Origin of the sequence: Rhodococcus sp. As11 (assembly GCF_048957735.1) — a bacterium.
Lineage (GTDB): Bacteria > Actinomycetota > Actinomycetes > Mycobacteriales > Mycobacteriaceae > Rhodococcus > Rhodococcus gordoniae.
Window position 1 is genome coordinate 228695 of record NZ_JARDJE010000003.1, and the last position, 57671, is coordinate 286365.

Sequence of the window (57671 nt, forward strand, 5' to 3'; positions counted from 1 at the left end):
TCGTCCGCTGGACGGGACACGACGACGACCGCGCCCTCGAATTCGTCGGCCGCAGCGACCACCAGGTCAAGATCCGCGGTTTCCGCATCGAACTCGGCGAGATCGACGCGACCCTGCAGAACCACCCGGGCATCGGCACCGCCGTGACCGTGGTGCGCGGCGACACCCTCGCCACCTACGTGCACAGCCGCAACGGCCGCCTCGACCCGCACGAGATCCGCGAGTGGGCCGCCGAGCGGCTGCCCCGGCACATGGTGCCCGCGACCGTCACCGTGCTCGACGCGCTGCCGCTCACCAGCACCGGCAAGATCGACCGCGCGGCCCTGCCCGAGCCGGTGCTCGCCGCGACCCGCACCGACGGGTATCGCAGCGCCACCGAAGAACTCGTCGCCGGTGTCGTCGCCGACCTGCTCGATCTGCCGAACGTCGCCGGATCCGACGACTTCTTCGCTGTCGGCGGCAACTCGCTGCTCGCGACCCAGCTCGCGGCGCGTCTGCGTGGCGTCGCCGGTCGCCGGGTGGGTGTGCGCGACATCTTCGAGCACCCCACCGTCACCGAACTCGCGAACCTGCTCGCCGAGGAACCTGCGGGCGAGCACCTGCCGCTCGTGCACGTCGACGACGACAGCGACGCACCGCTCGCCCCCGCGCAGCAGCGCATGTGGCTGCTCAACCGGTTCGACGTGGCCGACCGCGCCGACGGCGGCGATCACATCGCCTTCGCGCTCGACCTCGACGCCGACACCGATCTCGACGCGGTGCGCGCGGCCGCCGCCACGGTGGTCGCACGCCACGACTCGCTGCGCACGGTCTTCCCCGACAGCCCGTCCGGCCCGCGCCGGCACGTGCTGCCGACGGTGACACTCGACCTCGAGCCCGTCGACCCCGGCACCGCCCTCGATGCGGAACTGGCCGAATTCGCCCGTGTGCTTTTCGATCTCACCGTCGACGCGCCGATCCGCACCCGCCTGTACCGGACGGACTCCGGTTACGTGCTCGCCGTGGTGATCGACCACATCGCCGCCGACGGCCTGTCGCTGCTGCCGCTCGGACGCGACGCCGTCACCGCCTATCGCGCCCACCGCGACGGGGAATCGCCGGACCTGCCGGCTCCGGCGGTCACCTACCGCGACTACGCGCGCTGGCACCGGGCCGTGCTCGGCGACGAGAACGACCCCGACAGTCTCGCGGCCCGGCAGCTCGCCTTCTGGAAACAGACCCTCGACGACGCGCCGCCGCTGCTCGCGCTGCCCACCGACCGTCCCCGCACCGCGGCGTCGACGGGCACCGCGGGTCGCGCGAGCTTCACGATCCCCGCCGAACTGCACGCCGCGATCGACAAGCTCGCCCGCGCCCACGACGTCACACCGTTCATGGTGCTGCACGCCGCGCTCGCGACGCTGCTCTCGGCGCTCGCCGCCACCGACGACGTCACCGTCGGCACCCCGGTCTCCGGACGCAGCGACGCCGCGGTCGACGACGTGGTGGGCATGTTCGTCGGCACCGTGCCGCTGCGGCTGCGGGTGCATCCGCGCCGCACCTTCGCCGACCTGCTCGCCGATACCCGCCGCGCCGACCTCGACGCCTTCGCCCACGCCGACGTGCCGTTCGACCGCATCGTCGACGCGGTGGGCGCCGGCACCGACGCCCACCACCCGTTGTTCCAGGTCATCCTGGCGTACGAGTCGTTCTCACTCGACGAGTTCACGCTGCCCGGCAGTTCCACGACGATCCGCGAGATCCCGGTGGGCACCGCCCGCGTCGACCTGGAGATGACCGTCCGGGAACGTCGTTCGGAGACCGGTGTACCGGCCGGCTTGGACACGATCCTGACGTACTCGGACGAACTTTTGGATTCGCACACGATTGTGCAGTGGCAGTCGTGGTTTGTGCGTATCCTCGACTCTGTTACCGCCGATCCGGCAGTGCCGGTCGGCGGTATCGAGTTGTGCGGCGCCGACTTCACCCCCGTCGGCGCCGCACAGCAACTTCCGGCCGAGTCGCTGCCCGAGCTGGTCGCGCAACGCGTGGCCGACGATCCCGAGGCCGTCGCCGTGGTGGGGGACGGGTACTCCCTCAGCTACGGCGCCCTGTGGTCGCGCTCGGGCGCGCTCGCCACACTCCTTCGTGAACACGGCGTCACCGCCGAGGACGTCGTCGCGGTCGCACTGCCGCGGACCCCCGAACTGGTCGTCGCGATCCTCGCCGTCTCCCGCGTCGGCGGCATCTACCTGCCCGTCGACGTCACGCATCCCGCCACGCGCCTGCAGGCCCTGCTCGACGACGCGCAACCCACCCTGGTGGTCACCGACAGCGACCTCACCGACATCCGTTTTCCCGCAGTGCGACTCGACGATCCGCAGGTGGCCGCCCGCCTCGACGACGGTGCCCTCTTCGATTTCCCGCTCGTCGCGGATCTCGGCGCCTACATCGTCTACACCTCAGGATCCACCGGCACCCCCAAGGGCGTGCAGGTGACGCACCGCAACGTGCTGTCGCTGCTCGCCGCGACCGTCGGCGAATTCGGGTTGCGCGCCGACGACGTGTGGACGCTGTTCCATTCGCCGGCCTTCGATTTCTCCGTGTGGGAGATGTGGGCGCCGCTGGGCACCGGTGCCCGCGTCGTCGTGGTCGACCACCTCACGGTGCGCGACCCGGCCGCCTTCGTCGACGTGCTCACCCGCCACCGCGTGACGGTGCTCAACCAGACCCCCACGGCGTTCTACCAGCTCGCCGCCACCGACCACGCGCCGCTCGACGACCTGCGGTTGCTGATCTTCGGCGGCGAAGCCCTCGACCCCGCGCGCGTACGCCCGTGGGTCGAGCGCCACCCGCACGTGCGGGCGGTCAACATGTTCGGCATCACCGAGACCACTGTGCACGTCACCTTCGGCGATGCCACCGCGACCGGCATCGGCGCGCCGCTGCCCGGTCTCGCCGTGGACGTGCTCGACTCGTCGCTGCGACCCGCACTTCCCGGCGCGATCGGCGAATTGTACGTGCGCGGAGACCAACTCGCGTGCGGCTACCGCGCACACCCCGGCCGGACCGCGACGCGGTTCGTCGCCGCCCCGGGTGGCGCCCGCCGCTACCGCACCGGCGACCTCGGACGCCGCGACAGCAGCGGTGCCCTGCACTATCTCGGGCGCGCCGACCAGCAGATCGAACTGCGTGGCTACCGCATCGAACCCGGCGAGATCGAAGCCGCCCTGCTGCGCAGCGAGGGTGTGCGCCAGGCGGTGGTGCTGCTGCGCGACGACCGGCTCGTCGCCTATCTCGTCGGCGGCGACGCTCCCGCCGTCCTGCGCGACCTGCGCCGCAGCCTGCCCGACTATCTCGTGCCGTCGGCCGCCGTGGTCCTCGACGCGCTGCCGCTCACCGCGAACGGCAAACTCGACCGCGCCGCGCTGCCCACCCCCGACATCACCGCCGGTGGGGGAGCGGCACCGCACGGGCCGGTCGAGGAGCTGGTCGCGGACCTGTGCGCCGAACTGCTCGGCATCGCCCCCGGCACCCTCGGCGCCGACGACGACTTCTTCCACCTCGGTGGCAACTCGCTGCTCGCCACGCGTCTCGCGGGCCGCCTGTCGGATGTGCTGGACACCGATGTCACCGTGAGAGACATCTTCGAGAACCGGACCATTGCGGCCTTGACCTCATATATAACCACTGGACGCGATACGCCCACTCGCCGTGTGCCTCTCGTCGCCGACCCGGACGCCCCGGCTCCGCTGTCGGCGGCGCAGCAACGCCTGTGGTTCATCAACCGCCTCGACCCGCAATCCCCGAGCTACAACCTGCCGTTCGCGGTGCGGCTCGAAGGGAACCTCGACATCGGTGCTCTCACCGCCGCCGTGGGCGACGTGCTCGAACGGCACCGCACGCTGCGCACCGTCTACCCCGCCGCCGACGAGTACACCGTGCTGCCCGCGGCACGCCCCGATCTCGAGCCGGTGGCCGTGCCCGAAGACGCCCTCGACGAGTTCGTCCGCGAATACGCCACCACCGGTTTCGATCTCACCGTCGAACCCCCGGCCCGCCTGCGGCTGTACCGGACGGCACCCGACCGGCACGTGCTGCTCGTCGTCCTGCACCACATCGCGGCCGACGGCTGGTCGCTCACACCGCTGCTGCGCGACATCGCCGTCGCCTACGAAGCCCGCCTCACCGGCGCGGCCCCCGAGCTGCCGGTGCTACCCGTGCAGTACACCGACTACGCGCGCCGGCAGCGCAGCATCGCCGACGAACAGATCCCGTACTGGCTGGACGAACTCGCCGGCCTGCCCGACGAGGTGACCCTGCCCGGCGACCGGCCGCGACCCGCACAACCCACCGGACACGGTGCCGCCCACACCGTCTCGCTCGACGCCGATCTCGTCCGCGGTCTGCACGCACTGGCCCGTGAGGGTCGCGCGACGGTGTTCATGGTGCTGCACGCCGCACTCGCGGCGCTGCTCGCGCGGCACGGTGCCGGTCGCGACATCCCCATCGGCACCGCCGTCTCCGGTCGCGGCGACCCGCAGCTCGACGACGTCGTCGGTATGTTTGCCGGCACCCTCGTGCTGCGCACCGACGTCGATCCCGGCGTCACCTTCGCCGACCTGCTCGCGCAGGTGCACCGCCGCGACCTCGCGGCCTACACGAACCCCGACGCGCCGTTCGAGACGCTCGTCGAGAAGCTGCAGCCCGCCCGCAGCGAAGCGCGGCACCCGCTGTTCCAGGTGGCGCTGTCGCAGGCGCGGCCCGTCGCCTCGACCTTCGCGCTGCCCGGCCTGACCGTCACGGCCGAGCCGGTCGACACCGAACACGTCAACGTCGACGTGCAGGTCACCGTCACCGAGCAGCAGAACGGTATCGACCTCGAATTCTTCTACAGCACAGACCTGTACGACGCCGACACCGTCGCCGCCTACGCCGATCGTCTGCGCGCGATCCTCAGCGCGGCCGTCGCGGATCCGGATGTGCGGGTCGGGGAGATCGACCTGCACGGCGACACTGCTCTGCCCGCCGTCGGTGCCACACCGGGTGCGCCGCGGTCGCTGCGGCAGTGGCTGGCGCAGGGTGCGGCCGCCGGTGGCGAGGAACTCGCGATCGTCGACGGCGACCGCGAACTGTCGTATCCCGAACTGCTTTACTACTCCGACGCTCTCGCTGCACGCCTGCAACTCTCCGGTGTGCGTCCGGGCGATCCGGTGGCGTGCGCCTACCCGCGCTCACTCGAATCGGTGCTCGCCGTGTGGGCCATCATCGGCGCCGGTGCCGCACCGATGCTCGTCGACCCCACCGCCCCCACCGCGCGCCTGGCCGAGATGCTCGCCGATGTGCGCGTGGGGGTCGGTGAAGCACCGGCACTTCCGGCGAACGTGCGGTGGCTCGAGGTGACCTCCGACGACGAGCATCCGCTCGCCGACGTCGTCGACCCCGCACCCGACGCCCCCGCCTACTTCGTCTTCACCTCCGGCACCACCGGAAATCCCAAGGCCGTCACCGTCACCCAGCGCGCCGCGAGCGTGTTCGCCGAGGACATCGGCGAATACATCGCGGCCGTCCCGGGCGATCGCGTACTGCACGTCGCGGCACCGTCGTTCGACGCCGCGATGCTCGAGATGCTCACCGCCGGCATCGCCGGCGCGACGCTCGTGGTGGCCGACCCCGACAGCTACGGCGGCGCCGCCCTCGGTGATCTGCTCGACAGCGCCGCCATCACCCACGCGATGATGACGCCCTCCACCCTCGCCACCGTGCCGGTGTGCGACCTGCCCGCCCTGCGCACCCTCGTGCTCGGCGGCGACCGCCTGACCCGCGAGATCGTCGACCGCTGGGGCGGCGGGCGCACTCTGATCAACAGCTACGGCCCGGCCGAGGCCACGATGTTCGTCACCAACTCGCAGCCCCTGCGCCCCGGCGACGACATCGTCATCGGCACCCCCGTCCGCGGCGTCACCGTCGAGGTGCTCGACGAGCGGCTGCGTCCCGTGCCCGCCGGTGTGGTCGGCGAACTGTACGTCTCGGGACCGCGACTCGCGTCGGGTTACCGCGACGCCGCCGCGCGCACGGCAGCGCGGTTCGTCGCCGGACCCGACGGCCGCCGCTACCGCACCGGCGACCTCGTGCGCTGGACCCGCGCCGGTGCGCTCGAGTTCGTGGGCCGCAGCGACAACCAGATCAAGCTGCGCGGCGTGCGCATCGAAACCGGCGAGATCGACACCGCCCTCACCGCACTCGACGGCGTCGAACGGGCGGTGACCCGCGTGCGCGGAGGTCGCCTCGTCTCGTACGTCACCGGCGAGAACCTCGACGGCTCCGACCTGCAGGCGCAGCTGCGCAGCGTCCTGCCCGCACACCTCGTGCCCACCGCGATCGTGCCGCTCGCCGCGATCCCGCTCACCTCCCACGGCAAGGTCGACGCCGCCGCGCTGCCCGAACCCGTCGCCGGTGACGGCAGCGAACCGCGCACGGAGACCGAGGCACTCGTCGCCCGGATCATCGGCGACGTCCTCGGCGACGGTGCGACGGTGGGACGCACCGACGACTTCTTCGCCGTCGGCGGCAACTCGCTGCTCGCCACCGTCCTCGTCGGACGCCTGCGCGACGAGACCGGCACCGAGGTGCCGCTGCGCACCGTCTTCGCGAACCCCACCGTCGACGCACTCGCGGCCGCCCTCGACGCCGGTGGTTTCGACACCGGTGCCGGGCCCGTCGCGGTCTCGCCACGCCCGGCACGGATCCCACTCGGCCGCGCGCAGCGCCGCCTGTGGGGTCTGAGCTCCCTTGCCCCCGATGCATACCGGTTGCGCAGCGAGGTGAACCTGAGCGGACCGCTCGACCTCGGTGCCCTGCAGGCCGCGCTCGGCGACATCGCGCTGCGCCACGAGATCCTGCGCACCGACTACATCGTCGACGGCGACGGGGTGTACCAGCAGATCCACGAGGCGCCGCGCAGCGACCGGTGGCGCGTGCGACTCGAACGCACCGGCCCCGACCAGCACGTGCTGCACCTCGACGTCGACCATTCGATCGCCGACGGCACGTCGCTGCGACCGTTGCTGCGCGACCTCACCATCGCCTACCTCGCCCGCGTGAACGGCACGGCCCCGCAGTGGGAGCCGCTGCCGCTGCAGTACGCCGACTACGCCCTGTGGGAAGCCGAACGCGGCATCCCCGAACGCGACCTCGAGCACTGGCGCCGCGCCCTCGACGGACTGACCGTCACCGAACTGCCCGCCGACGCCCCCGGAACCGACACCGGGGCGCGCAGCGTCGACTTCACCGTGCCCGCCGAGGTGCGCGACGCGCTCGCCGAACTCGCCCGAGCGCACGGCGCCACCGAGTTCATGGTGCTGCACGCCGCGCTGTCCGTGCTGCTCGCGCGACTCGGCGGCAGCGACGACATCGCCGTCGCCGCCGTGGTGGGCGGACGCCGCTGGGCGCAGCTCGAAGAGCTCGTCGGACCGTTCCTCGACACGCTCGTGCTGCGTGCCCGCGTGGCCCCCGACATGTCGTTCACCGGGTTGCTCGGCCAGGTCCGCGATTTCGACGTCGCCGCCTTCGACCACGTGACCGTGCCCTACGAGCAGCTGCTGTCGGAGCGGCAGAGCGGAGCACCGCAGGTCGCGCTGGCGTTGCAGGACTTCGGTACCGGCCCGATCACCCTCGGGGAGCTCACCGTCGAGGCCCGCGAAATCCTCGACGACACACCGAAGTTCGACCTGCAGTTCACCCTCGCCCCGCGCCCCGGCGGCTACACCGGCACGCTCGTGTTCGACGCCGCCCGCTTCACCGGCTGCACCGCCGAACTGCTCGCCACCCGATTCGTCGCGCTCCTCGAGGCCGTGGCCGGCGCACCCGGCAGCACCATCGGTGAAGTGGCGGTCGACATCCCGGCGCCCGCCCTCGACGGCGGCGAACCCGCCCCGGCACGCACGCTCGCCGAGATGCTGCGTGCCACCGCCGCCGCACATCCCGATCGCGAGGCCCTGCGCGGCGACGGCGAATCGCTCACCTACCGCGAACTCGACGAGCAGTCCGACACCCTCGCCGCCCAGTTGCGGGCCGAGGGCGCGCGGGACGGCCGGATCGTGCGCATCGACGCCCCGCGCAGCGTCGACTACATCCGCACCCTGTGGGCCATCACCAAGACCGGTGCGGCCTTCACGCATTCGCGGCAGGCGGGGGAGACGTGCCTGCCCGGCACCGCCTACGTCGTGTCCACCTCCGGCTCCACCGGCACCCCGAAGCGGGTCGCGGTGACGCACCGCGGACTCGCCCCGCTCGCCGCCGAAGCGGCCGAGCGCTACCGGGTGGAGCCCGGCGACCGCGTGCTGCACGGCTATTCACCCGAGTTCGACGCGGCACTGCTCGAACTGCTGCTCGCCCACACCACCGGCGCGACCCTCGTCATCGCACCCCCGGACGTGTATGCGGGCCAGGACCTGCACCGCTACCTCGCCGAGCAGCGCATCACCCACTACCTGTCGACCCCCACCGTGCTCGGCACCCTCGACCCCGAGGGTCTGCCCGACCTGAAGGTCGTCGCCTCCGGAGGCGAATCGCTGTCGCCGTCGCTCGCGGCACGCTGGGCCGACGGCCGCGTGATGCTCGACGCGTACGGGCCGACCGAGGCCACGATCGTCGCGACCCTCGTCGACATCGAACCCGGCACCCGCCCGAGCATCGGTAAGCCCGTGCCCGGCACCGTCGCCCACGTGCTCGACGCGCGACTGCGTCCCGTCCCGGCCGGCGCCGTCGGCGAGCTGTACCTCGCCGGTGACGGCCTCGCCGCCGGTTACCTCGACGACCCGGCCCGCACCGCCGAACGCTTCGTCGCCGCCCCCGGCGGTGCACGCATGTACCGCACGGGCGACCGCGTCCACCGTCGCGTCGACGACACCCTCGGCTATCTCGGCCGCACCGACCGCCAGCTCAAGGTGCGCGGCGTGCGCATCGAACCCGGCGAACTCGAGGCGACGCTGCTCGCCCAGCCCGGCATCCGGCAGGCCGCGGTGGTCGCGGTGGCGGGCACGCTCGTCGCCTTTGCGGCCGGCCCGGACCTGTCGGCCGACGACATCACCGCGCGCGTCGCACTCGTCGTGCCGCCGCACCGCATGCCCACCCGCGTGCACGTGCTCGACCAGCTGCCCCTCACGCCCAACGGCAAACTCGACGTCGCTGCCCTCGAACTGCACGACGCCGCCGCACTCGACGACGATGCCGCCCTCGACCGGCCCCTCACCGACGCCGAGGACCTCGTGGTCACCGTCGCCGAGGACGTGCTCGGTGCCCGTCCGGCCGCGCACCGCGGGTTCTTCACCGCCGGCGGCGACTCGCTCTCGGCCGTCGTCTTCGCCGCGCGGCTGAGCGAGGCGTTCGGCACCGACGTGCCGGTGCGCGAGGTGCTGGCCGCCCCCACCCTCGCTGCGCTCGCCGCCCGCATCGAATCCGGCGACGACCACCGCATCGCGCTGCGCCGCTACGACGACGACACCCCGCCGCCCATCGCCCCCGCGCAGCGCCGCCTCGGCATCGTCGCGCGCGCCGAGACCGGCACCGCCGGCTATCTCGTGCCGGTCGTGCTGTCGCTGACCGGCGACCTCGACGTCGACGCCCTCACCGCCGCGGTGAGCGACGTCGTCGACCGGCACCGCGTGCTGCGCACCGCCTTCATCGGCGACGTGCAGGTGCCCGTCGACCCGCCGGTGCTCGAACACTCCGCGCCGGACGATGTCGCCGCGGCCGTGACCGCCACGATCACGACCCCCTTCGACATCACCGCGCAGGCGCCGCTGCGGATCCGGTTGTTCGACGCCGAACCCGGCCGACGGGTGCTCGCCGCCGCCGTGCACCACATCGCGTTCGACGGCGCGTCCGTCGCACCGCTGCTCACCGATCTCGCCGTCGCCTACGCCGCGCGTCGCGGGGGAGCGGCACCGGTCTTCGAGCCGCTGCCCGTCACCTACGGCGACTACGCCCGCTGGCAGCACGAACTGCTCGGCGACGCCACCGATCCGAGCTCGCTCGCGGCCCGCCAACTCGGCTACTGGACAACCACACTCGCCGGCCTGCCCGACAGCCCGCTGCCACTGCCCGCCGACCGGCCGCGCCCCGCGCAGCCGAGCCACCGTGGCGCGCAGATCGTCTCGACCCTCGACGCCGAGACCCATCGTCGCCTGCGGGAGGTGGCGCGCAGCCACGACGTGACGGTGTTCATGCTCGTCCACGCCGTCTTCGCCGCGATGCTCGCGCGTCGCAGCGGACGTACCGACATCGCCGTCGGCACAGCGATCGCGGGTCGCACGGATGCGCGCCTCGACCGGCTCGTCGGCATGTTCGTCGGCACCGTGGTGCTGCGCACCGCCGTCGACCCGTCCCGGCCGTTCACCGAACTGCTGCGCGAGGTGCGGGCCACCGATCTCGGGGCACTCGCGCACGCCGACGTGCCGTTCGACGAGGTCGTCGCCCGGCTCGCGCCGCGCCGCGATCCGTCGTACAGCCCGCTCTTCCAGGTGCTGCTCACGCACCGCGTCGAGGTCGGGGAGACGCTGCCGCAGTTGCCGGACGTGCAGGTCGCCGACACCGATGCCGGGGAACCGGCCGCGCAGTTCGATGTGGTCCTCGAACTCGTCGAACGCGAGGCCGGACTGGACCTGCGCTTCGTCTACGCGACGGATCTGTTCGACGCCACCACCGGCGACGCGATGCTCACCGACCTCGTCGCGATGCTCGCCGCCGCGCTCGCCGAACCCGAGCGTGCCGTCGGCGATCTCGCCGTGCCGGTGCCCGCGCCGCTGTCGGCGCCCGCCGTCGAGCCGCGCACCCTGCCCGAGATCCTCGCGACCAGCGTCGACCGGCATCGCGGACGCATCGCGGTGCGTTCCGGCACCGTCGCGTGGACCTACGGCGGACTCGACGCCCGCGCCGACGAGATCGCCTCCGTGCTCGCCTCGCACGGCGTGCGACGCGGAGACCTCGTGGCGATCGCGGTGCCGCGCAGCGAGTACTGGCCGCTCGCCGTCTGGGCGATCACGAAACTCGGTGCGGCCTGGGTGTCGGTCGACCTCACCCAGCCCCACGCGCGCAGCGCCGCGATCCTCGCCGGCTCCGGTGCCCGCATCGGCCTGACCGTCGGCGACCGCGAACTCGGCCACGTGACGTGGATCGACCTCACCGCCGACCGCAGCATCGACTTCGACGCCGTCGAACCACCGCGCCCCGCAGTGACATCCGGCGATCTCGCCTACACGATCTACACATCCGGCACCACGGGCACCCCCAAGGGCGTCGACGTCACCCATCGCGGACTCGCGGCGCTGCTCGACGTCCAGAGCACTCTGCTCGATCTCGGACCGGAATCGCGTGTACTGCAGGTCGCCTCGCACACCTTCGACGCCGCGATCTTCGAACTGCTCTCCGCCCACGCGCACGGCGGCGCCCTCGTCATCGCCCCCGATCACACCTTCGCCGGGGAACCCTTGCAGGAGTTGATCGTCGACGAGCGCGTCACACACCTCAACCTCACGCCCACCGTGCTCGGCACACTCGACCCCGAGGCGTTCGAGCCCACGACGATCGTCGCCGCAGGTGAATCGCTGCCCGGTGCGCTGGTGGGCCGCTGGTCGCGGCACCGGATCGTCAACGGTTACGGGCCCACCGAGTTCACCGTCGCCGTCTCGTATTCCGCTCCGCTGAGCGGCGACGAGAAGCCGGGCATCGGCACGCCCGTCGCCGGTGCCGGCGCCTACGTGCTCGACTCGCGCCTGCACCCCGTGCCGCGCGGCACCGTCGGCGAACTCTACGTGACCGGCGACAGCACCGCCCGCGGGTACCGCTACGAATCCGGTCTCACCGCAACGCGATTCGTCGCCGACCCGTTCGGCGGCGGCGGGTCGCGGCTGTACCGCACGGGCGACCTGGTTCGGATCCTGCCGAACGGGGTACTGGATCACGTGGCCCGCATCGACGATCAGGTGAAGATCCACGGGATCCGCATCGAACCCGCCGAGGTCGACGCCGCGCTGCTGACCCGCCCCGGCATCGCCGCGGCCGTCACCGTGCCGCATCCCGGACGGGCCGGAGACACCGTGCTCGTCTCCTACATTCAGCCCGAGACCGGCACCGCACCCGACCTCGCCGCACTGCGCCGCGCGCTCGTCGCCGAGCTGCCCCGGCACCTGCGGCCGGCGAGCATCACCGTCGTCGACGCGTTGCCGCTGTTGCCGTCCGGCAAGGTCGACCGTGCGTCGCTGCCCGAACCCGACGGCACGACCGACGAACCGCTCATGGCGCCGCAGGGACGCATCGCGCAGACCGTCGCCGCAGTGTTCGCCGCCCACCTCGACCTGCCCGTCGACGAGATCTCCGCCGACCGCGGATTCTTCGACCTCGGAGGCAGTTCCATCGGCGCCGTCGGTGTGGCCGGTGAGCTGCGCGACGCCCTCGGCACCGACGTCCCCGTCGAATGGCTGTTCACCAGTCCGGATCTCGCCGCTCTCGCCGACCGCATCGAACACGGCCGCAGTAATGACGACCGCGACCCGCTCGGCAGCATCGTCGAGATCGCCGGTCGCGGCGACGAACGGCCCCCGCTGTTCTGCGTGCACCCCATCAGCGGACTCGCCTGGATGTACGCAGCATTGGCGCCACATCTGGGCGGCCGCACCGTCTACGGTCTGCAGGCAACGGGCTTCGACGACATTCCGGACAGCATCGGCGAACTCGCCGCGCGGTATGTGGCCGAGATCCGTAAGGTGAGCGCCGATGGTCCCTACCACCTACTGGGCTGGTCGGTGGGCGGCACCATCGCACACGAGATGGCTGTGCAACTACGCGAGCGCGGTGAGCAGGTCGGTGCGGTAGTGCTGCTCGACACCCTCACACCCGAGACCTTGCCTGCCGAGCCCCACCCCGCGGCAGAGAACGTGCCCGACATCGCCGGGCTGCCCGAAGAACTCGTCGCCGAGGTCCGCCGCCGCACCGACGCCGCCGCGCAGGCCGTCGAAACCGCGGTGCACAGGCACACCCTCAGCGAATACGACGGCGACATCGACCTGGTGGTCGCCGCACCCGATCTCGACCGGCACCCAGATCTCGTTGCCACCTGGCAGCGATATGTGCGCGGTCTCGTCGTCGAACATCCGGTGCCGTTCACGCACTCGGAACTGGCCGATCCGGACGCGGTGCGTGCGATCGGCCCGGTGCTCGACAGCGTGCTCGAGCGCCACGACGACCCCCACACCGCGCCCACCGGGTGCGCACGCAGTGTTACCGCAACGAGGGAGACGCCCTGATGGAAGTACATGATTACCTGCGAATTCTGCAGGCGAGGTGGAAGATCGTCGCCGTCACGACGGTGGTGGCGGTTCTTGCCGCACTCGGCGCCTCCCTGCTGACCACGCCGCAATACGAAGCCAAGACACGGCTGTTCGTGTCGACCTCGTCGGGCGCGTCGGTGCAGGAGATCTACCAGGGCAACCTGTTCTCGCAGCAGCGCGTCACCTCCTACACCCAACTGCTCGAAGGCACCACCCTCGCGCAGCGCACCCTCGACACGCTCGGTCTGGGCGACCTGTCGGCCGTCGACCTCGCCGGCAAGGTCACCGCCTCGTCGACCCCCGACACGGTGCTCATCGACACCGCCGTCACCGACGAGTCGCCGGAGCGTGCCCGCGACCTCGCCAACGCACTGTCGGACGAATTCGTCGTCATGGCACGTGAACTGGAGACCCCCGAGGACGGCGGCCCGCCCACCGCCCGCGTGGTGGTCGAGCAGTACGCGGCCACTCCGTCGTCGCCGGTGACGCCGAAGACCACGCGGAACGTCGCTCTGGGCCTGGCCGTCGGTCTGCTGCTCGGTATCGCCCTCGCGGTGCTGCGCGACCGCCTCGACAACACCATCAAGGACCGCAGTGCCGTCGAGGAACTCGCCGGCACCGGTGTGGTGGGTGTGATCCCGCTCGACAAGGCCCGGCACGAGGACCCGGCGATCGTGTTCGCCGACGCCAACAGCGGCGACGCCGAGGCCTACCGCGAGATGCGGACCAACCTGCAGTTCCTCGAGGTAGACAACCCGCCGCGCGCGATCGTCATCACCAGCTCGCTGCCCGGTGAGGGCAAGACCACCACGGCCGTCAACACGGCTCTCGTGCTCGCCGAGGCCGGCCACTCCGTGGTTCTCGTCGAGGCCGACCTGCGCCGTCCGCGCGTGACGAAGTACCTCGGCACGCTCGGCGACGCCGGCCTGTCGACCGTGCTGGCGAACCAGGCCACCCTCGAGGACGTGCTCCAGCCGACCCGCTTCGACGGCATGTGGGTGCTCGCCGCCGGCGGACTGCCGCCCAACCCGTCCGAGCTTCTCGGGTCCGCGCACGCCCGCGAGGTCATCGAGGACCTGCGGTCGCGCTTCGACTACGTCATCATCGACGCGCCGCCGCTGCTGCCCGTCACCGACGCGGCGATCCTGACGAACATCGCCGACGGCGCGCTGCTCATCGCGCGCTACGGCAAGACCACCCGCGAGCAGTTCGCGCGGGCCGTCGGCAACCTGCGTGCGGTCAACGCCCCCGTGCTGGGCACGATCCTCGCGATGACCCCCACCAAGGGTCGCGGCACGGCCTACGAGTACCGGTACTACTACAGCTCCGACAAGGACGGCGCCGCTCCGGCCGCCCGGACGAGCACGCCGGCGGCGCAGCGCGTCGATCCGTCGGGGCAGACCGCACCGGCATCTCGGACGGCCCCGGCACCTCGGCCGGCCGAGCCGGCGCGAGAGGCACAGCCGGCACACTCGGCACAGCCGTCGCAGCCGACCCCGTCGGCGCCCGCCCAGGAAACGGCCCGGCCGCAGAACGGGCACCGTCACGTCGAGCCGCCGGCCACGCAGGCCTACCCGGCGCCGAGCAACGACGCCTACCACTACCGCGCCGCGGAGCAGTTCCCGCCCGCACCGCAGCCCGCCTCGGAGCGCTACGGCAGCGAGCCCTACCAGGCGCCGCAGGCGTACTCCTCCGCCGAGCCGCTGTCGCGACCCGTGGTGCACGCACCGCGGCGCCCGGTGAACGATTCAGGAACGGAGACCGGCGAGGAGAGGTAACAGCAGGTCGGCGATCTCGGATCCGACCGCGACGAACGTCTCCTCGTCGCGGCCGATCGGATCGACGATGTCCTCCGGCCCGGGCGCAGACATCTGCGCCCGGGCCGTCGCCAATTCTGCGACGGTCTGTGCTCCGGTGGCCTCGTACAGCCGGGCCGCCTCGCGCAGAGTGAACGTCGCGCGCATCCTGCGCGGCGCGAGCTGGATCACCTTGGCCCGGTGCCGCTCGCTCATCGTGATGATCATGTCGGAGTCCTCCGCGATCTGCGGTGTGATCCGACGCGCGGCGAAACCGTCCGGATCGCCTCCGAGCTGCTGCAACACGAGTGCTGCGGTGGGTTCCATGCCGTAGCCGACCATGGCCCGGGTGCCGGCGCTGTGCGCCGAGAGATCGTCGCGGCCGACCTCGGACGCGTACGCGGTGGTCAGCCTCTCTGCGGTCGGTGAGCGGCAGATGTTTCCGGTACACACATAGAGAATCCGCATCCGGCGATCCTATGGGAGAGGCCTTCGGGGTGCTCGGTCCCGGTGTGCGTCACCCGAACGGCCCTGGTGACTCGCCGGTAACGTTCTGTACCATCGTCGGTGATTTCGGGCGCCGGGGGAAGCTGACGCAGCTGGCGCAACCAACGTCGAAGGCGGCTGATGAGTTCTATTCTCGGTGTAACCGTGGGGGAGAGCGCCGTTCGGGTGGTGCGGCCGGTGGATCGAACGTCCCCGACCGCAGGATTCCAGTTCCAGGTGGTCGAGACGGGTAAGGACGATCCGGCGCGTCTGGCTGCGGGCACCCTCGGGGTGCTCTTCCAGACGGGTGTCGCGGGCGACCCGATCGAGCGTGTGGGGTTGGTCTACCGCGACCAGGCCCAGGCCGATCGGCTGCGCGCGGCGATGGCCGTCGAACACATCGACCGGTACCTGCTCGTCTCCGAACCCGAGGCCGCGGTCACCTATCTGCAGGCCACCGGAGAACTCGGGAGCAACACCGCAGTCTTCTACGACCTCGGCGACGCCGGACTCACCGTCACCGTCGTCGACCTCGTCTCCCGGGAAGTGCTCGCCGAACGCACCGACAGCATCGGCGGCCGGGTCTTCGACAACGTCATCCGCGACCACCAGCTCGACACCAACGGCGTGTGGCGACCCGACGACCCCGCCACCGACGACGAACTGTCGGCGCAGTGCCGCGAGGCCAAGGAGAAGCTCTCGCAGAGCGACACCGTGGCGGTGCCGGGCGCTGCCGGGGTCGTACTCATGTCGCGCGAAACGTTCGATCCGCTCATCGGTCAGTGCGTCGAGTCGTCGGCCCAGTTCGTGCACCAGGTGATCTCCCGTGCCGGTCGCAACCCGGAGGCAGTGGTCCTGATCGGCGGTGGTGCGCACATCCCGCTCGTACAGGAGGTGCTGCGCTCCTGGCTCGGCCTGCCCCTGGTGGTGCCGCACGAGCCCGAACTCGTCCTCGCCAAGGGCGGGGCCATGGCCGCCGCGCAACCGGCCACCTCGCAACCGGTGAGCACCCTCACGCGCATCGTGCCGGGCCGGCCCCCGTCGACGAGCGCCGACACCGAGCAGATCCCGGTCGTCGCCACCGCGGCCGCTGTGCCCACGGCTGCCGCCACCGGCGCGGAGTCCGCCGACGCGAAGAAGCCGTGGTGGTCGTCGCTGGCCGGTCGGGGTCCGTCGGTCAGCGGCAGGCAGATCTCCGGCGCCGGGATCGCGGGCACGGCCCTCGCGGTGGTCGCGGTCATCGGCGTGGCGCTGAGTACCGGATTCACCGGTGCCTCCGCCGACGAGACGAGCCCGACCCAGTCGTACGTCCCGCCCACCACCAGCGCGCCGCGTCCGAACCCGGCACCGGCTGTAGCTCCCACGGAGGTCACCACGACCACCTCGGCCACTCCGGAACCGGTCCCGACGACCTACACACCGCGCCCCGTCCCGCCGGCACCCGAGCCGGAACCCGCGCCGCCGCCGCCGACCATTCCGGGTCTCGGTGTGCCGTTGCCGCCGCTGCCGACGATCGAGCTGCCGCCGCTGCCGCAGATCCGCCTGCCCTGAGGTCGCCGAGTCCCCGGCTCACGCGCGTCGCGCGTGCCGGCCACTCGTCTGTCGTCCGGGTGCATCGGTGCGCGCGAGCACGGCGGCGATCGCCGTGGTGAGCGGCACCGACAAGGTGAGCGCGATGCCGCCCACGCATGCGCGGACCACCTCGATGGCCACGGCGTCACCGGTGATCACGTCGGTGATCGACCGCCCGGCCACCGAGAACAACAGCAGCAACGGCAACGCGCCGCCCGCATAGGCGAGGACGAGCGTGTAGACGGTGCTCGCGATGTGGTCGCGGCCCACGCGCATCGCCGCCGAGAAGATGTCCCGGCGCGACGAGTCGGGATCGAGCCCGGCGAGTTCGAACGCCGACGACGCCTGCGTGATGGTGACGTCGTTGAGCACACCGAGCGAGCCGATGATGAATCCGGCCAGCAGCAGGCCCGAGATCGACACGTGCCCGATGTACAGCTGCACGTCGGTGTTCTGTTCCTCCGACAGACCGGTCAGGTGCGTCAACCGGATCGCGGCATAGGACAGCACGGCCGCGACGACCATCGAGGCGAGGGTGCCGAGCAACGCCGAACTCGTCCGTAGATTCACGCCGTGCGCCAGATACAGCACCGCGTAGAGGATGAGCGCACCGCCGACGAGCGCGACCGGCACCGCGGGTTTGCCGTCCAGGAGCGCCGGAAGCATGAACACCACCAGCACGCCGAACGCGACACCGAGGCCGATCAGGGCGCGCAGACCGCGCCACCGGGCGATCGCGACGACGACGATCGCGAAGGCCGCGACCACCAACGCGAGCGGTAAGCCGCGGGCGTAGTCGTAGAAGGAGTACTGGGTGGTGCCCGAGGGGTCGGTCTGGCGGACGAGGCGGATCTCGTCATCGGCCTGCAGTTCCGGTTGGCCCGGGCCCGGGATCACCTCGAGGAGCGTGCGGGCGCCGTCGTCGGGCCCGGATTCGATGGCGACGATGCTGCGTTCGCAGGCGAAGGTGTCGACCGCGGGTGGGGACGGTTCGCCGGTGAAGACGCGACCGAAGGACGGGCTTCCGCACGGCCCGGTGTTCTGTTCCACGACCGTCCCGGCCTCGGTGACGACTGCGTCGCCGGCGGTGGTGCGGAAGGGGGCGGGGATGTCCACGGAGCGGCTGCTCGGCCACAGCAGAGCGGTGCCGAAGAGCACCAGCAGGCCGATCCCGGTCAGCAGGCCGACGACGATCTTCGCGGCGATGGGGCCGAGGGGTGTGGGACTTTCGGCCTGCCCGTGTCCGTGTCCGTGGCCGAAGTGCCCGTGTCCGTGACTCACCCGAACAGGCTAGCCAAGGGGGGGGAGAAGGATGGGCTGGTGGTGGCGGGGAGCAGGGGGGGTGTCCCCGCCACCGTCACCTGATCTCGCACAGGGGGGATGGCGATCGATCAGGGAGCCCGGCACCGTGCGTAGTACATAGTGCCGTAAGACAAATTACTGGTTTCGGCCCCGACTTGGGAAGGATTGGCGTGTGTCCATGGTCACGAAACCGGCAAACTGTCCGATCGGGCAGGTCGCACATGCCGTCAAGCAGGGACTTTGGTCCCGAAAACGGCAAGGTCACCATTTGGCAACAATTCCCCGCCCGGCGAGCCGGAGGCCTCCTCCTACTGCTTGTAGGAGGACAGGAAGTTGCCGATCCGCTCGATCGCCACTGCGAGATCGCGGGCCCAGGGCAGCGTCACGATGCGCAGATGGTCGTGGTTCGGCCAGTTGAAGCCCGTGCCCTGCGTGACGAGGATGCGCTCCTGCAGCAGCAGATCCTGCACGAGCTTCTCGTCGTCGTGGATGTCGTAGACCTCCGGATCGAGCCGCGGGAAGGCGTACAGCGCACCGCGCGGCTTCACACAGCTCACACCCGGGATCGCATTGAGCCGCTCCCACGCCACGTCGCGCTGCTCGAGCAGGCGCCCACCGGGCAGTACGAGGTCCTCGATGCTCTGATAACCGCCCAGGGCCACCTGGATGGCGTGCTGGGCCGGCACGTTGGGGCACAACCGGGTCGACGCCAGCAGGTCGACGCCCTCGAGGAAGCCGGCCGCGTGCTCCTTCGGACCGGTGATGACCATCCACCCCGACCGGTAACCGGCGACACGGTAGGCCTTCGACAGCCCGTTGTAGGTCAGGCAGAGCAGATCGGGAGCCAGCGAGGCGAGGGAAGTGTGCTTCGAATCGTCGTACAGGATCTTGTCGTAGATCTCGTCGGCGAGCAGCAACAGCTGATGCTTACGGGCGAGATGCACGATCTGCTCGAGCACCTCGTGCGAGTACACGGCGCCCGTCGGGTTGTTCGGGTTGATCACCACGATCGCCTTGGTGCGTTCGGTGATCTTGGACTCGATGTCCTCGATGTCCGGGTTCCAGCCGTTGGTCTCGTCGCACAGGTAATGCACCGGGGTGCCACCGGCCAGCGAGGTCATCGCCGTCCACAACGGGTAGTCGGGCGCCGGGATGAGCACCTCGTCGCCGTCGTCGAGCAGGGCCTGCATGGTGATGGTGATGAGCTCGGAGACGCCGTTGCCCAGATAGACGTCGTTGATGTCGAACTTGGGAAAACGCGGCACGAGCTCGTAGCGCGTGACGATCGCGCGCCGGGCGGAGGCGATGCCCTTGGACTCCGAGTAACCCTGCGCGTGGGGCAGCGCCGCGATCATGTCCTGCACGATCGTGTCGGGCGCCTCGAACCCGAACGGCGCGGGGTTGCCGATGTTGAGCTTGAGGATGCGATGCCCCTCGGCCTCGAGCCGCGCGGCGTGGGCGTGCACCGGCCCGCGGATCTCGTAGAGCACGTTCTGGAGCTTCGACGACTGCTCGAGCCGACGGCTGATGTGATGGTGAAGTTGGCCTTGCTCCTCGGTAGTCACGGGTTACATCGTGCCACCGCGCCGCAACACGATTTCATCCGCGTTTTGCCGGTTGCGGTAACGAGTTGGGAAACAAGGCGCGACGAATGTCCGGATCAGTGCGATGATCGAGGTCCATCTAGGCTCCACGTCGGGGTGACGTGGGGGAATGCAAGGAGCAAGTGGTATGGCGCAGGGCACCGTCAAGTGGTTCAACGCGGAAAAGGGCTTCGGCTTCATCGAGCAGGATGGTGGGGGAGCAGACGTTTTCGTCCATTACTCCGAGATCCAGGGATCGGGCTTCAAGACCCTGGACGAGGGAGCACGAGTCGAGTTCGAGATCGGCCAGGGCCAGAAGGGCCCGCAGGCTCAGGGTGTGCGCGCCATCTAGGTCGCACCCCTTCGAGAATTCCGCGTACGACGGCGCCGCACTTTCGTGCGGCGCCGTCGTCGTGTGCTGTGCGCCACAAACATCGCAGCTGGACCTACCGGCCGGTAAGTACGGCTTGTATTGTGTAGCCGGGTCGTGGGGTTGCAGTTTGTTTTCTCCGGTGCGGGGGGATTCGTACCGGACAGGTTTTTCTTCTTGGGGGACAGGTGTTTGTGGATTCGGCGACTCCTCGCGGTACGAAGCCCGATCGGTGGACCGACCCCAAGAAACGCCTCTGGTTGTACGGACTCGTCGTCCCCCTGAGCCCGTTCCTCGCCTACCTGCTCGTCGAACACCTGAAGTTCGGCGTCTTCTGGGCCACGGGTGCATTGGTCATCGCCGTCCTGTGCCCGCTGGTGGACGCCTTCGTGAGACCGGACACGAGCAATCCACCCGACAGCATGATGCGGACGCTCGAGAACGACCGGTACTACCGCTACTGCACCTATCTCTACCTCCCGCTGCAATATGCGGGCCTGGCCTTCGGATGCTGGATGTGGGTGTCGCAACCCATGGGCGGCGCCGAACGATTCGCGATGGCCGCCACGCTCGGCATCGTCGGCGGCGTCGGCATCAACGCGGCGCACGAACTCGGGCACAAACGCACCACGATCGAGCGGCGCCTCGCGAAGATCGCCCTCGCCCAGTCGTTCTACGGCCACTTCTACGTCGAACACAATCGGGGGCACCACGCGCGCGTCGCGACTCCCGAGGACCCGGCCACCGCCCGCATGGGGGAGAGCTACTGGCGTTTCCTTCCTCGCTCGGTGTTCGGCAGCCTCCGCTCCGCGATCCGCTACGAGAAGGGCCGGCTCGAACGTCGCGGCACGTCGTTCTGGAATCTGCGGCACAACGACATCCTGAACGCGTGGGCGCTCAGCGTCGTCCTCTTTGCCGTGCTCATCGCAGTGTTCGGCTGGTCGATCGCCCCGTGGCTGGCCGTACAGGCCGTCATGGCGATCATGTTCCTCGAGGGCGCCAACTATCTCGAGCACTACGGGCTGCTGCGCGACAAGCGACCCGACGGTGGCTACGAACGCGTGCAGCCCCAGCACAGCTGGAACAGCAACCATGTGTGTTCCAACCTGTTCCTCTACAACCTGCAGCGGCACAGCGACCACCACGCCAACCCGCTGCGCCGCTACCAGACGCTGCGGTCGATGCCGCAGGCGCCGCAGCTACCCGCCGGTTACGCGGTGATGATCATCCTGGCCCTCTTTCCGCCGCTGTGGCGACGGGTGATGGACCCGCGACTGCTCGAGCACTACGGCCACGATTTCTCGCGGATCAACGTACACCCGTCCACACGCAAGTCCGTGCTCGCGCGTTATGCGCGCGCGCAGCGTGGATCGCAGTAGTCCACAGGCCGCCCGCTCATCCCCAGATCGGCGGCAGCGGGCCACGCGAGCCCGATTGCTCCGCTCGAGTGGGCGACGCTGTGCGGCATGGGGGAGATCATTCGCCGCAGCGAGGCGATCCGACGGGGCGTGACGCCCTCCGAGATTCGACGCTTCGTGCGCATCGGTACATGGACGCGCCTGTCACAAGGGATCTACGTGCCCACCGCCTCCTACGAGAGATCGGACGACCGAACCCGGCATGCCTACCGGGCGCGTGCCGCGTCGGCGAATGCTGTGAAGGAAAGCGCGCTCAGCCACGTCTCGGCAGCGGTCCTGCACGGCCTCCAGACATGGCAGTTGCCGCTCGATGCCGTGCATCTGACACGGAACCGGACCGGCGGGGCGACGACGAGCACCGCACGCGTGCTGCACTCCTCGCGATTCGGTGAAGACGAAGTCGTCGAAATCGGCGGTGTACGGGTACTGAATGTCGCGCGGACGGTCGTCGATCCGGCCGCCACCGTGCCGTTCGAGCACGCTGTGATCGTCGGCGACCACGCGCTACGCAACGGTCTGGTGACCGCCGAGGAGTTGTGTGTTGCCCTCGAACGGATGGGGCGCCATCCGGGACGTGCCCGCGCGACCCGCGCGGTCTGCTTCATGAACGATCGCAGCGACAGTGTCGGCGAGTCGCGCAGCCGCGTGCTGATGGTGCGCGAACAGTTGCCGATACCCCGAACGCAGGTCGACGTGTTCGACGCAACCGGCAAGTGGCTCGCGCGAGTGGACTTCCTCCTGCCCGACCACGGCGTGATCGGGGAGTTCGACGGGCGGGTCGAATACCGACGCGACGGGGTCGCGTCGACGGACGCCGAAGACGTGGTGTTCCGGGAGAAGTTGCGCGAGGACGCGCTTCGTCGTGCCGGCTGGGTCGTCGTCCGATGGACGTGGGCAGATCTGCAGACGCCGGGGGAGGTGGTGAGTCGGATCCGCGAGGCGATCGACCTGGCGGCACGGTCGGCTGAGCCGACAGGAGACTGGGTAGTGCGGAAGCTCGCAAGGTAGCAGAAAAGCTCGCAGCCCCAGTGACTGGTCACTGGGGCTGCGAGCTTTGTTTCAATCCTGCTTACTTGCGGCCAGGTGCCTTGGCGCCGGGCTTGAAGCCGAGCGCGCCCGGCTTCGCCTTCGGTGCCTCGACCTCCGGCTTCGCCGGGGCCTTGGGGGCCTCGGGCTCAGCAGGAGCCTCCGCGACCGCCTCCGGCTCAGCAGGAGCCTCGGCGACCGGCTCGGGTTCCGGCGTCGGCTCCGCCTTCGCCGGTGCGGCCGGAGCCGCAGCCTTCTTCGCGCCCGGACCCTTCAGACCGCTCTTGAGCTGCAGTCCGCCCGGCTTCGCCTGGGGGATCACCGACTCCTTCGGTTGCTCCGCAGGCGCCTCGGCCGTAGACGACTCCACCGCGGGAGCCTCGGCAACAGGTGCCTCCTCGGCAGGTGCCGCCGGAGCCGCGGACGCCGCCGGAGCCGCCTTCTTGGCGCCCGGTCCCTTCAGGCCGCTCTTGAGCTGCAGTCCGCCCGGCTTCGCCTTCGGCACCGCAGGTGCTTCGGCAGCGGGAGCGTCCGACGACTCGGCAGGAGCGGCAGGAGCAGCAGGTGCGGCCGGCTTCGCAGCGCCCGGGGCCTTCGCGCCCGGCGCCTTGAGACCGCCCTTCATCTGCAGCCCACCCGGCTTCGCCTTCGGCGCTGCCGGTGCCTCGGCCTCAGGAGCAGAAGAAGCCTCGGACGACGCGGCCGGTGCGGCCGGAGCCGCAGCCTTCTTCGCGCCCGGCCCCTTCAGGCCGCCCTTCATCTGCAGGCCGCCCGGCTTCGCCTTCGGAGCTGCCGGCGCCTCGGCAGCCTCGGCTGCCTCGGCAGCAGGAGCCTTCGCGCCCCCGGGAGCCTTCGGTCCGCCCGGAGCCTTCAGGCCGCCCTTCATCTGCAGGCCGCCGGCCTTCGGGACACCGGTGGTCTTCGGAGCAGCCGGTGCTGCCGCTGCCGCCTCGACCTCCTCGACGCGCTCCTTCTCGACCTCTTCCGCGGTCTCCTCGACCTCGACCGGAGTCTTCGGCTGCTGGACGACCTTGATGTTGTCGCTGAGCTTCGCTGCCTCGACACGCGAGATGGACTCGAGCATGAGCTGCGCGACGTCGATGACCTCGACGCCCTCGCCCTTGCCCTCTTCCTGACGCGCCGTCACACCGTCGGTGAGCATGACGCGGCAGAACGGGCAGCCCGTCGCGATCTTGGCGGGATCGGTGGTGAGCGCTTCGTCGACACGGTCGATGTTGATGCGCTTACCGATCTTCTCCTCCATCCACATGCGGGCACCACCGGCACCACAGCACATGGACCGCTCGCCGTGACGCGGCATCTCGACGAGCTTCGCGCCCGACGCCGCCATCAGCTCACGCGGAGCGTTGTAGACCTTGTTGTGCCGTCCGAGGAAGCACGGGTCGTGATAGGTGACGTCCTGGCCGACGGCCTTGACCTGGACCAGCTTCTTCGCCCGCACCAGACGGTTGAGCAGCTGCGTGTGGTGGACGACCTCGTAGCTGCCACCCACCTGCGGGTACTCGTTGTTCAGCGCGTTGAAGCAGTGCGCACAGGTCACGACGATCTTGCGCTTGCTCTGCTCGACGCCCTCGAACACACCGTTGAGGACCTCGATGTTCTGCTGTGCCAGCTGCTGGAACAGGAACTCGTTGCCCGCGCGGCGAGCGGAGTCGCCGGTGCAAGTCTCGTCGGCGCCGAGAACCATGAACTTCACGCCGGCGGTCGCGAGGAGCTCGGCGACGGCCTTCGTGGTCTTCTTGGCGCGGTCCTCGTAGGCACCGGCACAGCCGACCCAGAAGAGGTACTCGTAGCCGTCGAAGCTGTCGGCATCCTGGCCGAAGACCGGGATGTCGAACTCCATCTCGTTGATCCAGTTGAGACGGTCCTTGGCGTTCTGGCCCCAGGGGTTGCCCTTGTTCTCGAGGTTCTTGAACAGACCTGCGAGCTCGGACGGGAAGTCCGACTCGATGAGCACCTGGTAGCGACGCATGTCGATGATGTGGTCGACGTGCTCGATGTCCACCGGGCACTGCTCGACGCACGCACCACAGTTGGTGCACGACCACAGGGTCTCGGTGTCGATGACGGGAGCGAGTTCGCCGCCCTCGACCAGTGCCTCGGTCTCGCCGACCAGCTTGCGGCCCGCTTCCTCCCGTGCCGATGCCGGGATCTTCGCGAGCTTGGCTTCGTTCGGATTGCCGTCGGCGTCGACCAGGCCGACCTCGTCGCCCCCGATGTCGGTGCGACCACCGGCGAGCAGGTACGGCGCCTTGGCGTAACCGTGGTCGCGCAGCGACGTGATGAGCAGCTTCGGCGACAGCGGCTTGCCGGTGTTCCAGGCAGGGCACTGCGACTGGCAACGACCGCACTCGGTGCAGGTCGTGAAGTCGAGCCAGCCCTTCCACGTGAAGTCCTCGATGCGACCGGCACCGAAGGTGTCCTTGTCCGGATCGGCGTCTTCCATGTCGACGGGCTTGCCGCCGGACATCATCTGGCGTGCGGCGCCGAGGGCGGGACCGCCGTCGTCCTCACGCTTGAAGTAGATGTTGAAGAAGGCCGAGAAGCGGTGCCACGCGACACCCCAGGTGATGTTGCGGCCGACGATGTAGAGCCACACCATGCCCGACATGAGCTTGATGAATGCGAACACCGACACGAGTTCGGGGCTCTCCGGAAGGATCCGGGCGACCTGCATCGTGAAGAAGTCGGTGTAGGCGTTGTGATGGTGGTAGGTGGCGATCTTGCCGGCCTTCACCAGGATCATGCCCAGACCCTCGAGCAGCACGACCGCTTCGACGAAGTAGGCGGCCTTGAAGTTCGAGCCGCTGAAGCGCGACATCCGGCCGGGCTGACGCGGATGGTTGCGCTGGCGGATGTAGATCAGCGTCAGGATGCCGATCACGGTGCCGAGGCCGAGAATCTCGTCGATGAAGTGGTAGACGACAGTGTCGCCGATGAGGGGCCAATGGAAGTTCGGGTCGAAGGTCTGGCCGTAGGCCTCGAACCAGACGATCGCGCCGAGCATGAAGCCGACCATCACCAGCCAGTGCGCCCAGCCGACGGTACGGAATTTGACCATCTTCGTGTGCGCGAGGAATTCGACGACCATCTGCTTGAAGCGCGGGAAGAACGGCCGCCAGCGGTCCGGGGCCGGCTGGCCGACCCGGATCGTGTTGACCATCTTCAGCGCGCCGCTGATGAACGCGAACCAACACACGAGGCTCAGCAGCACGCCGATCGTGCCCAACGTAATCGTCAGGGCATTCATACGTGGCCTTTCGTGTCGGGGGCGGCGTCGTGCCGCCTGGTACAAGTCTCCGCATCGTAACGCACGATAAGTTACCCACTAGTAACTTGGGCTGAGCTGAGTTACCGACGAGTAATAAAATCCGAGATCGGATCGGAGAGGGTGTGCCCGGACACGTTAACGGTCAAACGTGACAGCTCCCCTCATCAGGATGTCCTAAGTCGACCGGGGAAGATCGCGAAAAAGTCTCGCTTCAGAGTGTCGTGCCACAATCAGGTCACTTTCGGGCGGATAGGGTATAACGCGCGAACTGTGATGTCGGATATGATCTGCCGCGTATGTGGAGTTCTGCTGCGGAGATCAGTGTCGGGGGCCGTAGAACTCCATGTCGGTCACATAAATGGGGGGCGTCCCGCCGGGCGTGCGCCATGTCACAGAACGGAAACAGATGAAGCTCAAGAAGCTTGCCGCTGTGGCGACGATGACGATCGCCGCCATGGGCATCACCGCCGGAACTTCGTACGCCGCTCCGGCCGCAGCCGACGAAGACGCCATCAACTACGAGGTCCGGCCCGAGGGCGAGTCCGTCGTGACCGTCATCGACGCAGGTTCCTTCCAGGTCTCCGGAGACGGAAAGAGCGTCGAACTGCAGGACGACGAGGGCGACACCGTCCTCAGCCTGCCGCTCGCGATCCAGCTCGGCGATCTGCAGCTGCCCTTCGAGCGTGAGGTGAGCGAGGACGGCAAGACCCTGACGCTGACCCCGGTCACCGACTTCTCCAAGGCTGTCCCGGTTGCTCCCGAGGACAAGGTCGGACCGGCTCTCACTCCTGTCGCGCTGAAGCTCAGCGATGTCGCATCGCCCGAGGAGAACCTGAAGGCGCAGCAGAACTTCGCTTCCCAGCTGGGTCTGGCAAGTGCCATCGGCGGCGCGACCGGCGGGATCATCGGTTGCATCGTCGGCATCGTGACCGGAGCCCCCACCGGCTTCCTCGCTTCGATTCCGCTGTGTGCAGCCGGCGTGCCGATCGGCGCCGCGATCGGCACCATCGTTGCCGGAGGCCCCACGCTGGTCGTCGCCGGTATCGGCTTCCTTCAGGCACTGGCAGCTCCTCCGGGAACGACGGAGTGGGCCGAGACCAAGTAGTTCTTCGAACCACCGCGACCCCGCCACCTTCATCAGGTGGCGGGGTCGCGTTCGTTCGGAGCCGACTCGTGTGGAGCGCTAGCTCGTAAGGAGCATATGAAGCAGACCCCACCACACTTGCGGATCTGCGCCCAGCATGGCCACGCTTCCGGTGACGAGTGATCCCAGCATCGTTCTTCTCCCTTATGTCCCCTCGAACCGAATCCTCGCGAGCTTAACGTGATCCGATCTTCATCCGGCGGTGGGCACCGGGACCCTACGAGACGAGGCCCGGCCTCTGCGGTGCGGAAGTCGGGCCTCGTCGTCGTGTGGATTCGTCCTACCAGGTGCGGACCTTCAGGCCCGGGTTTTCGGCCAGGACCGTCTTGATCGGCGTGGCGAACAGTTCGGGCGTCTCACCGAGCAGGCCGCTGACGAACCCGGCGATCTCGCACATGCCGTACTGACCGACGTTCGAGGCGCTGGAGATGCCGAGGGCGAGCGTGCCGGTGACGAGGGTGCCGCCGCTGTCGCCCTGCAGGGCGCACAGGTTGGTGGAGAAGCCGTTCTCGAGCACGCGGTGGCCGATCTCGACGTTCTGATTGGCGGCCGTCACGACGCCGCAGCTGTAGCCGGTGCGCAGGCCCGACTTGCAGACCGGGGTGCCGACGACGGGATCCGCGACGCCCGTGATGGTCAGCGGAGCGGCGAACGGAACGCGCACACCGTTGTTCTCGAAGCGGGCTGCGGCCTCGGCGGAGGGACGGATCAGCGCGTAGTCGCTGCGGTCGAGCACGGTCTTCTCGAACGAGCCGAGGTGCTGACCGAGGTTGTCGCCGACGAGTTGGTGGACCTGGGACGCCCATCGCGTACCGGCCTGGGCGCGGTTGGGGTCGCAGTGACCGGCGGTGATGTTCACAGGACGTCCGCTGCCGTCCTCGGCGTTGAAGCCGAGCGAGCAACGGAGCCCTTCGCCGGCACCGAGCGCGGCATAGGCGTCGCCGCCGAAGAGCGCGTCGGGCGCGCCGAGACCACCGGCGATGGGCTGCAGGTCGGTTGCGCCCTCCGGGGTCAGTTCGGCGGGAGCGAACAGCACGCGCACGCCGTCGAGGAAGTCGGGGAGCTCGACGCCGGAGACGTTGTCGGTGCGCACGACGACGTCGTTGTTGACCACGTCGACGGCGATGCCGCGGATGACATCGGCGACGGCGGGCGGCTGGGTCTCGAGCCAGTCGCCCAGTGCGCCGAGCTGCTCTTCGAGGGCGTCCTCGCTGCGCTGCGTCTCGGCCACGGTGAATCCGGCGTCCTCGGCGGCCGTGCGGGCCTCGTCGAAGCCGTCACCTTCGGTGAGGCCGACGGTGGGGGTGCCTCGGTCGTCCAGCCACACACCGGCGAAGACGGCGTCGAACTGCTCCCGTGCCTTCTCGGCGAACGCCGCGAGCTCCTGGCTGCGCTGCGCATCGGCGAGGAAGCGCTCGGCATCGATCTTCAGGTCGCGCTGCAACGCCTCGACGAGCTCGGCCGGCAGAGACGATGTCTGCGCGGGTTCGGTCTCGGGTTCGGCTTGCGCGATGGCAACGGCAGGACCGAGGAACAGCAGTGCGGTCGAGCCGATGACAGCCGTCCGACGTGCGAAGGTGCGTCGCATGGATACCTTTCTCGTTCCTTCGCGGCCTGCGCGCGCGAAGGCGCCGTCCCCCGCGGATCGGCGTCCGTCCGATCCTAAGGGGTGATCGAGGAAGTACATAGGTACTTCTCGGTTACGTATGAGACTCGTGTGACTGTTGTGACGAACGGCCCGGATGTTCCGGGTGTTATGCCGGGTTCGACGCAGTACGGACCCGCGAGCCGGTGGCGTTCTCGATGTCCTGGATCGGAATACCGAGGCTGGAGGTGCCGCCGTTGGGCGCGAGCACCAGGTTGGCCTCGACGCAGTTCGGGGCGCCCGCGCTGTTCGATCCACTGATCACACCGAGCGCGAGGGTGCCGGTGACGATCGCGCCGCCGCTGTCACCCGCGAGGGTGCACGCCGAGGTCGCGAAGCCGCGGATGGTGCTCGAGAAGCCCGAGTCGTAGGTCAGCTGGGTTTCGATGCGATCGGCGACGACGAGACCGCACGTGAACGACGACGACTGTCCCGACTTGCAGACGGGCGCGCCGACGACCGGAACGGCCGTGCCGGTGACCGTGAGGGTGGAGCCGTTGCCGCCGCGGACCGCCGGGCGGTCGAGGCCGGCTTCGACACCTGCCTTGTCGAGGGTGACGATGCCGTAGTCGAGGGTGCTGTCGGTGCCCACCGTGGAGTCGGTGAACTTGCCGATGCGGACGCTGTCGTCGATGTTCGCGCGGTTGGGGAGGTAGACGGTCGAACCGCCGTCGGCGCGGGCCACCGCGTCGCAGTGTCCGGCGGTGAGGTTGACGGCGTCGCCGTCGGCGTCGACACCGTTGAAACCGAACGAGCAGATGCCGATCCGTTCGATGGGCGTATTGCGGACGTCGCCGTCGGCGGTGATGTAGGTGTCGCCACCCATCGGGGCCGGATCGTTCGGCGGCATGCCCGGCGACAACTGGACCTGCACGTTCGCCACGAGGGACGGAAGGTTCAGCGCGCGCCCGATCGGCGAGTTCACGATGTCGAGGACGATCTGGTTGTTGAGCACATCGATCGACGCGGAGTTGATCTGCGACGACACCTCACGCGGGAGTCCCGCCACCCAGCGGTTCAGCTCGGCGAGGGCCTGCTCGAGTCCGTCGGCCGAGACCGGCGCGACCGTCGCCCGGTAGCCGTCCTGGGCTGCCTTCTCTGCGGCCTCGGGGTTCGTGACGGCGATGACGGGCTTGCCGTCCTCGCCGAGCCAGGCGCCTGCGAACTCGGAGGGACGCTCGGAGCGGAAGTCGCGGGCGTAGTCACCGAGTTCCTGCGCCCGCGCGGCGCGATCGAGGTATTCCTCGGGCGTCAGACCCAGGTCGCGCTGGATCGCTTCGACGAGCTCGGCGGGAAGCTCGGGAGCAGGCAACTGTTCGGCGGGCGCCGCGCTCGCTGTGGAGCTCAGGGGCACTGCCAGCAGAACCGCGGATGCCGCTGCGACTGCGACGCGGCGGGTGGTGGAACGGACTGCGGCGCGCGACGCCGACGAGAGACGCATGGAAGCCTTTCGTGTGTTCGATGTGCTCGTGAACAGGTACTTCGAGGAGTCGGCGAGCCGACCCGCGGGACAGCCTACGGGACGGCCCGGCGACCGCCGATAGTGCTGTAGGTCACCACTGGGACTGTGCCCGCTGCTTAGTTACGCATCACGGGTTCTGGCCTTCGGGATTGGTGCCGTCCCCATTTCCGCTGCCGTCTCCGGGAGTGGTGCCACCGTCCCCGGGTCCAGGATCCGGGACGGAAGTGGTCGTGGTTGTAGTCGTGGTCGTCGGTGTACTTCCGCCACTGCTGTCTCCGCCACCACTGTCGCTGCTGCCGCCACCGGACGACTCGTCGGGCTGGCTCCGCCGCGACCAGCCGGTGCTCGTCGTGGTCGAGGACGTGCCCGAGGTGCTCGACCGCGACGAGGAAGAAGAGGACTGCTCGCTCGTGCCGGTGGTGGGATCGACCCAGGTCTGCTGTACGACCGGCGGGGCGGCCGGGCTCATCTCCTCGGCGGTGGCCGACTCGCTCGGCTCCGTAGTGGTGGTCTCCTCGGTGCTGCGGGGAGCCGGAGGAGGACTCGACTTCGAGGGGGTGGTGGTCGCGGGTGCTGTCGGTGTCTCGGCGACCTGCGTGCCCGCGGTGGCCGTGGGGGAGTCCCGCAGGCCGAACACCAGCGCGCCGACACCGACGAGCAGCGCGATCGCCGCGGCCGCCGCGATCGCGGTGACCTTCGACGAGCGTCCGGAGGGTTTGTCGTCGGTGGAATCGCCGGCAGCCGAGACGGCAGCGACGGTCGCCTTCGACGTGTTCGCGGCGGGTGCTGCGCCGGCAGCGGCGGGCGTCGCACCCGGAGGGGGAGTCGTCGTGATCTTCGCGATCACCGCGGTGATCTCGGGATCGAGTTCGCTGCGGCGGGGTTCGGCGAGTTTGGCGGTGGGCAGGATCTGCGTCGAACCGAGAAGATCCACCGAGCCGGCAGCGGCCGCGAGCGCGGCGCCGCGCACCATCGTCTGGTGCGGCTCGGGAGCGAGAGCGCACCGCACGCCGAGACCGGTCTTCACCGACTGCGCCACGAGCTGCGCGGCGCTCGGGTCGACGGCTTCGTCGACCGTGACCACGATGGCGTCGAGGTTGCTCACGAGCCAGCCGAACGCACCGAGCGCGGACGAGAGCTGCGCCGCGACCGACGGGGCGTTGCCCTCGGCGAAGCGGAACGCCTTGCCTGCCGCGACTCCCGAGCGCACGAGCGTGACGGTCGAGCCCTGCGGGTCGATGTGGTAGACCGCGACGAGTCGTCCGGTCTGGTGCGCGACCTGCGATTCGAACCAGGCCGCGGCGGCCTCGGCGTCGGAGACGAGCGAGACGTGGCGCAATCCGACGTAGTCGAGGGCGTTGCGCAGCACCGCGACCGTCGAATTCGGCCAGTCGGTGGGGTGCGTCGCCACCGCGGTGTACGGGGTGTCGCCGATGACAGTGGCCGCGTCGGCGAGGAGGCATTCCATGGCCGTGGCGACCAGGTCTTCGGCGCGGGAGAGCGAACCGTCGTTGGCGCGGACCCCGCCCGAGTGGCCGAGGCGGTCGACGAAACCGGTGAAGGAGCTGGTGAGCCCGTCGACGACGTCGTGGTCGCCCAGCGTCGCGGTGCCGTCGGAATGCAGGTGGACGGCGGTGAACCGCTCGATCGGTGCGGGGTCCGGCCGTCCCGGCGTCGGTGAGGTGACCGCAACCGACGACACGGTGGTCCCCACCCTCAGGCCTACGCCTACGGACATGCCGGCTTGCCTCCATTCCGGTCGGAGTGTGTGCGACGGGATACATCTGCGCCGTGCCCCATGGCGCGGAGCAGCGACAGGAGCTCCGAGCGGGAACCGGCACCGAGTCGGCGCCGGATACGGGCGACATGATGTTCCACGGTCTTCGCGGAAATGTACAGGTGGTTTCCGACTTCCCGATAGGTGAGGCCCGAAACCACCAGGTCGGCCACCTGCGCTTCGCGTTCGGACAGTGCACCCGGCTTCTCGCGGGCGCGGAGGGGTGCGTCGTCCGGCTCGTTCGGGGGAGTGTCGGGGGCGGCGTCGATCGGTGCTCGACCACCCGGGCCGTCCTGCCTGATCGTCCGCGCGACCTGCAGTAATCCGGTGGCCACGGTGGTGTCGGCGGCGCGCAGCGCGGCTTCGCCCGCGAGCTTCGCGCCGTCCCACGGAAGACCCACGGAGGCGAGGGTCTCCGCCGCCTCCCGGATGCGTGTCGCGTCGACCTCGCCGCGCAGCACCCCGAGCCATGCATGACCGGCCCGCGCGAGCACCGCGGCGTACGCGGTGGTCTCCGCTGCCAACGCCAGGGCGCGTGCGTGGGGGACGAGGTCGGACGGCCGGTTCGCGGCGATCGCGGCCTGCACTCCGTACCAGTGCAGTGCCGCGCCCCACAGCGGTGGCTCGCCGAGGGTGGTCAGCAGCGCGCGGGCGCCGGCGACGAGATGGGCGACACGCGCGGATTCCCCGAGCCGGACGGCGCCCAGCCACAGCTCACCCAGCGGGAGCAGGCCGAACAGGTCGACGGAGTACTCGGCCACCACCGACTGCGCGGCCTGCCACCGCATCGTCAACGCCCCGAGGTCTGCGTTGCGTCGCGCCAGCCCGACCTGCAGAGCATGGAAGAACAGGAGGTCGCGCTGCCCGGTCACCTCGGAGGCGACGGCCTCGGCGATCGCGGCTGCGGCGGCGAGATCACCGCCGAGCATCTCGGTCCACGCCACCAGTACCCGATTGCGCACGGTGGGCATCTCCGGCCGGTCCAGGATGGCGCGCGCGTGCCCGAGTTCGCCCGAGTGCAGGCAGAGCAGTGCGGCGACGGCGTCGACCGTGTCGGGCCAGGCACGCAGCGAACCGTCGGATCCCAGGCTCGTCAGTGCGCGGGCGAGGCGGTTCATCGCGATACGGCCGTCGCCGCCGACGGATTCGCGCAGGCCTTCCTCGAGCAGCCGTGCGGCGGAGGCCGACGAGGTCGGGGCACCCGAGGCGGCGGCACCGCGCAGATGTTCTGCGGCCGACGGCCGTCCGGCGGCGAGCAGCACGGTGGCAGCGAGAGGGGCGTCCGTGCCGACCCGTTCGGGTCCGAGCCATTCGAACAGGTCCGCGCTGCGGTCGAGCATGCCGCGATGCGCGGCGATACTCGCGGAGATCCGGGTGGCGGCGCGCACCTCGTCGACGTCGGTCGTGTCGGCGCGGTCGAGCAGCCGATCGGTGATCTGTTCGGCCTTCTCGAGATCCCCTGCCGCAAAAGCGACTTCGGCGCGCCGCACTGCGAGGGCATCGGGATCGGCTCCCGCCGGTACCGCGGCGTCGAGAAGATCGGCGGCCTCGCGCGGCGTTGCGTCGACCGCGAACTCCACGAGCCGTCGGGCGAGATGCGGATCGGCGAGGCCGATCGTGGCGAGCCCCCGGGCGAGGTGCGGCGTGAGTGTTCCGGCGTCGATGCGTGTCGCGAGGAGGCGGCGGGCGACGGCGAACAGGTTGTGTCTCCCGAGGACCGCGGCGGGCACGCCGCTCGCTCCCGCACCGAGACTCGCTGCATCGGCCCCGAGCAGACCGCTCGCGCGGGCCGCGTCGACGAGATCGAGGGCCCGCTCGGCGGGTACCTCGAGTACGGCGGCGAGTTCGCCGGGATCGAGCGCCGTGCCGAGATCGACGAGAGCCAGAACTGCGGTGAGATCGAGGTCGGCGAGGAGCTGCCGGCGGATCGCCTCTCCGACGGCGTGCCGGACGTCGCCGTCCGTCCGCAGGGCCTCGAGAGCGGTGTCGACGAGGTTCGGTACTCCACCCGTCAGGCGGTGCAGTGCGCGCACCTGGGGCGGTGCGAGCCGGAGTTCGAACGACGCCGCACGACCGGCGGTTTCGCGAGCTGTCCACCGGCCCAGTTCCACCACCGTGCCGCTCCCCGCGAATGCTGCTGTCAGCGAACGCATCTCGGCGCGATGTGGACGCGGTTCGGTGGACACGACGATCCCCGTCGGCGCATCGCGAACGTGGTCGGCCAGATCCTGCAGTTCTGCGGCGGTCATGCGGTGCGCGTCGTCGACGATGCGCACGTCACCGAGATCGTCCCGGAGCGAAGCGAGTACGGCGGACTTCCCGGTTCCGGTGCCGCCGACGAACAGCAGCCGCGGGGGAGCGGAGGTGGCCAGGGCGCGCGTGACCTCCCGGGGCACCGGTCGTCGCGGAGGAGCGGGGACGGACGTCATCGCGATCGGTCAGCGTCCGGTTCCGAGCAACCCGCCGACGACCTGTCCGGTGCCGTCGAGGACACCGCCGACCACGTTGCCGGTGCCGTCGAGCACCTGGCCGACACCGTTGCCGACACCCTCGACGACCGCGCCCGCACCCTGACCGGCGCCGGAGAGGGCGTTGCCGGCACCGCTGCCGCCCGTGCTCGGAGAGGTCGGCTGCGGCGCGGGCTGAGGAGCAGGTGCCGGGGCGGGGACCGGAGCGGGTTGCGGCGCCGGCTGGGAAACCTGCGGGGTCCCCCCGGGCGCCGCCGGGGCGGGGGCGGCCGGATCCGGTGCGGGCACGGCCCCGGTGGATGCGGTGCCGGCAGCAGGCGTCGCGGCGGCCGGGACAACGGTCACGGAACCGTCCGGTCCCTGCACGCGGATCGGGACGACCGATCCCGCCTCGGTCGCCGGCGTGCCGGTCGTGCCGGGGACGGCCGAACCGGTCGTCGTCTCGGTGGTCGGATTCCCGGCGACGGCTTCGCTCGACGGGCGCGTGTCCGAGCCGGTGGTCTCGGCCTCCGACGACAGGGTGCCGATCGCGAGCCCGCCCCCGGTCAGGACGACGACGGCCGCGACGGCGGCGCCCACCAGGGCGAGGGAGCGGGCACGGGTGCGCGCGGGCGCACCGGTCGCGGCATCGACGACCGCCGGCCGGTGTGCGGCGGTGACCTGCGAAGTCTCGGCGGCAGCCACCACCGGCAATGCAACCGTCTCGGGTTCGTCGTCGGTGGTGGGCGCAGGAGGCGCCGGAACAACGGCAGTTGCGGCACCGGCCGCGGCAGCTGCGAGCGCCGCCCCATGGGCTGCGGTGCAGGCGGGTCGCGGCGACGAGACGATCGGCAGACCCAGCTGCGACGAGATCAGTTCGGCGACGAGCGGGGTGGACGAGCCGCCGCCGGTCAGGAGCACGCGCCCGATGTCCGAGGGATCGAGGCCGGCCCCGCGGATCGCATCGTGCACCACGGCGAGCGACGCCTCGAGCGGCTCCCGGGCGAACTCCTCGAACTCACTGCGCACCAGACGCAGATCGCGGTGCAGGCCGGGCAGCGCGAGCGGCACCACCGTCTCGGTGTCGCTGGACAGGGCCTCCTTCGCCGTACGGCACCGGGCACGGAAGTCCGCCAGTGCCGTGACGGTCGCGGAATCGAACGGGTCGAGACCGGCAGCGTCCTCGCCGAGGGTTCCCAGCAGATAGGTCGTGACGAGATGATCGAAGTGGTCGCCGGAGACGTCGTCGCTGCTCAGGGGACGGCCCAACAGCATCGGGTGCGCCCCACCCTGCACGACGGCGACGTCGAGGCTGCGCGCACCGAGGTCGTAGACCACCGTCACGTCGTCGCCCAGCGGTCCGTGGGTCGCGTCGAGCCAGCGCACGGCCGCGATCGGTTCGGGGATCGTCCGTGCAGTGACGCCCGCCCGGACGAGCGCGGCGCACAGGGCCTCGACGGTGTGAGCCGACCACGTGGCGGGATGCGCCAGCATCGTCGGCACCTCGGTAGTGCCCGTGCGGTGCTGCAGGCAGCCCACGGTCGTCGCGACGAGATCTTCACCCAGGTAGGCGGAGCCGTCCTCGGCGAGGATGCCGACCGGATCGCCGACCCGCGAGGCGTAGCCGGAGAACACCTGAGTACCGGGAGCAGGGGCTCCGGCACCGAGGACGGGGGCACCCTCGGCGGGGAGATGGAGTTCGGTGGGGGTCGACAGGACACCGGGATCACCGGCTCCCGGCTGGTCGACCACGGTGACAGCCACCGAATTGGCCGTCCCGATCATGACGCCGAGTCCTGTGTACATGCACGCTCCAGGGTTCAGGGCGGACGTCGGTCCGCGATCTCGTTCCACCGTTCGGTCTCGATGAGCCTGTCGTTCCCACCGCGGGACCCGTTAGCTCCCACGCCGTCCGCCGACCGATCGGGGGGATGATCCCCTAACGCCCCCGGTACCCCCGGACCCGGATCCCCTAACGGCCGGCGACAGACAGGGGGCTGCACCCCCTGTGCCCGTGACCGTCGGTTTCGTAGCTTCGTTCGTAGATCCCGACGACTCAGGAGACACGCGATGGCCACCAACGCCGTACTCGACTTCATTCTCAGCCTGTTCCGCGACGAGAACGAACTCGCCCGGTACTGCAGCAATCCCGCCGCCGTCCTCGCCGAGGCCGGCCTGGACGACGTGTGCCACGCCGACATCGTGGCCGTCGCACCGCTGGTCGCCGACAGCGGTCTGTTCGCCGGAACCGCGGCGGAACTGACCGCAGCGCTGAACGGCGCGGCGAACGTCGGAGCATCGATCGCCGGTACCGCCGCAGCGGGCCTGGGTGGGGCAGCGGGCCTCGGGGGTGCCGCCGGTCTGGGTCTCGGCGTCGGCGCAGGCCTCGGCGGGGGCTTGGGGCTGGGCGGCGGTCTCGGTCTCGGTGGGGGACTGGATCTCGGTGGCGCCGTCGGAGCTCAGACCGGGATCGTCGTCGATCTCGCCGCGCAGCTCGGTGCAGCACTCGAAGCCGGTGGTGAGCTCGGCGGGGCGCTGGGTGCGGCACTCGGCGGCGCCCTCGACGCCGGCCTCGAACTCGGTGGCGCGGTCGACATCGGTGGTGCGCTGGCCAGTGCTCTCGAAGGTGGACTCGGTCTCGGTGTGGGTGCCGCTGCCGATCTCGCCGCCGCGATCGACGCCGCCGTCGCGGTGTCGGGTGGACTCGGCGCCGACCTCGCCACCACCCTCGAAGGGGCACTGGGCATCGGAGGCACGCTCGGCGCCGACATCGGGCTCGCCCTCGGCGGGCTGCTGGAATCGGCTGTCGAAGCCGGTGGCGCATTCTCGAGCGAGCTGAACCTGGCTCTCGAAGGCGGCGCCGAACTCGGCGCTGCACTCGGCACCACCCTCGGCGGTGTACTCGGCGTGGGCACCGAACTGACCGGCGCGCTCGGTACGAGCCTCGACGGTGTCCTCGGCGGGGTGGCCGATCTCGGTGCCGGACTCGGATCCGATCTCGCTGCCGGTCTCGATGCCGGAGTGGGCGCGACCCTCGGCCTCGGTGCGTCCCTCTCGGCCCTGCTCGGAGCGGGCGGTGGAGCTGCGGCAGATCTCGGCGCGGCGCTGGGGACCGTCATCGAGAGCAGCGCGCAGGGCGGTCTGCTCGGCGGCGTCGACCTCGACGCGGTGCTCTCCGGAGGCGGCGCGGTCGATGCGGAGACCGGCGCCGAGATCGACCTGGGCACGCTGGTCGGCGGGGTGCTCGGCGGCGCGCTCGGCATCGAGACCGCCGCGACCACCGAACTGTCGTCGGCATTGAACATCGCCATCGGCTCGGCCACCGGCGTCGGCGCGACCGTCGATTCGACGGTGCAGGTGGGGACGAGCCTCGGATCGGATCTGTCGTCCGTCCTCGGCTCGACGTTCGCCACCGGAGGTTCGGCCGGTGCCGAGCTCGGCCTGCAGCTCGGCAGCGCACTCGACACGGCTGCGGGCTCGGTGTCCCTCGACGCGGGTGCCGATCTCGGCACGCAGCTCGCCACGACGATCGGCGGCGGCCTCGGTGCCGGTGCCGAAGCCACCGGCCAGCTCGGGTACGCCCTCGACGGCGCCCTGGACGCGGCGGCGGAACTCGGGGCCGGCGCGAACCTGGGGGCAGATCTCGGCGCGGCGATCGACTCGGGAATCGGGGCGGCCGGTGGGCTGGGTACGTCGGTCGACCTCGGTGCCGTGACGGACTTCGAGAGCGCGCTGGAGCCGGGGACGGGCGCCGACCTGGGCGCAGCGGCAGATCTCGGTGTCGCCGCCGGCCTGGAGAGCGCGGCCGACCTGGGTGCGGAACTCTCGACACAGGTCGACACGGCGCTGTCGGGACAGGTCGACACGGCGCTGTCGGGACAGGTCGACACGGCGCTGTCGGGACAGGTCGATACCGCTCTGTCGGGCGGTGCGGAGGGCTGGGCGTCGGTCGGTGAGGACGTCTTCGGATCCGCATCGGGCGAGGCGGGTCTGTTCGGCGAGGGCGGCCTCACCGCAACCTCCGGTCTCGGCGGCGGCCTGTTCGCCGGCGCCGGTGCCGACTCGTCGCTCGGCGCCACCGACTCCACCGAGCTCGACGAACTGCTGCCCTGACCCGCAGCGGTGCGGGCTCCAGGACATAATGTCCGGAGCCCGCACCGACGGAAGGCGAGTCGACGCAGCCCATGCAGCAGTCACCGGATACGCAGCGTTCATCCGATCCCTCGAGACGCCGAGCGCTCCTCGACCTGATCGACTCCGCGATCGACCGCTCCCGTAGCGCCGGGCGCAACGATCTCACCGACAGGCTCACGGCCGCCCGCACGAAGGTCTCCGACCCGCGACTGCGGGTGGTCGTCGTCGGGGGACTGAACCAGGGCAAGAGCCGTTTCGTGAACGCACTGCTCGGCCTCGAGGTGTGTTCCGTCGGCGACGACGAGACCACCGCGGTCGCCACGCTTGTGCAGCACGGACACGAACCGTCCGCCGAACTCGTCCCGTCGGGCTCGGCCCCGCGGATCCCTGTTCCCTTCGACGACCTGCAGCAGGTCGCGCCGCGCAGCGCCGGTCGGGACGTCGACCGGCTCGAGGTGAGTGTGCCGAGTCCGCTGCTCGCCGACGGACTCGTGTTCGTCGACACCCCGGGCGTGGGCGGGCACGGAAATCCGCACACCGCAGCCACATTGACGCTGCTCGCGACAGCGGACGCGGTCTTCGTCGTCTCGGACGCGAGCCAGGAGTTCACCGCGCCGGAGATGTCGTTCCTGCGGCAGGTGCAGACGCTGTGCCCGGCCTCGGCGGTGCTCGTCACCAAGACCGATGTGTATCCGCACTGGCGTGCGATCGTCGACGCCGACCGTGAACACCTGCAGCGAGCCGGGCTCGACCTGCCGCTGCTGCCCGTCTCGTCGCTGCTGCGCGAGTACGCATTGCGCACCGAAGATGCCTCGTTGCACCGGGAGTCGGGTTTCGATGCGATCTACGACTTCCTGCGCGAACAGGTGGTCGCGCGGAACGCCGATTCGGCGCGACTGTCCGTCGCACACGATGTGAAGACCGTCGTCGACCATCTCGCGCTCGGGTGCGAGAGCGAACTCGCAGCTCTGCGCGATCCCGAATCCGGCAATGCCGCGATCGAGGACCTGAACCGGGCGCGCGCCGCGACCGAAGCGTTGCGCACGCGGGCGGCGCGGTGGCAGATCACGTTGTCGGACGGCATCGCCGACCTCGCGGCCGACATCGACCACGATCTGCGCGACCGGTTGCGCACGGTCACCCGCGATGCCGAAGCGTCCGTGGACGAATGCGATCCGGGCAAGGAATGGCCGCGCCTCGGGCAGTGGCTGGCCGAGCAGGTCGCCGAATCCGTCGGCGACAACTTCGTGTGGGCGCACGAACGCGCCGAGGCGCTCGCAGGCAAGGTCGCCGAGCGCTTCGCACTCGACGACGACTCCTTGCCGTCGTTGCATCTCGGCGACCTGTCGAGACTGCTCGAACCCGTCGAGAACCTGTCCGATCTCGAATCCGGCCGGATCGGGATCGGTCAGAAGGTGCTCGTCGGCATGAAGGGCTCCTACGGTGGGGTGCTCATGTTCGGTCTCGTCACCACCCTGATGGGCATGGCCCTCGTGAACCCGATCTCGGTGGGAGCCGGAGTCGTGCTGGGCACCAAGGCATACCGCGACGACAAGCAGGTACGGCTCACCAAGCGTCGCGCCGACGCGAAGAACGCGATCCGCAAGTTCACCGACGACGTGAGTTTCCAGGTCGGCAAGGAATCGAAGGACCGGCTGCGCCTCATCCAGCGTCAGCTCCGCGATCACTTCACCGAGATCGCCGAGCAGACACTGCGTTCGCTCGACGAGTCGCTCGACGCGGCCCGGCAGGCCGCGACCGTGCAGGAGCAGGAACGCCGGCGTCGGATCGGTGAACTCGACACGCAGGTCGCGGAACTGGGCCGACTGCGATCCCGCGCCGCGGAACTCGCGGGAGTGCAGGCGTGACCCCGGCTCTCGCCCGCGCCCGCGACCTGCTCGGCCGGGCCCGCGCGTCGTACGGTGGAAACCCGGCTGTCGCAGACCGACTCGACGAGTGTGCCGCGCGACTCGACCAGCCGCTGCGGGTCGCGCTCGCCGGATCCCTCAAGGCCGGCAAGTCGACCCTGCTCAACGCGCTCGTGGGACAGGACATCGCGCCCACCGACGCGACGGAATGCACGCGCGTCGTCACCTGGTACCGCAACGGACCCGTACCGTCGGTGAACGCCCGGTACGACGGGGATCGTCACATGCCGGTGCCCGTGCAGCGCCCCGACGGCCGTCTGACCTTCGACCTCGGTGATCTCACCGCCGACCGCGTCGACTTCATCGACGTCGAATGGCCGGCCAGCGCCCTGGCCCAGACCACCATCATCGACACTCCCGGCACGTCGTCGCTGTCGCGGGAGGTGTCGGCGCGGACCCTGGCCCTGCTCACCCCGGAGGAGTCGGCCTCGGGTGCCGACGCCGTCGTCTACCTGATGCGTTCGCTCGGTGCCGCCGACGTCGAGTTCCTCGAGCGGATCGGCCGGCATGTCGGCGGGGGAGCCGGGCCGCTCGGGATCGTCGGGGTGGTGTCGCGTGCCGACGAGGTCGGGGCCGGTCGCGCCGACGCGATGATGTCGGCGAAGCAGGTCGCGGCGAGGTTCACCGACGAACTCGAACGCACCGGCCTGTGTCAGGCGGTCGTGCCGGTCGCCGGATTGCTCGCGCTCGCCGCACGGACGCTGCGGCAGAACGAGTTCGCAGCGTTCGAGGCGCTCGCGCAGGTCCCGGCGGAGCAACTGCAGGTCGCGATGTTGTCGGCCGACCGCTTCGCGCGACCGGACGTCGACCTTCCCGTCGATCCCGGGATGCGCGCGCGTCTGGTGGACAGGTTCGGCCTGTTCGGCATCCGCACGGCGGTGCTGCTCGTGCAGCTCGGTGCCCGCGATTCACCTTCTCTCGCCGCCGAACTCGTCGCGCGCAGTGGGCTCGACGAGCTGCGTCAGGTGATCGACGTGCAGTTCGGTCAGCGTGCCGATCAGCTCAAGACCCACTCGGCGCTGCTGGCACTCGAACGGGTGCTGGACATGTGCGGCGACCGCGAACTGCTGGGAGTGGTGCGGCGCGAACTGGCCGACGACCACGGTTTCGCCGAGCTCCGACTGCTGGGCAGATTGCGGTCGTCGACGGTGTCGTTGCCCGGCGAAGAGGTTCTCGCCTTGCAGCGCGTGGTCGGTGGATTCGGGATCGGCGCCACCCGTCGACTCGGTCTCGTCGACGACGCCTCGCCCGCCGAGATCCGGGCGGCGGCCGTGGATGCGGTGCGGCACTGGCGGTCCCGTGCAGAGCACCCGCTGCTCGATCCGTTCACCGCGAAGGCCGCCTCGGTGGCGGCGCGCAGTGCGGAAGGGCTGGTCGCGGGGGTGCGGTAGCCCCCGGAGGGAGATCGGCGGTCCGCCGGGGGGTCACTCGAGTCGGCCGGGCACCGGATAGCTGCGCAGCGACAGGCCGATCTGGCCCGAGACGATCAAGTCGTCGATCGTCTGCTGCAACTTGTGGCAGGTGGGAACCCAGGCGCGACCGTCCCGGGTGGTGCGGGACCGTGCGAACTCGGGGCAGACGCGGTCGGCGTCGTCGAGCCATTGGATGCTGGTGTGCGCCTCGCTGTACTTCTCGACGAGGACGCGATTGCCACACGTGTTGCACCGGACGCTGTCCATGATCGGACCTCCTTGATCGTGACTGCGACGGTAGTCACCGGCGAGCGGCCCGGCTGCCCGTTCTCCCACGGACCGGGAGATCATGTTCCGGCCGGGTACGGAATCCCGGCTGCCGCACCCGCATCTACCTGGGCTGTTAGGCTTCGAGCATGCCCGAGATCGAGCCTGTCGCCGAGGTGTCCGACGACAGTTATCCGTCGTTGCCCGCCACGAGCTGGGCTGTTCTGGGCATGCTCACCTTCGGTGAGGGACTCACCGGATACGACCTGAAGAAGTGGGCGGACTGGAGCATCGGCTACTTCTACTGGAGTCCGTCCGTCAGCCAGATCTACGCCGAGTTGAAGAAGCTCGAGTCGGCGGGACTGGCCGAGTCGGAGATGGTGTCCGAGCCGGGGGAGCGGGGCCGCAGGGTCTACCGCATCACCGAGCGCGGCACCCGCGCCGTGCGGAACTGGTCGAGGGACGCGCCCGTGGAGCAGCCGGTCCTCAAACACGGCCTCATGCTGCGGCTGTGGATGGGCCATCTCAACGAGCCCGAGGAACTGAAGAAACTCGTCCGGTCGCATATCGAGAACATGGAGGCGATGCGGGAGCGGGCCGGGTTGCACGGAGAGCATGCGACCCGCGAACCCGCCTGGGCGTTCTCCAGAATGAGCCTGCTGTGGGCCGAACGCTATTTCCAGGCGGAGATCGATCTGGCCAGACAGGTGCTGACCGACATCGACGAGGCGGCCGAGACGTTCTCGGGTGTCCGGGCGCGCGACGAGTTGGGCAATCCGGTTCCGAAGGCGTCGGGATCCTGGCGCGAGGTGGAGGATTTCGTGCTCGGTCTCGAACGGCGTGAGCGGAGCTAGTTCTCCCTTCGCCGGTGGCGGGCACCGACGTCGCAGGATGTGTCGGTCAGGCGTATTGCAGGCGGGAGTGCGCGGTCGCGGCGGGCGGACCGGGGTGACCTGGGCGTGGCGCAGCCGGCGCGGTGCGGGGACGTCCGGTGAGGGATCGGTGGATCGCTTTCGCCGCCATGCGGACCGGGGCCGCGTGACGATGATCGAATTCGAGGTGTCCGGTCGGTCCGCAGATGGACAGGGCGGCGACGACATCGCCCACGGGGCCGATCGGGACCGCGATGACGCCGATTCCGCCGGAGATCCTGCTCACCTCGTACGCCACGCCCATCTCCCGGACCTTGCGCAGTTCGGGAGTGAAGTCGGTGAGGTCGTAGGTGCCGTCCGGTGTGTAGGCGAGCAGAGTCTTGCCGATTGCGGAATCACGTGCGGGATAGCGGCTGCCCACGCGGGTGGGCAGCTCCGCGGCGAGCCGGCCACCGACCTTGTCGAGGTAGAGCACATCGGATCCGTCGAGCACTCCGAGATGCACCACATAACCGGTGGCGCGGTGCAGGTCCTGCAGGATCGGAGCGGCCGCGCTGTGCAGGCGGTTCTGGTGCACGGCAATCGAGCCGAGTTCCATCAGGCGGGTGCCGAGTTCGTAGTCGCGGCCTTCGCGGCGTAGCCACCGCATCTCGACGAGGCGTTCGAGCATCCGATGAGCGGAGGAGCGGGGGAGCCCGGTCCTCCTGACGACCTGGGCGAGGGTGAGGCGCCCCGGGCCGTCGAAGGCGTCCAGGACGAGCGAGATTCGTTCGAGAATCGCGGTGGGGGTGGAGTCTGCAGTCGCGGGTGCGGTCACCGATATCTCCCTCGATCCGGGCGAAGAATGCCACGAAACACAACTGACGTTGGTATTTCTATTAGGAATAGTGACATACTCCCGCCGCTTTGTGAAGTGGGTCACCCGGATCGTATGCCGAGGAGGGGGAACCCGTTGTCCTGGCCGGACGGGGTTCCCCCTCCTCGGGGAGCGATCTGTGGTTGTACGGACAGTGCTGCGCAGCGTGTCGCGCTACATTGCTGCGAGAGGTTCGCTACCGGACCAGTCGTGACCCCAGTAACTGTCCGCGGTGATCTCCTCGGACGTGTAGAACGTCTCGTCCACCGACTGTCCGTCGGTGCCGAACTCGATATCCCAGCCACCGGGGGCCCGCACGTAGAACGACACCATCTTGTCGTTGGTGTGGCGGCCCAGCGTCGACGACACCGAGAAGCCGTCCTTCACGACACGGTCGAGCGCCTGCCCGACGGCGTCGAGCGTGTCGACCTCGACCATGATGTGCACCAGGCCGGGCGCACCGCCGTGCGGGGCCGGACACAGCGCGAGGCTGTGGTGACGCTGGTTGACACCCAGGAAACGCACCCGCAGCGGGCCGAACTCCGGCGGCGCCGGGATCCGGAAGGCGCCGCGCGGCAGGAAGCCGAGGACGTCGGTGTAGAAGTCGAACGTGCCGTTCGGATCCATCGTCGGCAGCACGACGTGACCCAGACCCTGTGCGCCGGTGACGAACTCGGCGCCGAACGGGGTCACGACCGGGCTGTGGTCGAGGACCGCGCCGTGGAAGACCTCCAGTGTGGTGCCGGCGGGATCCTGGAAGGTGACGACCTCCTCGACGCGGCGGGCGTCCGCCTCCTCGAGCGACAGCGGCTTGACCGCGATGCCGGCGCGTTCGACGGCCTCGGTGACCCGGACCAGTGCGGCATGGTCACGGACCTCCCAGCCGACCGTGACGACCTCGTCGGTCTCACCCGGTACGACGACGATGCGCGCGGCGCGCTCGTCCATGCGCAGGTACAGGGCGTCGGGGTCCGGGCCGGAGCCCTTCGCGAAACCGAGCACGTCGAACGCGAAGGTGCGCCAGCGCTCGATGTCGTCCGTCTGGACCTTCACGTAGCCCAGGGCGCGGATGTCGGTGCCGAAGCCGCCGACATGGGGGTTCATCATGGTATGTCTCCGTTGTGGATTCGAAGTAGTGGTGATCCAGCGGTCAGATCATGGAACGCAGCGGGCCCTGCGGGTCCACGCCGAGGCTGCTCAGTGTCGCGGCGTGGTAGACGGTGCCGGGGACGTGGATCGCGTGGTGCAACCCGGCGTGCGCGTCGCGCCAGAAGCGCTGCATGGGCTTGTCCATGCGCAGCGCGTTGCCGCCGCAGCGGGCGTAGACCTGGTCGACCGCGGTGACGGCCTGCCATGCCGCGTTCACCTGGGTCTCGCGGCCCAGAGCGCGCTGCTCGAACGTCGGGGTCCTGCCGGCGTCGACCAGATCCCACATGCGATCGACGTTGGCCAGCAGCGAATCCCGCGCCGACCGCAGCTTCGCGGTGGCCTCACCGATCGCGAACATCGTGTACGGATCGTCCTTGACCGCGGTGCCCTGCGGGTTGATGCGCTCGCGCTGGTACTCGTTGGCGTGGTGCAGGAGACCCTCGCAGATACCGATGGTGGCCGACGTGATGCCCAGCGGGAACATGTTCGACCACGGCATCAGGTACAGCGTCTCGGTGCGGCCGTACTTGCGCACCGCGGTCCCGTCGATGACCTCGTCACAATCCATGACGCGGTAATCGGGCACGAACGCGTCCTCGACCACGACGTCCTTGGAGCCGGTGCCGCGCAGACCCACGACGTCCCAGGAGTCCTCGATGATCTCGTAGTCCGAGCGCGGAATGATCACGTGCAGCATCCGCGGCGGCATCTCCATACTGCCGTCCGGGTTGCACGCGAAGGCACCGAGGAACGCCCAGTCACAGTGGTCGGTCCCGGAGGAGAACGACCACCTGCCGGAGAACGTGTAACCGCCGTCGACCGGCACGCACATGCCGCCCGGCATGTACGGCGACGCGAGCCACGTGTCCTGATCCTCGCCCCAGACCTCCTGCTGGACCCGGGGGTCGGCGAACGCGAGCTGCCAGGGGTGCACGCCCACGATGCCGTGGACCCAGCCCGCCGACGGGTTGATCGACGCCATCCGCATGACGGTCTCCGCGAACTCGCGCGGGTGGGCCTCGAGGCCGCCGTGTTCCTTGGGCTGCAGCATGCGGATGCAGCCGGCCTCCTTCATGCGCTTGGCGGTCGCGTCGGCGACCTTGCCGATCCGCTCGGCCTCGATGCCTTCGACGAAGATGTCGTCGGCGGCGGCCTCGATACAGGCCAGGACTTCGTAGCTCATGCTGACTTTCCTTCTGGTGGGTGTGGTTCTGCGCGGCGGGGGACTAGGACGCCGTGGCAGAACCCTCGGCCTGCTTCGCGATGTTCTCCGCGACCTCCTTCTGCCAGCTCGCGACCGCCCGGGTGGTGTCGATCTCGAACTCGAAGCGCTTGGTCATGTCCTCGGTGACGTCCTCGACGTCGACGTAGAACTGCTGGTACCAGCGGCGCAACTGGTACACCGGGCCGTCCTCCTCGGACAGCAGCGGGTTGTCGATGGGTGCCTTGTTCTTCCAGATCTCGACGTCCTGCTCGAAACCCAGCTGCACACCCTCGGCGAACTGTGCGGCCATTCCGGCCGACGCCTCGTCGGACAGACCCGGCAGCTTCTTGACGATCGCCCCGTACTGCAGCACGAACTCCTCGTTGCTCACCGGGTAGTGACAGTTGATGAGGACCGTCTCGATGGTCTGGCCGTTGGCATCGGATTCGAGCCAGTCGATCATGTACGACGGACCGAAGTACGAGGCCTCAGAACGCAGCTCGGCGTTGGGGTCGTCGTAGTTGGTGCCGGAGATGACGTCCTCCCGGCCGGTGGAGTGCATGTACTGCGTGGCGATGTGGCCTTCGAAGACGTTCTTGAAGTAACGCGGGAACGAGTAGTGGATGTAGAAGAAGTGCGCCATGTCGACGACGTTGTCGACGATCTCGCGGCAGTGCGAGCCCTTGATGCGCAGAGTCTTCCAGCTCCAGTCCGTCCACTCGTCGGTGCCGTAGCCCGCGATCTCGGGGATCGTGACGTCGGCCGGCGGCGGGTTGCCCTGCGGGTCGTTCCACACGTAGAGCTGACCGTTGCGCTCGAGCGTCGTCCACGCGCGGGTCTTGGCGATCGGCGGCACGCGGCGGGCGTAGGGAATGTCGGTGCATCTGCCCTTACCGTTCCAGCGCCAGTCGTGGAACGGACACGCGATGGAGTCACCCTTGATCTCACCCTGGCTCAAGTCACCGCCCATGTGCCGGCAGTAGGCGTCGAGGACGTTGAGTTGTCCCTTGCTGTCGGCGAAGACGACGAGCTTGGTGCCGAAGGCCTCGATGGAGTGCGGCTTGCCGTCCTGGAAGTCGCGGAGGAGACCGAGACAGTGCCAGCCGCGCGCGAAGCGGGTGGGGGCTGCCGCGGCTTCGATCTCGCGGACCTCGATGTCGTCGTCCGAGACTGCCGGGGTTGCGTCGAGTGACATGAATTCCTCCGTACCGTCATGGGGGAGAGATATGTGATCTGCCTCATAGAACTCATCGGCGTGTCGGAGGGAAACAGTTCCTCCCGCTGGATGGAACGCGAAGAACCGGAGGCTCGGGCGCGTCCCTCCCGCCACGCGGGAGAAACCCTCCCGAACGCGAGTCCCCGCTGGTTAGCGTCACCTCACGGCAAACCACGTCGGAAGGAAACACGGATCGTGCGGACGACAGCAGGTGCACCATGCGGATGACGGGGAAGACCGTATTGATCACGGGTGCGGGAGGGGGGCTCGGTCGCGCGTGCGCGACACGGCTGGCAGAGGAAGGCGCCGACATCGTCGCGCTGGATCTGCCGGGCGGTCGCACGGAGCCCGCATTGGCCGAAACTGCCCGCCTCGTGCGGGCCACGGGGCGCCGGATCGTCACCGGAACCGCGGACGTCCGCGACTTCGACGCGGTGGTCGCGGCGGTGCGGTCCGGAGTGTCCGAACTCGGGCCGCTCGACGTCGTGGTGGCCAACGCCGGCATCAGTGACAATCCGGGACCGTCCTGGGAGATCGACGACGAGATCTGGAACCGGTCGATCGACGTCAACCTCACCGGCACCTGGCACACCGTCAAGGCCGGTGTCGCCGAACTCGATCCCGCCGGGGGCTCGGTGATCATCGTCAGTTCCACCGCCGCGATCAAGGCCGTACCGGGGGCGTCGCACTACTCGGCGGCGAAGCACGCGGTCACGGGCCTGGCCAAGACCCTCGCCAACGAACTCGGGTCACGGACGATCCGCGTCAACACGGTCCACCCGGGTGCGGCGGCGACGCCGATGACGCTCAATCCCGCGACCTTCGCGCGGCTGCGCCCCGACCTCGAAGCTCCCACCGCCGACGACGCCGCCGAGGTGCTGTCGAGGAAGACGGTCCTGCGCGTGCCGTGGGTCGAACCGGTCGACGTGAGCAATGCGGTGTTGTTCCTGGCATCGGACGAATCCCGGTACGTCACCGGCCTGCAGATGATCGTCGACGGCGGTCTGACCCAGAAGGTGGCCTGATGAGTGGACGCCTGGAAGGGAAGGTCGCGCTGATCACCGGTGCGGCACGAGGTATGGGACGCGCCCAGGCCGTGCGGTTCGCGCAGGAGGGCGCCGACATCGTCGCCGTCGACGTGTGCGCACCGGTCGAACATGCGACCACTCCCGGTGCGTCACCCCACGATCTCGCCGAGACCGTGCGACTGGTGGAATCGCTCGGCCGGAAGATCTGTCCCTTCGAGGTGGACGTGCGCGATCAGCCGTCGCTCGACGATGCGGTGGCGCAGGCGGTCGCAACATTCGGCCGGCTGGACGTCGTGTGCGCGACGGCGGGGATCAGCTCCTCGGGCCGGGCGACGGAGATGGACACCGAACGCTGGCAGACCATGCTCGACGTCAACCTGACCGGCGTGTGGCGCACGTGCAAGGCGGCCATCCCCCACATCCTGGACGGCGGGCGCGGAGGTTCGATCGTGCTGATCAGCTCCATCGCCGGCCTTCGTGGGCTCGTGAGTGTCGGCCATTACACCGCCGCCAAACACGGGGTCGTGGGCCTGATGAAATCGCTCGCGAACGAGCTTGCGCCGCATCGGGTGCGGGTCAACACGATCCACCCCGCCAACACCCGGACCCCGATGGTCGAGAACCCGGCCACGATGCGCACCTTCTGCCCGGGTGCCGAGGACCCGACACGGGAGCAATTCGAGGCGGCCCTGCAATCGATGCATCTGCTTCCGGTGCCGTTGATCGAACCCGAGGACATCGCGAACGCGAGCCTGTTCCTCGCATCCGAGGAATCCCGCTACATCACCGGTGTCACTCTGCCCGTCGACGCCGGCCACTGCGCGAAATAGGAGGCACCGTGCGATTCGAGGATCTTGCGGGCGGCACCGCTGTCGTGACCGGAGCCGGCAGCGGCATCGGGGAGAGCGCGGCCCGCCGGGCCACCGTACTCGGCATGAACGTGGTGCTCGCGGACGTCTCCGCCCACCGTGCCGAGACGGTCGCGGCGAAGCTGCGAGCCGACGGGCACACGGCGCTGGCGATCCCGACCGACGTCCGTGATGCGGCCGCGGTGGATGCCCTCGCGGACGCGGCGTACTCCGAATTCGGTTCGGTGTCGGTTCTTCTCAACAATGCGGGGCTGGAATCTCTCGGTTTCACGTGGGAGGTTCCCGCCGACGAGTGGCGCCGGGTGATCGACGTCAATCTGCTGGGTGTCTTCCACGGTATCCGCTCGTTCGTCCCGCGGATGGGTGCCGACCCGCGACGGTCGCACATCGTGAACACGTGCTCGGTCGGTGGCATCGCCATCACACCGCGGATGACGGCCTACACGGCGTCGAAGCACGGCGTCCAGGCGCTCACCGAATGTCTCTATCTCGAATGCGCCGAGGTGTATCCGCAGATCGGTGTCTCGGTGTTCAGTCCGGGCCAGGTCGCCACGCGCATCTTCGAGGACGTCCCGGTCCGCGACGCGACCACTGACGACGCCGACTTCTGGCGTGAACAGATCCGGGAAGGCATGGCGCCGGACGACGCCGCGCGGGTGTTGTTCGACGGCATCGTACGCGACGACTTCTGGATCTCGAGCCACCCCGAACAGTTCGAGCGCCTGGCATCCGAACGTGCGAGAACCTTGAACGAGAAGTTGCGACCGGACGCGTTGTTCGACGGGCGCAACTGATTCCGATCACCCACCGGGTACTCGCGTCGGTTGCAGAACCCGGACGCCGAAGCAGGGAACGGGCTCCGCCGTGTTCCGGCAGAGCCCGCCCCGTGACGTGCGTCGATCGCGGCGAATGTCAACCCTCGATGATCGTGAAGCCCTTGTAGCCGGATTCCGCTACCTCGGTGATGATGTCGCGGTAGGCACCGAAGCCGCCGAGGAACGGCATGAACACGCGGGGCCGTCCGGGGATGTTCGCGCCGACGTACCAGGAGTTCGCGGAATTCAGCAACGACGCCTCGGCCCGGCTGCGGCATTCCTCCACCCAGTCGGCAACGGCCTCCGGGGTGCCCTCGATGCCGGCCGACCCACGAGCGTCGAGACAGGCGATGACGTCCGCGACCCAGTCGACGTGAAGTTCGGAGTGCAGCACCATGTTCGCGAGGACCGACGGGCTGCCGGGGCCGGTGAGGTTGAAGAAGTTGGGGAAGCCGTCGATGCCGAGCCCGAGATAGGTCTGGGGTCCGGCGGCCCACTTGTCCTTCAGGCTACGTCCACCGCGCCCCACGATCTCGAGCTTGTCGAGTGATCCGGTCATGGCGTCGAAACCGGTGGCGAGGACGATCGCGTCGAGGTCGTAGTGGGCCCCGGTGGTGATGACGCCGGTCTCGTCCATCCCTACGATCGGGGTGCTGCGCAGGTCGACGAGTTCGACGTTGTCGCGGTTGTACGTCTCGTAGTAGCCGCTGTCGGTGACGATGCGCTTGGCCCCGATGGGATGGTCCTCGGGGATGAGCAGTTCGGCGATTGCGGGATCGTCGACGACCGCGCGGATCTTCTCCTCCCAGAACGCGCGGGCGGTGTCGTTGGCCGCCCGGTCGGTGAGCTGATCCGGGAAGGCTTTCGAGAAGAGGACACCACCGAGTTTCCAGCGTTCCTCGTAGACGGCGCGTCGTTCCTCCTCGGACACCTCGAGCGCCGGCTTCGGATGCGGCCGGTGCGGGGAGCCGCCACCGGATTCCCGGGACAACCGCCGCCGTTCGGCGTAGTTCGCCTTCTGTTCGGTGCGGGCGGTGTCGTCGAGGGGGCTGTTGCCCGCCGGAATGCTGTAGTTGGCGGAGCGCTGGAAGACGAACAGCTTCTCGGCCTGCTCGGCGATGATCGGGACGGATTGGATGCCCGACGATCCCGTGCCGATCACGCCGACGCGCCGGCCGGTGAAATCGACACCGTTGTGGGGCCAGTGGGCGGTGTGGAAGACATGGCCGGTGAAACGCTCGAGGCCGTCGAAGGCAGGAATATTCGCATTCGAGAGCGGTCCGGCCGCTACGACGAAGAACCGCGCCGAGACCACGTCGCCACCGTCGGTGCGTACGGTCCAGCGCAGAGTGTCCTCGTCGAGAACCGCCGACGTGACCCGGGTGTCGAACCGAATATCGCGGCGAAGCTCGAAACGATCGGCGACGTGCTCGAGATAGGCCAGGATCTCGGGCTGGGTGGCGTACTTCTCGCTCCAGTTCCATTCCTGCTCGAGTTCGGGGGAGAACGAGTACGAGTAGTCGATGGACTCGACGTCGCAGCGCGCTCCGGGGTAGCGGTTCCAGTACCAGACACCGCCCACCCCGGATCCGGCCTCGAACGCCCGGACGGTCAGGCCGCGGCTACGGAAACGATGGAGTGCATACAAACCGGCGATGCCGGCACCGACTACGACGACGTCGAAGTCGGTGATGATCTCGGGTTCCGAATATCGTCCGTTCACTGGGGGAAGCCTTTCCACGAGCGCGAGCCGTCCGGTCCGGACAGGACCGGACCTGGGAGTTCATGAAGTGAATTCACGCTATGACCGAGAGAAGCGGCACGGCACCGGCATATCCCGCCCAGCGGGTCGTTTCGGACGCGGCGGAAGACGAGCCGACAGAATCCGGCGCAGGAGTGATGCTCGTCACCTTCGGAACAAAATCCCACGACCTGCCGTTGGACGAGTCAGACAACTTGAGTGCAACAGGCTCAACTTCACTTGACGACGAGAGTCGCTCCGGTGCAGGCTTGAGTCGACCGCGCTCACCTGAGTCGAACAGGCTCAGGTCGGCATGGAACGTTTTCGCGGTGCACACGCGCCGCGGCAGGAACATTGGAGGAAAATTATGGCTCGTGCGGTCGGCATCGACCTCGGAACCACCAACTCGGTCGTTTCCGTTCTGGAAGGCGGCGAGCCCGTGGTGGTCGCCAACGCAGAGGGGTCCCGTACCACCCCGTCCGTCGTCGCATTCGCGAAGAACGGTGAGGTTCTGGTGGGGCAGCCCGCCAAGAACCAGGCGGTCACCAACGTCGACCGCACCATCCGTTCGGTCAAGCGCCACATCGGCTCCGACTGGACCGTGGCCATCGACGACAAGAAGTACACGCCGCAGGAGATCAGCGCCCGCACGCTGATGAAGCTCAAGCGCGACGCCGAGTCGTACCTCGGTGAAGACATCACCGACGCGGTCATCACCGTCCCGGCGTACTTCAACGACGCCCAGCGCCAGGCGACGAAGGAAGCCGGCACCATCGCCGGTCTCAACGTCCTGCGCATCGTCAACGAGCCCACCGCGGCCGCGCTCGCCTACGGCCTCGACAAGGGTGAGAAGGAACAGACCATCCTGGTCTTCGACCTCGGTGGCGGCACCTTCGACGTGTCCCTCCTCGAGATCGGCGACGGCGTCGTCGAGGTCCGCGCGACCTCCGGCGACAACCATCTCGGCGGCGACGACTGGGACGAGCGCATCGTCAACTGGCTCGTCGACAAGTTCAAGGCGCAGCACGGCGTCGACCTGACCAAGGACAAGATGGCCCTGCAGCGTCTGCGTGAGGCCGCGGAGAAGGCGAAGATCGAGCTGTCGTCCTCGCAGTCGACCTCGATCAACCTGCCGTACATCACCGTGGACGCCGACAAGAACCCGCTCTTCCTCGACGAGCAGCTGTCCCGCTCGGAGTTCCAGAAGATCACCGGCGACCTCCTCGAGCGCACCCGCGCTCCGTTCCAGCAGGTCGTCAAGGACGCCGGCATCTCCGTCGGCGACATCGACCACGTCGTCCTCGTGGGCGGCTCGACCCGTATGCCCGCCGTCACCGATCTGGTGCGCGAGCTCACCGGTGGCCGCGAGCCCAACAAGGGCGTGAACCCCGACGAGGTCGTCGCCGTGGGTGCTGCCCTGCAGGCCGGCGTCCTCAAGGGCGAGGTCAAGGACGTGCTCCTGCTCGACGTCACCCCGCTGTCGCTCGGTATCGAGACCAAGGGTGGCGTGATGACCAAGCTCATCGAGCGCAACACCACGATCCCCACCAAGCGGTCGGAGACCTTCACCACGGCCGACGACAACCAGCCGTCCGTGCAGATCCAGGTCTTCCAGGGCGAGCGTGAGATCGCGGCGCACAACAAGCTGCTCGGCTCCTTCGAGCTCGGCGGCATCGCACCGGCTCCGCGCGGTGTCCCGCAGATCGAGGTGACCTTCGACATCGACGCCAACGGCATCGTCCACGTCACCGCCCGCGACAAGGGCACCGGCAAGGAGAACACGATCAAGATCCAGGAAGGCTCCGGCCTGTCCCAGGAGGAGATCGACCGGATGGTCAAGGATGCCGAGGCCCACGCCGAGGAGGACCGCAAGCGTCGCGAGGAGGCCGAGGTCCGCAACCAGGCCGAGTCGCTCGTGCACCAGACCGAGAAGTTCATCAAGGAGAACGAGGACAAGGTGCCGGCCGACGTCAAGGAGAAGGTCGAGGCTGCCGTCAAGGAAGCCAACGACGCCCTCTCCGGCTCGGACATCAACGCGGTCAAGGCCGCCGTCGAGAAGCTCGCGACCGAGTCGCAGGCACTCGGCCAGGCCATCTACGAGGCGCAGGGCGCCGACGGTGCCGCTGCCGGTGACGGCGCGGCCGCAGGTGCCGACGACGTCGTCGACGCCGAGGTCGTCGACGAGCCCAACGATTCGGAGAAGAAGTGAGTGCCGACAAGCCCGAGCAGGAACCGGTGACCGTCACCGACAAGCGACGGATCGACCCCGAGACCTTCGAGGTGCGCGACCCGGCCGACGAGCCGCGCGCCGAGGAGGGTGAGGTGATCGAGTCGGTTCCTGCGGAGGGTGAGGCCGAGAAGGCCGGGCAGACCGAGGGGCAGTCGCAGGAGGCGAAGGAACTCGCCGAACGCACCGCCGACCTGCAGCGGGTGAGCGCGGAGTTCGCGAACTACCGTCGCCGCGCCGAAGCGCAGCGCGCGGCGTCCGCGGAGGAGGCCAAGGCATCCGTCGCGGCGAAGTTCCTCGACGTCCTCGACGACCTCGACCGTGCCCGCGCGCACGGCGACCTCGAGTCGGGTCCGTTGAAAGCATTGTCGGACAAGCTCACCGGCGTGTTCGACTCCCTCGGACTGGCTGCATTCGGTGTCGAGGGCGATGCCTTCGATCCCGAACTGCACGAGGCCGTCCAGATGGAAGGCGACGGCAACCATCCGGTGCTCGGCGCGGTGCTCCGCAAGGGCTACCGTTTCGGCGACCGCATTCTGCGGCACGCGATGGTGACGGTGACCGACGGCGATCCGGTGGATACGCCGTCGGGTGAGTCCGGCACAAAGTAAGAACAAGAAAACGCGAGAGGAGGAGACGCCCGGTGAGCCAGCGGGAGTGGATCGAGAAGGACTTCTACAAGGACCTGGGCGTCTCCCCCGACGCGACGCAGGACGAGATCAAGAAGGCCTACCGGAAACTGGCACGGGATCTGCATCCCGACGCCAACCACGGTGACGCGCAGGCCGAAGAGCGCTTCAAGGCCGTCAGCGAGGCCAACGCCGTCCTGTCGGATCCCGCCAAGCGCAAGGAATACGACGAGACCCGGCGCATGTTCGCCTCCGGCGGTTTCCCCGGCGGCGGTGGCTTCCGTGCCGGCACCGGCGGATTCTCCGGTGGCACCGGGGCGACCTTCGACATCGGCGACCTGTTCGGCGGTGGTGGTAGCGGCGGCGACGGTGGGCTCGGCGACCTGTTCGGCGGGCTGTTCAACCGCGCCGGTGGCGGCACCACGCCCACCGCCGGTCGTTCGCGTCCGCGCCGCGGGTCCGATGTCGAGACCGAGACGACGCTCGACTTCCGCGACGCCGTTCAGGGCGTCACGATTCCCCTGCGGATGACCAGCCCGGCGCCGTGCACCACCTGCCACGGCAGCGGTGCCCAGCCGGGAACGAGTCCGCGGGTGTGCCCGAACTGCAACGGAAGCGGTGTGGTCTCCCGCAACCAGGGTGCGTTCGGTTTCTCCGAGCCCTGTGACGACTGCCGGGGCAGCGGATCGATCATCGACAATCCCTGCACCGACTGCCGCGGCACCGGTGTCCAGAACCGCACCCGCACCATCACCGTGCGTGTGCCCGCCGGTATCAAGGACGGCTCCCGTATCCGTCTCGCAGGCCAGGGTGAGGCCGGTCTGCGCGGCGCCCCGTCGGGCGACCTGTTCGTGACTGTGCACGTGCGACCCGACCGCGTGTTCGGCCGTGAGGGCGACGATCTCACCCTCGTGCTCCCCGTCAGCTACGGCGAACTCGTCCTGGGTGCGACCGTCTCGGTGCCGACGCTCGACGGCCGGGTCGGACTGAAGATTCCCGCGGGAACGGCCGACGGCCGGGTGCTGCGCGTGCGTGGCCGCGGTGTTCCCAAGCGCGGTGGCGGCGCCGGAGATCTGCTCGTGACCGTGAAGGTCGCGATCCCGCAGAATCTCGACGAGAAGGCGACGGAAGCACTTCACAACTATCTTCGTGCAGAAGAGGCAGGCGGTTTCGATCCTCGAGAGGGATGGGCAGGTGCGTGATGAGCGAGACGAGAATGCCGCGGGATCTGTCACCGGACCCCGATGCGCGCGTCTACGTCATCTCGGTGGCAGCAGAACTCGCCGGGATGCATGCGCAGACGCTGCGTAATTACGACCGACTCGGACTCGTCACCCCGCACCGCACCAGCGGCGGCGGCCGCCGGTATTCGCCGCGCGACGTCGAACTGCTGCGCGAGGTGCAGCGACTCTCCCAGGACGAAGGCGTCAACCTCGCCGGGATCAAGCGGATCATCGAATTGACCAACCAGGTCGAGGCGCTGCAGCATCGCGTCGCGGAACTCAACGCAGAGGTCGTGCAGTTGCGTTCGACGCGCGGCGATCTGGTGCCGGTGGCGCGCAGCAATGCCCTCGTGGTCTGGAAGCCGCGCAATCGGCGGGACTGACCGCACCGCGGTCGAGCGGGACCGACCGCACGTTTTTCTCCCGCACAGCGAGATGATCGTGTCGCGACTATTCACCTTCTGCCTAGTGTGGCGTGTTCCACACGAACGGTCGACGGAAGGCAGCAGTCATGGCGGAGTGGGCGGAAGAATGCGACGTCCTCGTGGTGGGGTCGGGAGCCGGAGGGTGTTGCGGTGCGTACACCGCTGCGCGTGAAGGACTTTCGGTGATCCTCGTCGAGGCGTCCGAGTACTTCGGCGGTACCACGGCGTATTCCGGTGGTGGGGGTGTCTGGTTTCCCACCAACGCGGTCTTGCAGCGTGCCGGTGACGACGACACCATCGAGGATGCGCTGACCTACTATCACGCGGTCGTCGGCGACCGCACCCCGCGCGAGCTGCAGGAGGCCTACGTCCGCGGCGGCGCCCCCCTCGTCGACTACCTGGAATCCGACGACGACCTCGAATTCGCGGTCTACCCGTGGCCCGACTATTTCGGCAAGGCCCCGAAGGCCCGTGCCCAGGGACGCCATATCGTTCCGTCGCCGATGCCCGTCGCCGATGATCCCGAACTCAACGAGTCGATCCGCGGCCCGCTCGGCCGCGAACGCAACGGTGAGGCCCTGCCCGATGTGCTCATCGGTGGTCGCGCCCTCGTCGGCCGATTCCTCGTCGCCATGCGCAAGTACCCGAATGTGGAGCTGCACCGGAACACCCCGCTCGAGGAACTGATCGTCGAGGACGGTGTGGTGGTCGGCGCGATCGTCGAGAACAACGGTGAGCGGCGGACGATCCGCGCGCGCAAGGGCGTCGTCCTCGCCGCCGGCGGTTTCGATCAGAACGACGAGATGCGCAGCAAATACGGTGTGCCGGGCGCTGCACGGGACTCCATGGGTCCGTGGTCGAATCTCGGCAAGGCACACCAGGCGGGCATCGCCGTGGGCGCCGATGTGGATCTGATGGGCGAGGCCTGGTGGTCGCCGGGTCTGACCCATCCGGACGGACGCTCGGCGTTCGCGCTGTGCTTCACCGGCGGCATCTTCGTCGACCAGGAGGGCAAGCGGTTCACCAACGAGTACGCGCCCTACGACCGA

35 protein-coding genes (2 of these 35 running past the window's edge) are annotated in these 57671 nt (G+C 69.3%); 19 read left to right on the forward strand and 16 right to left on the reverse strand.

Going from position 1 to position 57671, the window contains the following annotated elements; all coding sequences use genetic code 11:
- Positions 1-13283, forward strand: partial view of an amino acid adenylation domain-containing protein gene (locus PV766_RS05475; protein ID WP_421096590.1) — the 3' portion only. 5416 nt of this gene lie to the left of the window's left edge; 13283 of the gene's 18699 nt are visible here — the last part of the coding sequence; its start codon lies off the left edge, out of view; the stop codon is at positions 13281-13283.
- Entirely contained in the window at positions 13283-15085 is a 1803-nt protein-coding gene (locus tag PV766_RS05480) for a polysaccharide biosynthesis tyrosine autokinase (RefSeq protein WP_129975855.1), read from the forward strand. The genes PV766_RS05475 and PV766_RS05480 overlap by 1 nt, the downstream gene beginning before the upstream one ends.
- Here PV766_RS05480 and PV766_RS05485 read toward each other — a convergent pair.
- Positions 15056-15571 carry a protein tyrosine phosphatase gene (locus PV766_RS05485; protein WP_421096591.1) on the reverse strand — a complete coding sequence of 172 codons (516 nt, stop codon included), beginning with the start codon at positions 15569-15571 and terminating at the stop codon, positions 15056-15058. The two genes, PV766_RS05480 and PV766_RS05485, sit on opposite strands and share 30 nt — an antisense overlap.
- 255 nt (positions 15572-15826) lie before the next feature.
- On the opposite strand from PV766_RS05485, the gene PV766_RS05490 reads away from it, so the two are divergent.
- Positions 15827-17140 (forward strand): Hsp70 family protein, encoded by a 1314-nt coding sequence (locus tag PV766_RS05490; protein WP_129976024.1) that lies wholly within the window; start codon positions 15827-15829, stop codon positions 17138-17140.
- Between the two features lie 18 nt (positions 17141-17158).
- Here the strand turns inward: PV766_RS05490 and PV766_RS05495 are convergent, their stop codons facing one another.
- Both PV766_RS05495 and PV766_RS05500 read right to left on the reverse strand, forming a co-directional pair.
- On the reverse strand, positions 17159-18442 hold the full coding sequence (locus tag PV766_RS05495) for a YibE/F family protein (protein ID WP_421096592.1): 1284 nt from the start codon (positions 18440-18442) through the stop codon (positions 17159-17161).
- 329 nt (positions 18443-18771) lie between these two features.
- Complete coding sequence (locus tag PV766_RS05500) at positions 18772-20028, reverse strand: pyridoxal phosphate-dependent aminotransferase (protein ID WP_016932457.1); 1257 nt, start codon at positions 20026-20028, stop codon at positions 18772-18774.
- 166 nt (positions 20029-20194) lie between these two features.
- On the opposite strand from PV766_RS05500, the gene PV766_RS05505 reads away from it, so the two are divergent.
- From PV766_RS05505 to PV766_RS05515, 3 genes are all read left to right on the forward strand, one after another.
- On the forward strand, positions 20195-20398 hold the full coding sequence (locus tag PV766_RS05505; RefSeq protein ID WP_006553044.1) for a cold-shock protein: 204 nt from the start codon (positions 20195-20197) through the stop codon (positions 20396-20398).
- Between the two features lie 212 nt (positions 20399-20610).
- On the forward strand, positions 20611-21795 hold the full coding sequence (locus PV766_RS05510; RefSeq protein WP_064064732.1) for an alkane 1-monooxygenase: 1185 nt from the start codon (positions 20611-20613) through the stop codon (positions 21793-21795).
- Between the two features lie 87 nt (positions 21796-21882).
- Entirely contained in the window at positions 21883-22842 is a 960-nt protein-coding gene (locus tag PV766_RS05515) for a type IV toxin-antitoxin system AbiEi family antitoxin domain-containing protein (protein ID WP_421096593.1), read from the forward strand.
- Positions 22843-22903: 61 nt separating this feature from the next.
- Here the strand turns inward: PV766_RS05515 and PV766_RS05520 are convergent, their stop codons facing one another.
- Positions 22904-26131 carry a (Fe-S)-binding protein gene (locus PV766_RS05520; RefSeq protein WP_421096594.1) on the reverse strand — a complete coding sequence of 1076 codons (3228 nt, stop codon included), beginning with the start codon at positions 26129-26131 and terminating at the stop codon, positions 22904-22906.
- Between the two features lie 427 nt (positions 26132-26558).
- On the opposite strand from PV766_RS05520, the gene PV766_RS05525 reads away from it, so the two are divergent.
- Complete coding sequence (locus PV766_RS05525; protein WP_064064729.1) at positions 26559-27257, forward strand: hypothetical protein; 699 nt, start codon at positions 26559-26561, stop codon at positions 27255-27257.
- 319 nt (positions 27258-27576) lie between these two features.
- On the opposite strand, the gene PV766_RS05530 is transcribed toward PV766_RS05525, so the two are convergent.
- From PV766_RS05530 to PV766_RS05550, 5 genes are all read right to left on the reverse strand, one after another.
- Positions 27577-28884 carry a S1 family peptidase gene (locus tag PV766_RS05530; RefSeq protein WP_421096595.1) on the reverse strand — a complete coding sequence of 436 codons (1308 nt, stop codon included), beginning with the start codon at positions 28882-28884 and terminating at the stop codon, positions 27577-27579.
- A gap of 166 nt (positions 28885-29050) precedes the next feature.
- Positions 29051-30382, reverse strand: a complete 1332-nt coding sequence (locus PV766_RS05535; RefSeq protein ID WP_064064727.1) for a S1 family peptidase — start codon at positions 30380-30382, stop codon at positions 29051-29053.
- 148 nt (positions 30383-30530) lie between these two features.
- Positions 30531-32141, reverse strand: coding sequence for a hypothetical protein (locus PV766_RS05540; RefSeq protein ID WP_245207901.1), 1611 nt, complete (start codon positions 32139-32141; stop codon positions 30531-30533).
- Positions 32132-34609, reverse strand: coding sequence for a LuxR C-terminal-related transcriptional regulator (locus PV766_RS05545; protein WP_421096596.1), 2478 nt, complete (start codon positions 34607-34609; stop codon positions 32132-32134). Before PV766_RS05545 ends, PV766_RS05540 begins: the two co-directional genes overlap by 10 nt.
- A gap of 9 nt (positions 34610-34618) precedes the next feature.
- Complete coding sequence (locus PV766_RS05550; protein WP_421096597.1) at positions 34619-36433, reverse strand: Hsp70 family protein; 1815 nt, start codon at positions 36431-36433, stop codon at positions 34619-34621.
- A 264-nt stretch (positions 36434-36697) separates the two neighbouring features.
- Here PV766_RS05550 and PV766_RS05555 point away from each other — a divergent pair, with 264 nt between their 5' ends.
- The 3 genes from PV766_RS05555 (at position 36698) to PV766_RS05565 (ending at position 42080) form a co-directional block, all read left to right on the forward strand.
- Entirely contained in the window at positions 36698-38740 is a 2043-nt protein-coding gene (locus tag PV766_RS05555) for an IniB N-terminal domain-containing protein (protein ID WP_421096598.1), read from the forward strand.
- Between the two features lie 71 nt (positions 38741-38811).
- The gene (locus tag PV766_RS05560; RefSeq protein WP_421096599.1) at positions 38812-40629 is read left to right on the forward strand and encodes a dynamin family protein; all 1818 of its coding nucleotides are present in this window, start codon (positions 38812-38814) and stop codon (positions 40627-40629) included.
- Positions 40626-42080: a dynamin family protein gene (locus PV766_RS05565; RefSeq protein ID WP_421096600.1), complete on the forward strand. Its 1455-nt coding sequence runs from the start codon at positions 40626-40628 to the stop codon at positions 42078-42080. The genes PV766_RS05560 and PV766_RS05565 overlap by 4 nt, the downstream gene beginning before the upstream one ends.
- Before the next feature lie 33 nt (positions 42081-42113).
- On the opposite strand, the gene PV766_RS05570 is transcribed toward PV766_RS05565, so the two are convergent.
- Positions 42114-42368: a hypothetical protein gene (locus PV766_RS05570; protein WP_026003359.1), complete on the reverse strand. Its 255-nt coding sequence runs from the start codon at positions 42366-42368 to the stop codon at positions 42114-42116.
- A gap of 149 nt (positions 42369-42517) precedes the next feature.
- Here PV766_RS05570 and PV766_RS05575 point away from each other — a divergent pair, with 149 nt between their 5' ends.
- Positions 42518-43222 carry a PadR family transcriptional regulator gene (locus PV766_RS05575; RefSeq protein ID WP_421096601.1) on the forward strand — a complete coding sequence of 235 codons (705 nt, stop codon included), beginning with the start codon at positions 42518-42520 and terminating at the stop codon, positions 43220-43222.
- 46 nt (positions 43223-43268) lie between these two features.
- Here PV766_RS05575 and PV766_RS05580 read toward each other — a convergent pair whose 3' ends face one another.
- From PV766_RS05580 to PV766_RS05595, 4 genes are all read right to left on the reverse strand, one after another.
- Positions 43269-44057: an IclR family transcriptional regulator gene (locus PV766_RS05580; RefSeq protein WP_421096602.1), complete on the reverse strand. Its 789-nt coding sequence runs from the start codon at positions 44055-44057 to the stop codon at positions 43269-43271.
- Between the two features lie 213 nt (positions 44058-44270).
- Entirely contained in the window at positions 44271-45203 is a 933-nt protein-coding gene (gene bphC / locus PV766_RS05585) for a biphenyl-2,3-diol 1,2-dioxygenase (protein WP_421096603.1), read from the reverse strand.
- 43 nt (positions 45204-45246) lie between these two features.
- Positions 45247-46428, reverse strand: a complete 1182-nt coding sequence (locus PV766_RS05590) for a hydroxylase (RefSeq protein ID WP_421096604.1) — start codon at positions 46426-46428, stop codon at positions 45247-45249.
- Positions 46429-46471: 43 nt separating this feature from the next.
- The gene (locus PV766_RS05595; RefSeq protein WP_421096605.1) at positions 46472-47644 is read right to left on the reverse strand and encodes a Rieske 2Fe-2S domain-containing protein; all 1173 of its coding nucleotides are present in this window, start codon (positions 47642-47644) and stop codon (positions 46472-46474) included.
- Between the two features lie 245 nt (positions 47645-47889).
- On the opposite strand from PV766_RS05595, the gene PV766_RS05600 reads away from it, so the two are divergent.
- The 3 genes from PV766_RS05600 to PV766_RS05610 are packed head-to-tail and all read left to right on the forward strand — an operon-like array spanning position 47890 to position 50356.
- Positions 47890-48690, forward strand: coding sequence for a mycofactocin-coupled SDR family oxidoreductase (locus PV766_RS05600; RefSeq protein ID WP_421096606.1), 801 nt, complete (start codon positions 47890-47892; stop codon positions 48688-48690).
- Entirely contained in the window at positions 48690-49523 is an 834-nt protein-coding gene (locus PV766_RS05605; protein WP_421096607.1) for a mycofactocin-coupled SDR family oxidoreductase, read from the forward strand. The genes PV766_RS05600 and PV766_RS05605 overlap by 1 nt, the downstream gene beginning before the upstream one ends.
- A gap of 8 nt (positions 49524-49531) precedes the next feature.
- The gene (locus tag PV766_RS05610; RefSeq protein WP_421096608.1) at positions 49532-50356 is read left to right on the forward strand and encodes an SDR family NAD(P)-dependent oxidoreductase; all 825 of its coding nucleotides are present in this window, start codon (positions 49532-49534) and stop codon (positions 50354-50356) included.
- A gap of 118 nt (positions 50357-50474) precedes the next feature.
- On the opposite strand, the gene PV766_RS05615 is transcribed toward PV766_RS05610, so the two are convergent.
- Together PV766_RS05615 and PV766_RS05620 are read right to left on the reverse strand one after the other, a co-directional pair.
- Positions 50475-52100 carry a flavin-containing monooxygenase gene (locus PV766_RS05615; protein ID WP_421096609.1) on the reverse strand — a complete coding sequence of 542 codons (1626 nt, stop codon included), beginning with the start codon at positions 52098-52100 and terminating at the stop codon, positions 50475-50477.
- Between the two features lie 73 nt (positions 52101-52173).
- Positions 52174-52473, reverse strand: a complete 300-nt coding sequence (locus PV766_RS05620) for a hypothetical protein (RefSeq protein ID WP_421096610.1) — start codon at positions 52471-52473, stop codon at positions 52174-52176.
- Between the two features lie 12 nt (positions 52474-52485).
- On the opposite strand from PV766_RS05620, the gene dnaK reads away from it, so the two are divergent.
- The 5 genes from dnaK to PV766_RS05645 form a co-directional block, all read left to right on the forward strand.
- Positions 52486-54327: a molecular chaperone DnaK gene (gene dnaK, locus PV766_RS05625; RefSeq protein WP_064062752.1), complete on the forward strand. Its 1842-nt coding sequence runs from the start codon at positions 52486-52488 to the stop codon at positions 54325-54327.
- Positions 54324-54956: a nucleotide exchange factor GrpE gene (grpE, locus tag PV766_RS05630; protein ID WP_421096611.1), complete on the forward strand. Its 633-nt coding sequence runs from the start codon at positions 54324-54326 to the stop codon at positions 54954-54956. Before dnaK ends, grpE begins: the two co-directional genes overlap by 4 nt.
- Positions 54957-54988: 32 nt before the next feature.
- Entirely contained in the window at positions 54989-56176 is a 1188-nt protein-coding gene (gene dnaJ / locus PV766_RS05635) for a molecular chaperone DnaJ (RefSeq protein ID WP_129977571.1), read from the forward strand.
- Positions 56176-56580: a heat shock protein transcriptional repressor HspR gene (locus PV766_RS05640; RefSeq protein WP_016933859.1), complete on the forward strand. Its 405-nt coding sequence runs from the start codon at positions 56176-56178 to the stop codon at positions 56578-56580. The genes dnaJ and PV766_RS05640 overlap by 1 nt, the downstream gene beginning before the upstream one ends.
- Before the next feature lie 128 nt (positions 56581-56708).
- On the forward strand, positions 56709-57671 hold the 5' portion of the coding sequence (locus PV766_RS05645; RefSeq protein ID WP_421096612.1) for an FAD-binding protein. 573 nt of this gene lie beyond the right edge of the window; the window shows 963 of its 1536 coding nt (coding positions 1-963); its start codon is at positions 56709-56711; the stop codon falls past the right edge of the window.

Bases quoted from the DNA above. Each gene is read 5' to 3' on its own strand.
- PV766_RS05480 (WP_129975855.1), top strand. From the start codon at position 13,283: ATGGAAGTACATGATTACCTGCGAATTCTGCAGGCGAGGTGGAAGATC.
- PV766_RS05485 (WP_421096591.1), bottom strand. From the start codon at position 15,571: ATGCGGATTCTCTATGTGTGTACCGGAAACATCTGCCGCTCACCGACC.
- PV766_RS05505 (WP_006553044.1), top strand. From the start codon at position 20,195: ATGGCGCAGGGCACCGTCAAGTGGTTCAACGCGGAAAAGGGCTTCGGC.
- PV766_RS05515 (WP_421096593.1), top strand. From the start codon at position 21,883: ATGGGGGAGATCATTCGCCGCAGCGAGGCGATCCGACGGGGCGTGACG.
- PV766_RS05520 (WP_421096594.1), bottom strand. From the start codon at position 26,131: ATGAATGCCCTGACGATTACGTTGGGCACGATCGGCGTGCTGCTGAGC.
- PV766_RS05525 (WP_064064729.1), top strand. From the start codon at position 26,559: ATGAAGCTCAAGAAGCTTGCCGCTGTGGCGACGATGACGATCGCCGCC.
- PV766_RS05530 (WP_421096595.1), bottom strand. From the start codon at position 28,884: ATGCGACGCACCTTCGCACGTCGGACGGCTGTCATCGGCTCGACCGCA.
- PV766_RS05535 (WP_064064727.1), bottom strand. From the start codon at position 30,382: ATGCGTCTCTCGTCGGCGTCGCGCGCCGCAGTCCGTTCCACCACCCGC.
- PV766_RS05540 (WP_245207901.1), bottom strand. From the start codon at position 32,141: ATGTCCGTAGGCGTAGGCCTGAGGGTGGGGACCACCGTGTCGTCGGTT.
- PV766_RS05545 (WP_421096596.1), bottom strand. From the start codon at position 34,609: ATGACGTCCGTCCCCGCTCCTCCGCGACGACCGGTGCCCCGGGAGGTC.
- PV766_RS05550 (WP_421096597.1), bottom strand. From the start codon at position 36,433: ATGTACACAGGACTCGGCGTCATGATCGGGACGGCCAATTCGGTGGCT.
- PV766_RS05555 (WP_421096598.1), top strand. From the start codon at position 36,698: ATGGCCACCAACGCCGTACTCGACTTCATTCTCAGCCTGTTCCGCGAC.
- PV766_RS05560 (WP_421096599.1), top strand. From the start codon at position 38,812: ATGCAGCAGTCACCGGATACGCAGCGTTCATCCGATCCCTCGAGACGC.
- PV766_RS05570 (WP_026003359.1), bottom strand. From the start codon at position 42,368: ATGGACAGCGTCCGGTGCAACACGTGTGGCAATCGCGTCCTCGTCGAG.
- PV766_RS05575 (WP_421096601.1), top strand. From the start codon at position 42,518: ATGCCCGAGATCGAGCCTGTCGCCGAGGTGTCCGACGACAGTTATCCG.
- bphC (WP_421096603.1), bottom strand. From the start codon at position 45,203: ATGATGAACCCCCATGTCGGCGGCTTCGGCACCGACATCCGCGCCCTG.
- PV766_RS05590 (WP_421096604.1), bottom strand. From the start codon at position 46,428: ATGAGCTACGAAGTCCTGGCCTGTATCGAGGCCGCCGCCGACGACATC.
- PV766_RS05595 (WP_421096605.1), bottom strand. From the start codon at position 47,644: ATGTCACTCGACGCAACCCCGGCAGTCTCGGACGACGACATCGAGGTC.
- PV766_RS05600 (WP_421096606.1), top strand. From the start codon at position 47,890: ATGACGGGGAAGACCGTATTGATCACGGGTGCGGGAGGGGGGCTCGGT.
- PV766_RS05605 (WP_421096607.1), top strand. From the start codon at position 48,690: ATGAGTGGACGCCTGGAAGGGAAGGTCGCGCTGATCACCGGTGCGGCA.
- PV766_RS05620 (WP_421096610.1), bottom strand. From the start codon at position 52,473: ATGTTCCTGCCGCGGCGCGTGTGCACCGCGAAAACGTTCCATGCCGAC.
- dnaK (WP_064062752.1), top strand. From the start codon at position 52,486: ATGGCTCGTGCGGTCGGCATCGACCTCGGAACCACCAACTCGGTCGTT.
- PV766_RS05640 (WP_016933859.1), top strand. From the start codon at position 56,176: ATGAGCGAGACGAGAATGCCGCGGGATCTGTCACCGGACCCCGATGCG.